The organism is Streptomyces sp. NPDC093261, assembly GCF_044753645.1.
Classification (GTDB): Bacteria; Actinomycetota; Actinomycetes; order Streptomycetales; family Streptomycetaceae; genus Streptomyces.
The window spans coordinates 1-56,930 of sequence record NZ_JBIVNO010000028.1 but is presented as its reverse complement, the minus strand read 5'-3'; the positions used below and the strand labels follow the sequence as shown (position 1 = coordinate 56,930).

The following is a 56,930-nucleotide window of genomic DNA, read 5'->3' as shown; positions in this document are numbered from 1 at the left end:
CGCCGGCGGATGGTCGCAGATGGCGCAGGGCAGGGTCCGTCCGTCGGGGAAGCTGACGCCGGGGGTCTCGTAGGTGTGGTCGATCAGCGCGACGACGTACCCGCGGCTGGCCAGATCCTCCGCGACACTGCTGAACAACGCCCGCGGGAAGCCGAGGCCAGGTGAGAGCAGCACCAGCGGGAACCGGCCGTGCACCGGGCGCGCGTCCGCACGCGCCCAGGTACGGACCGCGCTCAGCGCCTCGGGCGGAATGCCGGAGCCCGGGTCCTTCTCCTGCAGGAACAGCCGGGCCTCCTCAGTGGTCATGTAGGGAGCGGGTACCCCGCTCCCAGGCCGGGCCGGGTAGTACATCGACACCATCAGCTGCCGCGGTCCCGCCGCCGGCACCCAGGGGTCCTGACGGTGCTCGTCGACAAGGTGCAGCCTGTCGCGGCCAACTGTGTACGGGCCGGTCGGGCGAGGGAGTGCCGCCGCGAATCCGCTTGCAGCCGGGTGAGCGGCAGCCACAGCGTCGGACGGCGTGGCGGCGAAGGCCGGTGCCGCGGCAGCGATCGGCAACGGCAGGACGAGTGCGAGCACGGCGGTCAGCGCCGCGCGGCGGATACTGGTCATGCACCAGAAACTAGATCGGCGACACACCTCCTGACGTCAGCTCAGGAGCGGACAGGCGCCTGCGCTTCCAGGGGGATCCGCCGTCCCCTCGCAGGCGGACCAACAACGCGGTGAGCCTGATCGCGAAACCGGTGAACGTTGCCGGTAAACCGGGATCTCAGGGCCGAGCACGCGCCAGGCGCTCATGCTGCAGCGCCACATACCAACGATCACTGAACATGAACCCTGCGCAACGCAGATGACAAGCCCTGATCAGACAACCGGCCAACTGACAAGCCTGCAGACCAGCACGCCCGCCCCAGGACTCACCCGCACAGCTCGCCGAGCCCACTGAAGGATCAGCACCGCCTGGCCACAGCCATACACCAAACTGATCAGCCCAAGCCAGACCACCAACCACTGATCACAAAAACCGCTCCGAGACAACGCGCTGCGCGATCTCGGTGTGCAGTGGGCATGAAGGAGGCCACGGCGACCGTCACCATCGTGCCCGCCGCCGGCCGTTGCGTCAGGTCATCGCCAGTAGATGTGGACATGCCGCACCACTACATCCATGAGCAGCCAGAAGGCCATGCCGCCCAGGAACGCGTACATGACGGCGCCGACTGGCGAGGCAGGGTCTGGCCAACCCCGTCGGCGCTGCCGACCCGGTGGCTCGGAGGTCTGCGCGGCCGGGGCGGCCGGGTTGTTACGGTCGGGAATCATGTGGTCCTCCACAAGGGGCCGTCGTGGTGCTGACGTTGGGAGGCTGCCGGTTCCCGAGTCCAGGCGAAGACGCGCGCACGTTCGCCCGGACTTTTTCTTCCGGCCGGGTCAGTCCGGGCGCGCCTTCAGCGTCCGGAGGTCGTTAGACAGGGCGCTCTTCGAAGGCTTGTCCGGTGCCGGGAAGCCTTCGGCAGCCAGACGGCGGGTCAGCTCACAGCGCAGCCGCCCGCCCACCTTCTCCTCCGAGTTGCCCCACGTCCTGCGAAGCAACTCGACCGTCACCCCGGGGTTGTCGTCGATGATCTCCTTCAGCACCTGCCGACGGATCACCGTCGGTCGCGGCTGAGCGCGCCGACCGTTGGCCGCGGCGTAGGGACGGCGAAGATCGCGGCCGCCGACCCGTTCACGAACCAGCTTGCGGATCCGGTCGGCATTGCGCGCCATCTCCTCCGATCGGCCGTCGCGTGCGGAAGTCGAGCGTCCGTCCGGCGTGATCGCCGAGACACCCGGCGGCTGCAACTGATCGGCCAACAATCGGGCATCGTCCCAGGCCACCGCGTAGCCGTCCGCCACCAGCAGAAGGAGCACAGCGATCACGGCTTGATCGGGTCCCCAGGGCGCATCCACATGCACCTCAGCGCGATCGAGGACCTGCATGACCACCTGGACCAGCCGGTGGAAAGCCGCCGCGATGTAGCCAGCCAACTCGCGCTCCGCGTCCGTCAGCGGCCACGCGCCCGGCGCGGCCGGGTCGAACGGGTTCGGGCCTTCACTGCCGTCCGGGAAGGAGGGCGTGATGTCGCACACCCGCCAGCAGAAACGCGTCATCTCCACCTGGGAGACCATGTGGCGCGCCAGCGGCGCCACGATCTCGGCAGCCGTCGAGGCAGCGGCTTCGACCGCCTCGCGAACCGCCGGGAGGCCCAACCATGAGGCAGCGACCTGCCGCGCCCATTGTTCCTCCTTGCGGTACCACTTCACCGCCGCCCGCTCGTCAACCATCCCGCCATCATCACCCCGCCCAGTGACATTCCGGTCCTACCGCCCGGAGCCGGCACGGGCCCGGAGATGATCTCGTCCAGCGGGGACCATGTGCACGGATGTCGAAGCCCCGGGTGTGGCCGGACGAGGCTTCGGTCCTTTACTCCCAGCCGGTGAGCTTGGCGCGCCAGTCTGCGCCAAGCTTTTGGACTGCGATGTCTCCTTGTGGGGTCAGCAGGTCAGGCTGGTGGGTTCCCATGTCGGCCAGCAGGTCCGAGACGAGCGTGTATGCCGCGATGACGGCCTCGTGTTTGTCGGTCGTAATGGCCGTGAGGTCAGCCGTTGTCTGAGCGGGCATTGCCGGCACGGGGCTGACGGGGGCGTGATGCAGCAGGGCATCCCCCACGACAAGACGCAGGGGTACATCGCTGCCGACATAGCTGAGAAGCGCTGCGGAAAGCATGAGGTCGCCGCTCGATCCGGCTGCCGCCGCCCAGGCTGCCGCCGCCTGGACTTGGACCACCACATCAAGTTCCAGTCCGCGCTGGTGCAGCAGCATGGGCTCCTCGGGCGCGCACCGATCGCTCTGGACATAGAGCGGCAGGGCCGCGTAGAAGGAGCCGTCCTGGTGGAGCTGGCCGGTCGGATTTCCCTCGAAGCGAAGCTGGCGGCGGCCGATCAGGATGGGATGGTCCGGCTGCATGTTGGTGGTCACTGCCTCGCCAGTGAGCATGCAGAAGCGGCCGAAGGCAGCGTTTCGCTCAGCCTGCGTGGTGAGCGGGTAGTTGCCGCGGGCGGCCGGCACCGCTGCCAGGCTCACCCACACCGGGTAGTGATCCGAGAGCTTGCCGCCGTTGGGCAACTCTTTACTGTAACGCCATGCCGATTCCGGGCGGCCGACTACAGCTTGCGGAGTCCTCCGAGTACTCGTTCCATGAGGCTTACGTCGGGTTGATGGCCGTGATGGTCACGTCCCCCAGGTTCATGAATGGCGACCATCCCTGCCTCCTCCAGATCAGAAACGAGGATGCGTGCGACTCCCAGCGGGATCGAGAGCAGCGCCGAGACCTCCGCCACCGACTTGATGTCACGGCACAGGTAGCAGATCCGCTGTTGTTCCGGCAGTAGTCCCATCAGTTGCTGATCGTTGGCAGTGGTCACCACGAGTGCCTCGACGGCCAGTTGGTGTAGAGGTCTGGTCCGCCGGTCGCTGGGCGCGATCCCTTCGAGGCGGGCGGCCAGTAGCGCGATGTCGTCGTCCTGCTGGCTGGGGACGAGTGTTTCGAGTACCTCGTCGCACAGGGCTTCGAGCGGCGGTGGATGTTCCGGAACGGTCGACTGCGCGATGGCGACGAGTGTCTCGCGTAGTTGTTCTATGCCGGTCCACACGTCCTGCAGGCGTGATTCCACCAGCCCGTCGGTGTAGAGCAGCAAGGTCGCTCCAGCGGGAGCTTCCAGCTCAAGGTCCTCGTAGTAGACGCGGCCGACGCCGATGGGCGTGCCCGGCGGTACGCGCAGCACCTCCGCTCGCCCTCCCGGGTGGAGCAGGATTGGCGGTGGATGGCCGGCATTGGCGACTGTTAGGCGGTACGACACGGGGTCGTAGACGGCGTAAAGGCAGGTCGCCATGTGGTCGGTGCCCAGGTACTGGGCCCTTTCGTCGAGCTGGTGCAGGATCTCTCGCGGGGGCAGGTCGAGTCCGGCCAGGGCCTTCGTCGTCGTACGCAGCTGGCCCATGATCGCGGCGGCGGCGATAGAGTGCCCCATAACGTCGCCGACGACGAGGGCCACGCGGTTGCGCGGAAGAGGGATGGCGTCGTACCAGTCACCCCCGATGCGAGCTGTCGATGAGGCCGGCAGGTAGCGATACGCCAGCTGCGCGCCATTCAGCTGTGGGAGCGTCCTCGGGAGCATGCTGCGTTGGAGGCTAGCCGCGATGTCCGCGTCGTCGTTGTGCTGCGTCAGGTTTGCGAGGGCGCGTGCCGAGTGCATAGCAAGCTCCGCGACGACCAAGAGGTGATCTGGGTCGAAGGGGGCGCGGTCCGGGTGGCGCACGAAGAGCGCGGCGCCAATCGCACCGCGCCAGCCTGGCAGCGGGGCGACGATGGCGTGCTTCTCCCCAGGCACTGCAGACGCCAGACTTCCACCGAGAAGTTCGGCCAGGGCGGCACGGACGTAGGGCGCGTCCGTGAAGGCCGGACGCACTCCGTGCAGCACTTCCGCGAGCGCGGTTCCCGACCTCACTTCGCATACGCCGCTGATCACTTCGAGAGCGGACGTCGAAGGTGACGCTGGCGCCGGGAAGCCCTCGATGCCCGCGTGTTCCCGGAAATGGTGGTCATCCCATCGCCGCAGTGCGATGGGCTCGCTATGCCCCTCGTCGCCGACCGGCATCGGGTCGCGTAGGTAGACGATGAGATCATCAGCGATGAGCGGCACTGTAGACCGAAACAGGGAGCTGAGGATCTCGTCAACGTCGCGTGCGTCAGCGATCCGAGCCGTAGCGTCGGCCAAGATCGACGTCATACCGTCTGATTGCGGTGCGTCATTGCCGATGCCGAGTGTTTGCAGCACACTGCGGGCGGCTTGGCCGAAGGGCCGCACTTCAGCAGGAAGGTGCTGCAGCGCGGCGGGATCGTGCAGTACCGCGGGCACACTGACTGCGCCGTGGACGCGGGTGCTCACGTGCTTCTCCAGCATCCCGCACAACTGCCACGCCTCGTGTTGGGGAAGCAGCCGCTTCAGCCCCTTCTCGGCACCATCCCGGAAGGTCAGGACGAATGTGCCGCTCTCCTGCGGCTGAAGCGACACAATGCCACTCGTGATCAGCTCGGCCAAGTCGGCGACCGTGGCCTGGGGCACGAGTTCGTGCCGGATCAGTTGAACCACTGGTAGGCCGATACGTCCTACCAGGGCGCACAGGACAGCAAGTTTGACCGCGTGCGGCGAAGCCGTTCGGACGAACGCCTGGACCGGGTCAATCTGTGCGGCGCGGGCGGAGTTGGTTCTGCCGCGCGGGACCCGCCCGGTGGGGGGAATGAGTATGGCGTCGCACCCACTGGGGTCTCCTCGCATCTGGGCTCGTGCCCAGCGGCCGAGCGAGTGCGGGCTGAGCGACAGGACGGGGACGGGTAACCAGGTCGATGGCTCCTTTGGTTTCTCCAGGAGCAGTGGCATGCGGAAGTGGAGCGTCGTGCTGCCGTTGCCGGGCACGGCCTGGGTGGTGCAGACGCCGGGGAGATCGAGTGCGCTGCGGCGCCAAAGTTTCGGCGGCAGCGGATCGAGTAGTGCCACCGATGTCGACTGAGCCCAGTCGCGCAGCTGCTTCCAGATCTCCTGTTCGTACCAGCCGGGGGCCGAGCAGTCCGACACGATCAGGACCAGGCGTCTGCCCTGTGGGGAGAGGACGTGGTCGGGGCCGGCCGCCGTTCCCTGGTGATCGTGGAGGAGGGGCTCGGCTCCATCGAACGTCAGTCCCCAGGTACGCAGGAGTCGGAAGGCTCCCAAGTGGTCCAGCACGCGTTCCAGCTCGGCAATGGTTTCCTGCCATACCTGCATGGACAGGGACCGGTCAACGATCAGTAGAAGATCAAACCATCGCTCCGGAGCGGGTCGGAAAGCGGGGATGAGTTCACCGCTGCGCGCGTAATCGTCGATGGTCCGCTCTATGTCCAGCTGTGTGTGCAGGCCAGCTATCCACGGCCGTTTGTAGGCCCGCAGGGCGCGCAAGAGGTTCAGCGTGTCGGGCAGGGCAGGGCCTCGGGTTACGGCAATCGGCTCACCGGGCACGCTGCCCGGACTGTCGGGCAGCTGTTCGTGCAGCGCGACACCAGGCCAGGGTGTGTCCTTGGGCGCCCGGCTGCTTTGCGTGCGCTGGCTCTGTGCACCATCCGTATCCGGCGGGATCGGTTGCGGCTTGCTGGGGTTTGGATGCTGAGAGGTGGTCGGTCCAGGGAATGTGGCGGCCAGCCACACGGCTTCGGCCATCGCCGTCGCGTCCAGGTCCGCCGCCACATTGTGGAGGCCCTGCAGTACGCGAGAAAAGCGGTCAGGCACGGGACAGCTCGCGCATGAGCAGTGCGGCAACCTCCCGCCGGTCAGCACCGTCCGGTGCGGAGCTGCCGGACATCACGTGGACGGCGTTGAGTAGTTGGTCGATGGCCAGGCTGTCACCGCTTTCCAGGCGGGTGACGAATGCCTCGACGAGGTCGCGTACCGGTCCCCCGGCATCGATGTCGATCTGTAGATGGGCGATGATCATCTGGCGGAGCAGGGGGACTGTCGGCGGTGCCATGGTGTATCGGATGCACCGGCGGAGGAAGGCGGCCGGGAAGTCACGTTCGCCGTTGCTGGTCATCACGATGAAGGGGAACTCCGTGCAGCGCACGCGGCCCCGGTTGATGTCGTGATGCTCCTCTCCGCCCCAGTGCCGAACGGAGACGACGTCTTGCTGGTAGCGGGTGAGTTCGGGGATCTCGTATTCGCCGCGCTCCAGGACGTCGAGCAGATCGCTGGGCAGATCGAGGTCGCTCTTGTCCACCTCATCGATCAGCAGCGCACGCGGACGAGGTGACGGCAGCAGAGCCGTGCCGAGCGGTCCCAGTTGCATGAAGGGTGCGATGTCGTCGACGCCATCGGTCTGGCCGAGCCGCTGGGCGTGGATGCGGCCCAGCGCGTCGTAGCGGTAGAGCGCTTCGCTCAGAGTGCTCCGGGAGGTGATGTGCCAGCGCAGCACGGCTCCGAGTTTCAGCTCGCTGGCCACCTGCTCGATGACCGTCGACTTGCCCGATCCGGCTGGGCCCGTGACCAGGAGAGGTCGCCGCAGATGCAGCGCTGCGTTCACGGACTCCACGAGTCCCTCAGGCGGCTTGAACTCCGTCGCCATCGCGCGGCGGGGGAACGTCCGCCACGGCGGAGGAGGCGCGAGTTCGACGTCGCGCGGGACACCGTCGCCGGTGAAGTACGGACTCCAGGTCATGAAGCGCTCCTGTGTACGGCGTCGTGGCTGTCGAACCAGCTGCAGAAGTCGAGCCATTCAAGGTCGTGCCAGACCGATCTGAGGTCAGCGAGCCGGTCGGACGGTGCGGCGCACCCGCCCTGCCAGCGCCGCCGGTAGGCCTCGGCCAGGTGGGCCGGCAAGTGGTCCCAGAAGAGATCTAGAAGCGACTGTTCCTTGGGGGACAAGTGGTGATTCGGATCGGGCCACAGCACCACCGGCACGTAGGCCAGCAACAGTTCCATCAGCTGTCCCAGATGGGCAGGGCGCTGCGCGAAGGCCACCGCACGTGTGTAGCGGCCGTCCCGCAACCGCTCGGCGAGGGCCTGCGGCTGGCTTGCGTCGTCTTCAGCCAGCCAGTCGACGGGGGCCCCGGTCGTACAGGCGTTCATCTTCTCCAGTCCCGCCCGGGCATGGTCGTTGATCCACCACAGGTGCGCGGGCGGATCCAGGCGCATGCTCCAGCGCACGACCACGTCGTGGTTCACGCCCAGACGCACGCCGAAGTCCGTCTCCTCGGGCCTCCAGCGCAGTATGAGCGCGGTGGGAGCGGCGACGTCCACGTGTTTCAGCGGTGCTTGGCGCAGCCTCGCATGGCTGCGTCCCCAGCGGACGGCCTCCCCTAGCTTCGCCTCGATCGCTGCCTGCGTCGGAGCACAGGCGACTTCTGCCCGCTCGCACACTGTGCCGCCGTCCAGCAGCCACAGGCTCAGCGATTCAGGCCAGTCGTCCGCCACCGTGGCGTGCAGGCTGATGACCAGCCGCAGCCGTTGTGCGGCCATGCCGCGGGCCAGGTCATCCTGGGCGTCGTTGAGCTCGATGCGGGCCCCGCAGGCGTCTGCCCATGCCGTGACCTCGGAAGCGGAGAGGTCGAGGCCGGCGTCGGCGCCCAGTGCGGCAACGAATTTGGTGAGGAACACCGTGTGGCTGTCGCCGTACCGCGGTGCGCGCAGGACCAGCAGTTCGAGGAGGTCGGTGAGCAGCGCGGTGCCTGTGGTGTCGGGTACCAGTGCGTACACGTCAGCAGGCAGTGCGGGCAACGCTCGCCGTAGCCGTTGGGTGGTCAGCTTGTTGCCCGCCCAGGAGGTGAGGAAGGACTGCGTGGCAAGGCAGACGCGCAGGCCGTCCACAACGTGCACAGCCTGGTGGAGCAGGGCAATGGGTCCGATTCCCGTGCCGGATTTCTTGATTGTCTGAATGTCGTGTCGTAACCGGTCCAGCTCGGTCAAGGACCACGGCTGCGGCCAGGCCACGGCGGGGCCGACCGTTTCCAGCGCCGCCTTGAGGTCCTCCACGCCGAGCGCGCCTGGCCCGGGCCGACCGCCCCGGGCGTGACAGGGGTTGTGCGCCAGCCACAGGCCCTGCACCGACAAGTGATCACCGTCGTGTTCTGTGCTAACGACGTCCTGGCCGCTGATCGTGTGGCGCAGCTTGTCCCGCAGCGCGGAGACACTCGCCTGTCGTCCGGCGTCCGGAATGCCCCGTCTCAGGAGTTCGGTGAGCTGTCGGCTGAATGTGAGGTCGAAGGCAGGCTGTTCGGCGCCCGAGGCCATGAGCAGGGATACACGGGTGCGTCCGCCCCGCACGCCGGCCACGAGCGCTTTGAGGTCGGGCACCGGTGCGGGCGGCTACTGCGGGCATGCGTCCCAGTCGATGCGGGGCGCGCCGCCGGCGAGCTGGGCGAGCGCGGCCGGCACGGTGGAGGTCCTGGTGCAGGAGGCGAAGAGCCGCCCGGCGTCGTTGCCGGTCAGGTGCAGCTGAGGCGTGATTTTGCTGTTTCACACATTAGATCGGCCGTAGGGCTGCGCGCGCTATGAGCCGGGCTGCACACTGCCGGTCAGGGGCCGTCCTCGGTTCGGCTTCCGTGCGGCGACAGGAGAACCGGTGCTGGTCCACCCACTGCCGATGGGCATGTTCCTCGAGTCCCTGCTCGCGGCGGCCGAAAGTTGTGGGTACCTCGGCGCCGTGGTGCTTCTCGCACGCGAGCGCGATGCGGAGGCACAGCACCGCGAACTCACCGACCACTGGACGAGCGTGCACGACGTCACCGGCCCGGCGCTGGCAGTCCTGTGCCCGGTGCCGACCCACGCGTGGCCCCGCGCCGTGCAAAACCCCACGGACCCCGGGCGGGGGGTGATGGCCGAGGGGATGACGCTCGAAGTGCCGCACTCGCGGCACCGGTTCGAAAGGAACTTCTGGAAGGATCTCTCCTTCCGGCCCGGATGGGACGAAGCCTTTGTGAAGCCGGAGCGGCCGGCCTCCGCCGAGGCGCACGCAAGCGGGTGGACCCAGGCCGTCACCGACGCGGCGGAGTTCTTCGGGATCGAGGAGTCGCACGTCCCCTGCCTCGTCGTGCTGAGCATGGTCGAGAGGCACGGCACAGTGATCCCGATGGATGAGGTCTTCGGGGTCTACGACTTCCTCAAGAAACTCAAGGAATGCATGCCGTCCGCTCCCGTGGGCCCCGGTAAGTTGCTTGACCAACGCCAGCGGCTCCTGGACCAGATCGCCCAGCACCGGTCAGTTCTGGAGCCTGACCAGGTGCGTTCTCTGAGTCGGAAGTTGGCCGGGGCCGAGGTCCTGGCGCCCGAGCTGGTAGCAGATTGCCGAGCCCGGCTGCAGACCCTCACGCAGGCCGAGCCCTCCGACGCGGACCTACGGGCCCTTCGCGCGGTGTCCGACCTGCTGCGCTCCCCGCGGCGGCAGGCCGAGCAGCACAACCTGCGTATCGGCGGTCTCTCCAGCCGACTGGACCGCTTGATCAGTACGCTGGAAGCCCGGGAGAAGCTGTTGACCGTCGATCGCTCCATCGGCCTCGCCGGACTGATCGTGCGGGTCGCGGCCGAACTCCCGCACCCGCTTCACCCGGAGGACATGGCTCCGGCGCCCCGGCTTCCCGGCTGGTCGTTCAGCCGTCTCGGCCGCCGCCCCACACACACGGTGCCGGCCACTGCCGCCGCGGAGCGCCCTGGAAGGCTCGGCCTGGTGATGGTCCACGGGATCCTCTCGAAGCCGGCCATGTGGGATCCTCTGCGGGATCTCCTGGCCGACGACACCGATCTCGGCTTCGTCGATCCGCTGGCGTTCGGTTACCGCACGGGCCTCATCCGGCTGAATCCAACGCGCGTCTTCCCCGGCATCAACGTCGTGGCCGACAGCCTGAAGGAGTACCTGGCAACCGAGGCGGAGGGCTACGAGCGGCTGGTGCTGCTCGCCCACAGTCAGGGCGGCCTCGTCGTACAGCGCTTTCTGACGCGGATGCTCGCCGACGGCCAGGGTCGCGAACTGAGCAGAATCCGCCGGGTGGTGCTGCTTGCCTGCCCGAACAACGGCTCTCAGATGCTGGGGTCCCTGCGCCGCGGCGTACTGGGTCGCAGGCACCCGCAGGAGCGTCAGCTGCGGCCGCTGGACGAGGAGGTCACGAACACCCGCCGTGTGCTCATGCGCGACGTGGTCAATGCCCTAGAGGTCACGGAGCGCACGTGCCCGATCCCATTCTCTGTCTATGCGGGCGAGAGCGACAACATCGTGCCAGCGGCCTCCGCGCAGAGCGATTATCCGGACGCGGCGGCGCTGCCTGGTGATCACTCGTCGATCGCCCGTCCCACCTCGCGGCACCACCGCACCTACACCACGTTGCGACGCTTGATCCTCAAGGAGAGCCTCCCGTAGGGGTGGCGAGCACGCCGCTGTCGTTGTCGAGCCAGCTCCGGCCGCTGGCGGCTCGCCCTCCCGCCCGGGGGGTGGGCAGGGGTGGGAGCGCCTTCCGGCAGCACCGACACTGCCCCCGCCGGGGCCAAGCCCCGCAAGCAGTGCGGTGGCGGGACGGTGCCGAGCGCAGCGCTCCAGGCCGGACGGCGGGCGGGATGTGAGCGGAGCAGGCAGGTCGACGGCGATCTGCTCCGCCGTGGCCCGGGTGACGCTGATGGCCTGCCACGGGCCCCAGGCGCGGGGCCTCGTGCGGGCCGTGCTCACCGTCGGCGAGGGTGAACAGGTCCGGGAGCGGTGGGGTGGAGTGAAGGGGCGGAAGCGGGCGGCGGTGCCGGCCCCTGGAGGCACCGATGCCCCGCCCTCGGCGTGCGAGGAGCGGGGCGTCGACGAGGACGGCCGGCCGTCAACGGGTCAGCTCGGCCTCATGCCGGCGCCATGCGCGCTCGGCGGTCGTCGGGTACTCGTAGAGCCCGACCGGGGAGACCTCGGTGGTGCGGGTGACCACGCCGTACCGGCTCCCGGCGCCGTGGCCGGTGCGGAACGTCCAGGCGACCGGCTCGTCCTCGCCCGGGTTGTGGATCGGCTGGAAGCCGCAGGCGTCGGGGTGGACCCGGGTCGCGGCCTCGCGGGCGTCGTCCTCGTCGAGGGCGACCCGTACGGTCGGGTCGGCCTTGCGAAGGTAGTCGAGGGCTTCGCCCAGCTCGGCGAGGGCGGCGCGCCACTCCGGGTTGCTCGGGTCGGGCTCGGTACGGACCCGGGCGCCGGCGGCGTTGCTGCGGCGGTGTGAGTCGAGGATGTCGCTGAAGTTGGCCCGCAGGCAGTTCGCGGCGATCCATTCGCTTCCGCCCCCGACGATGACACGGGCGGGCTCCCCAGTGACGGCCGGGGCCATGCCCTTGACGACGCGGGTGACGCCGTCGGCGCAGACGATCCGATCCCCCTGGCGGAACGGACCCGCGGCCTCCTCAATGTCCTTGGCCGGCGCCTCCCCGGTGGGCTCCTCGTCGCAGGGGATGTCGCCGCCGTTGCGGACGACCAGCAGCAGGCGGGCGAGGACGTCGCCGCGCTCCTGCTGGAGCTGGGCGTAGGCAGCGCTGTCGTCCGCTTCCTCGATCCGCGCCTCGGTCATCTGCGCCATGTACTCGTGCCGGGCGCTGCGGGCAGCGTCGGCCCGGGTGGCGATGCGGGCGGCGGAGCGCTCGGGTTCAGCCTGGCGCTCGTCGATCGCGTGTTGTACGCGTCGCGTGGAGGCGGCGCGGCTTGCCTGCCGGAAGCGCTCGGCGTCGGCGAGCAGCCCGGGATCGTGGCCGAGCATCTCCTCGTTGAACGCCGCGTCGGTGCGGAGGCGGCCGCCGTAGAGGTAGTACCGCTGGATGGTCAGGCGGGGCGTGGCCGTGACGTGCTGGGTGACGATCTCCAGCAGTGCCGCGCCGTTGCGCAGGGCGGTGTCCAGGGTCTGGATGATCGGTGCGAGCTGGGTCTCGGCGTCGCCCGCGAGGAGCAGGCCGCCCCCGGCGTAGAGGACCTCCGTGCGGTGCTCGGTCTCGGTGCCGTTCCAGAGGTGCACGACACGGATGAACTTGGTACCGGGGGCGTCGTCGGCGATAGCCGCGTGGAGGCGGGCACGTCCGGCGGTGGTCTCGGAGAGCATGGGGGCCATGGGCTTGTCCTCGGGTGGTGTAGAGCCTGGGGCGGGCGAAGGCAGGCGGCCCCGAGGGGGCGGGACGGTGGTCACCGCTCCCCCGAGACCGGTGCACCGACCCTGACCGGGTAGGCGGCAACAACCGCAACCCCGCCAGACCGGGCGCGCGCGGTGGGGACCAGGAGAGTGGGTGTGCGTGCCGAGGAGGGCGGCGGCATGGAGTTCGGCGCGAAGCGTGGCCGCATCGAGCGCCGCCGGTCCCCTGCGCGGGTGCGGAGTCCGGGACGTCCCGGTGCCGCAGGCCAGAACGGGTCCCTGCTCGTAGGCTGGCGAGCAGGGACCCAGGAAGCATCGGTGGTGTCAACTCACGGAGGCATCCGCGAGGTCAGCCACGGCGCAGTACGCACCCCAGTCGGGACCGGAGCGCTCGGATACGGCCGCGCCGCTGGTACACGCGCATCGCGGCGATATCCGCCGGGTCCGGCGAGTGGCACCACGACATCTTGATGACCAGGGCCTCGCGCCCCTTCTTCTGTGGCCGGTCCAGCACAAGGATCGTCCCGCCCACGTCGGACTTCCACAGCAGCCAGACATGATCCGTCTCGGAGCTGAGCTCGCACTCTCCTGTGCGCAGGGCCGGAGGCAGACCCATCAGGCGGGCCACCTCGTCAGCGAACGACTTAAAGGTGTACGGCGATGGCGTGGCGGCGGGCAGGTGGGACTGGAGCCAGGACGGCAGGGGCATGGGACGACGGATCCTTCCTGGCGGCGGCGAACGACCCATAGACCGGGTGGTGGGTTCGCCGTTGGGTATCGAGTGGTGCCGGGGCCGGGCGGCGCGGCCGGGCCGGGCCGGGCCGGTCGCTGTCAGCGCATGTGAGCCGGCAATACCGACATTGCCTGGGCCGGAGGCAAGCCACGCAAGACCCGGCGACCGGCCGGACGCGAACGGCCCCGAACCCCGCGGCGCGTGGCCGGAGGTTCGGGGCCGGTGAGCATGACGGCGGGATGGTCAGCAGGAGACGCAGCCGGTCCAGGCCGGTGGCATTACCGAGGCGGCGGTCGTGCTCCGCCCGGCGGGCCTGGGCGCGGCGGTGGCTGGTGTAGGGGAGGGGGCGGGAGCGTCCTTCCGGCAGCACCGACACTGCCCCGAGCGGCGTCAAGCCACGCAACACCCGGCCCCTGCAGCGAAGTGCCTCGGAGGTCGGGGCAGCAGCGGGATGAGGCCATGGAGGCCCCCGACCCCTGCAATGTAGGCGGGGGCCAGGGGCCGAGGTTGGTGCTGGGACCAGCCAGCCCAGGGAGCGCGGGCGGTCTACGTGCTGGTGTCGACGGCGGCGTGGCTGCCTTCGGGGAGGCTACCGAAGGCCACCTCGGCGTCGACCGCGTTCTGAGCGCGGGTGAACTCGGCACAGCGCTGTGCGGCCACCTCAGGGGTTCGGGCGGTCGCGACGTGCACCTTCGTCCAGGTGTCCATCACCAGGTGCGCTCCGCCGAACAGGTCGCCGAGGCCGCTGTCGTCGATGCCGACGGTGTAGCGAGGGGCGGTGCGGTCGGCGGGAATCTCGGCGAAGAACACCATGTAGGCGTCCGAGGGAAGAGTGACCGCCAGGCCGGCGGCGGCCAGCGCTTGCGCGAGTTCGATGCGCTTGGCTTCCTGCTCGGGTGTGTCGGCGCTGATCTTCTCCGTCAACTCCCATACAGCGATCGGACGGTCCGACCGGGTCAGGATCAGCCATCCTGTCTGCTCGCCGGGGACATGCTGGGGGAAGTGCGTTGCGAGGACGGCAGCCGCCCGCTCGACGGCGGCGGCATGCTGCGGCGGAATGTGGAACGCGTGGGGCACGGAGGCTCCTCGAGGTCGTGGTGGTGGCGTGTACGGACGTGCGGGACTGCAGCGCAAGCCGTGCAACCTCCCCACGCGGCGGGAGAGCAGCGACGGGGGTAGGGGTGCCGGGCCGCCCCTGGGAGGGATGGGGGCGGCCCGGCGGCCGAGGGCTCGACCCCACCCCGGGGGGCGGGGGCTGCTGTTATCTGGGGTGTCCGAACGTTTGTGCAGTTCAGGGCGTTAGCCCACGTTCAGGCATGTAAGGCACTCCTCTGCGGCGTGCCGCGCTGAGGACGCGCCTGCGGCAGGTAAAGCTTCGGCGGTATCGCGCGGCTGCCGCTACTGTCACGGCCATGACTACACGCAAGCTCTCGCGCAGAGCACGCCGGGCGGCGGGCGGCTTAGCCGCCGCATTACTTGCCTTCCTCACCGTCGTCACCCTCTCGGCCACCGCACAGGCATACACCGCGTGGCCGGACGTGATCATCATCCCGCGCAGCAACGGCAACACCTGCCTGGCCCAGGACTGGGGCTCTTCCCTGCCGCATCTGGACACCAACGTCCCCGTGTGTCAGCAGGGCGCACGCCCTGCCCCGAAGGGAATGCAGTGGGCGGTCCAGTCCGCCGCGCCGGACACCGGCTACTCGAACGTGAAGATCAGGAATCTGTGGAGTGGCGACTGCCTGACCGCCGTCAATGACGGGGGCACCTGGCGCGCCAAGATCCTTGGCTGCGACTCCAGCCGCAACGGCGGCCAGCTCTGGGCCCTGACGTGGTCCGCACAGCAGGACGGGTGGCAGTTCTACAACTTCGGCAGTCACGCGTGCCTGGACTCCGGGCAGGGCACGTTCCTGCTGCGGCAGGACGGCTGCAACCCGGCCAACCGCTACCAGGCATGGTGGAGCGCCAACGCCTAAGACGCGTACGTACGGCTGCGGTCCGTGCACCCCGGTGGGTGCGGGCCGCAGTTGCGTGTGGGGCGCGGCGTGGTGGCGCGCCTGGCCGCGGGGCGCATGGCGCAAGTTGACGTCCAGCGTGCCGGCCGAACATGCCTGAGCGACCCCCAGATATCTGTAAGGCATGTTCTGGACAGGGCACTTGTCCCACATGCCTTACGGCTCGCGGGCGCCCCAGATAACGGGAGCGCCTTCCGGCAGCACCGACACTGCCCCCGCCGGGGCCAAGCCCCGCAAGACCCGGCAGACGGAAGTGCAGCGGCCCCGAACCGAACCGGGGCGCATGGCAGGGGGTTCGGGGCCGGTCGGTGTGACGGTGGTCAGCTGACCGGGATGGTCAGCAGGTGGCGCAGCCGGTCCAAGCCGGTGGCGCTACGGCAAGGCGGGTATGCGGCCTGGCGCGGCGCCGACAAGGCCGCGCCCGGGCAAGGCGTTGGGCCGGGCAACGGTAGCCGTGACCACTGCCACGACGCTCTGCAGTCCGGCATGATCAGCCAGGGATAGCCGTCGAAAGTGCACGTGCGGCGTGCCGCGTTGGTCGCGGTGAGCTGGGCCACAGCGAGGTGGCTGGACGTCTTGTTCATCGGCTCATCGAGGCGGGTGAGAGTCCACTTCAGTTGCGCGGTGAGGCACTTCTTGGGGGCCTTCTTTCCCACTGCCTGCGAGGTGGTCGATGCACCGCTGCTGGTGGCGGCGTGCGGCTGGCCGGATTCCCGGATAGTGCAGGCGGTCATGACCAGCACCATGCCGACCGCGACTGTTGCGCCAGCTATCGCCTGCTTGCTCATTGCCAACGTCTCTCTTGTTGGGTTCGGTGGTCTCGGCGACGCTTTCGTGTCCGGGTGGTTGTGGGACGGCTCGCCGTGCGCGGCGCCATCGCCTCGATTCCGTCACCGGAAGCCCTCATAGTTCGCGAAAACGGTGCGCAAGCTTGAAATCCGGAGAAAGGGGCCTTTGCGCCTTCGGGTGTGAGGATGCTGCCGAGGGCTTCTCCGTTCCCCTAGGTGCCTCCAAAGGCGTTTACGGGTGGCAGCTCTTGCTGAGGTTGAACTCGTGGTGTCCGGTGGGCTGATCTCATCCAGGTCCATGATCAAGCCGGTGGGCGGGAGGCAGCCGTCGATCAGGTGAGGTCGGTACGGGAGCAGGGTCAGTGTGGACTCCACCTCGTGCCGGGCCCACCAGCGCGCGGCTGGGGCACCGCGGGTCCCGAGGCGGAGGGCGATCCCGCGGCAGCACCGCCCCGACGAGGGACGCGGGCGCTTCCGGGGCGGGTCACCGCCCTGTCCGCCGTGCTGTTCATCCCCTTGCTGTCATCCTTGCCGCCCGGGATGGTGCACCAGCCGTCTGACCAGGCAATGACCTGCCCGGTTCGCAAAGGGTTCGTCCCCGCGCAGTGGGGTACCGCGACCGGCGCGGACGGCCGTCTCCGCGCCGCATCAGCAGTGGATCGAGACCGGGAGAAAGCCCGGCCGGCGCAGGTCCGCAGCCGAGCGCCGCCCTGACCGGGTGGCAGCCTTCCGGCTCCGGCCGCGGTGAGTACCGGAGACCCCCACAGGGTGCGGGAGGATCGAAGCGCCTCGTACGCGACAGACCCGGTTCCGCTGCGATCCGGTCGGCGGTCGCCGCCCGGTGGGATCCGTGCTCGCGGAGAGCCGGTGCGCCACCGCGACGGCCCGGCCGCCGGGGGCGGCGGTACGCGGGCCGCCCGTGGTGGCCGACCGGGCAGGCCACGTTCCGTGGGCTTGTCGCGCTTCCGGTGTTTCCCGGACCGGAGGCACCTTCTCCGCCCCGGTCTTCGGCCGTCAGGCCCGAGGAACCGCAGGGCTCGCGGAGTCGCCGGCTCCGGGCAGGTCGGCTGTGTCCTGTGTGGACCTGCTTCGGATGGCCGGGCCGTGCGGTCCGCCGACCAAGCTGCTGAGGATCTGAGTGTGGGCGCTCAGCGCCGGGGGGCTCAGCACCGCGTCGTGGATGAGGAAGACCTCACCGGGTCCGACTGTCCTGACGTAGTCGACGACCTCGGCCAGTTTCACCCATGGCGCGCCGGCCGGCGCGAGGAGCGTGCGGACCTGCTCTTCGGGGACCGTGAGCGCGTCGCCCGGGTGGAAGATGCCGTTGACCAGGAAGCCGACGTTGTCGAACTCGGTGAAGTCGCGGTGGATCGTGGCGTGTTTTTGCCCGTAGACGTGGAATTCCAGAGGGCCGACGTCGAAGGTGTCGCCGTGCCGGACGGTATGGACGCGTCCGCCGAGGTCGGTGAGGTGGCGGGCGACGGCCGGGTTGGTCCAGATGTGGATGTCGCCGCCGGCCTCTCGCAGCCGGTCGGGGACGAAGTGGTCTGCGTGCTCATGCGTGATGAGCACCGCGTCGGCTCCTTGCAGTGCGTCCGGATCGCTGAAGCAGCCGGGGTCGATGACGACGGTGCAGCCCTCGTGCTGCAGCCGTACGCAGGAATGCCCCAGCGAGGTGATCTGCATGACTGGTCTCCCCTCCATTTATTCAGCAAGACTGTACAGCATTGCTGTATACCTGTCTTGTGGGTACGGTGATGCGGTGAACGAGCAGGAGATCGCCAGCGACCTGCGAGCCGTCATCGGAAACCTGGTACGGCGCGCACGGGCCACCGATGCCATGCCGCAGGCGCAGGCCGCGGTACTGGGCTTCCTGGACCGCGAAGGACCCATGACCACCAGCGAGCTCGCGGCCCGACAGCAGGTGCGCCACCAGACGGCGGCGCGCGTCGTCGCCCAACTCGCGGAGCTGGGCCTCGTCCGCCAAAAGCCCCACCCCAACGACGGGCGCAAGGTCCTCCTCATGCTGACCGAACCAGGCCTGCAGGCGCTCCAGGCACGCCGCGGCCGCCGAGCCGACTGGCTCGCCGAAGCCATCAAGGCACAGCTGTCGCCCGCCGAACAGCGACACCTCGCGCAGTCCGTCACCCTCCTCAAGCGGCTCGCCCAGCACGGTGATCCCAGCTGACCGCAAGGCCCTCGCCCCCGACCTCCGCCCGCCACACGACTACTTCGCCCGCCTCCCGGCAGTCAGTGGCGGGAGATGCCCGAGCGGTTCGGCGCCTGGCAGACCGTCCACAACCGCTTCATGCGATGGCGGGACGCGGGCGTCTTCCAGGCCCTGCTGGACGAGGCGATCGCCGAGGCCGCCCGCAGGGACGAGATCGACATGTCCCTGGTCAGCGTGGATTCCACCAGCACGCGGGCTCATCACGACGCGGCCGGCATGCGGGTCAGCGAAGAGACCTTGGCCGCGCTCGTAGAGGCGGCCTCGCAAAAGGGGGAGCTTCCGAGGAACAAGGCGGACGGGACGGCGAAATCGATCCAGTCCGTGCCGAACGCCGACGCATCCGCTCACGACGGCGGGCCCGGCTGAAGGCCGCCCTGCTCGGGCGGTCCCGCGGCGGGCTGACCAGCAAGATTCCCTGGCCGCCGACCGGCGCTGCCGACCGATGGCGCTCCTTCTGACCGCCGGGCAGGCTGCCGACAGCCCCAGTTCATCCCGGTCCTGAGCAAGGTGCGGGTCCGTCTGCCCGTCGGCCGTCCCCGCACCCGGCCCATCGCCGTGGCTGGCGATAAGGCCTATTCCTCCCGCGCCAACCGTCCCCACCTGCGCAAACGCCGTATCAAGGCGGTCATCCCGGAGAAGAAGGACCAGGCAGCCAACCGCAGGAAGAAAGGCAGCCGCGGCGGCAGGCTCGTCAACGCTCCCGGGGCCCGGAGGTCCGGGATGCGCCGGTCCGTATCGGCATCATCGTCGGATCGGCATCAGCGTGCACGACGCGGCACCGCCGTGCCGTCGATCTCTCGCGCCGGGCGCGGACTCAGCCGCTCGGGCGCCGCCGGGCGACAAGCGCGGCGATGTCGTCGTCGAGCCGGCCGCCGCTGTAGGCGATCAGGTCGCGGTGGATATGGTCGAGGACTTGGTGGGGCGCCTCGCCGCTCCATGAGCGGATGCGTTCGGCGAGGGGGTAGAAGGCGCCGGAGCGGTCGCGGGTCTCGGTGACCCCGTCGGTGTACAGCAGAATCTGGTCTCCGGGATGGAACGGGGCGAGGTCGACGTGGTACCCGTCACTCACCAGCATGCCGAGGTTGAGCGGCGGCGAGGGATCGGCCGGTTGCAGCTCCCGGACCTCGCCGCGATGCAGCAGCAGCGCGGGCGGGTGGCCGCAGGTGACGGTCCGGACGACCGGTTCGTCGTCCGGGATCTCGGCGAGGAGGGCGGTGATGAAGCGTTCAGCGGTCTCCGAGCCCGGGACCGCCGGGTACTGGCAGGCATGGCGGCTCATGCTCGTCTCCAGGCGGCGCGCGAGGCGGGGCAGGTCGGGCGCGTCGTGGGCGGCCTCGCGGAAGGCGCTGAGCAGCATCGCGGCCGTCTGGATCGCCAGCAGGCCCTTGCCGCGCACGTCGCCGATGAGCAGCCGCACGCCGTACGGGGTGCGGAGCGCCTCATACAGATCGCCGCCGATCCGGGCTTTCCGCCGCGGCGGCCAGGTAGAGGCTCTCGAGCGTGACGGGCCCGAGGTGTCGCGGCACCGGATGCAGCACCGCCAGCTGGGCGGTCTCCGCCACTGAACGGACCTGAACCAGCTGATTGGCGCGCCGGCCGAGCAGGCGGTTGAAGAAGACGGCGAACGCCGCGATCGCCGCCAGGGTGGCCAGCTCGGAGTAGGCGGTCGCATTGCGCAGATCACCGAAGTCCGCCATCAGGCCGACGAAGATGCCGCACGCGCCCACTCCCACGAGCACGGTCGCCCACAGGGGCAGCAGCGCGGCGGCGGAGACCATGGCCGTGGCAAGGAAGGCATCCGGCCTGACGGCGCGGGGCGTGAAGAGACCGATGAGCAGGCCCATGCACAGCAGCAGAGCAGGCCGAAGGGTCAGCATCCTGCCCCGCCCACGAGCACTGTGCATGGCTTTGCGTTCCTCAGGAGACCTCGCCACCGTGCCGCTCCCCAGAGTCGTAGGGGTCGAGCGGCAGCCCAGGGCCGGAAGCAGGCCACCGGTTCCGATCATTTTATTGCCGTTCGCCCGCATCCTGGGAACAGCATGGTGAGCGCCTGTGACGCACAGGTGCCACCACCACTCACCGTGCGATCGGCGGCAAGATCGATACAGCAGGGCCGCAGCAGGCCGCCCGGGTGCGCTCCCTTCGGAAGCCGGTGAGCCGGCCCCCTTCCCCGCCGCCCGAAGACATCGATCACGCACCCTGATGCCCCGGTGAACTTCGGCAAGGGGATACGACAAAGCACCTGGGGCCGGCCGTGTGCGTCGAGCCTCGTAGCATGCACGTGGCCGAGACCCCGCGGCACCAGCAGGCGGCGGCAGGCTCCGGCTTCTCCATGGCTGCGTGGAGGAAACCCGACCTCTTGTCGCCGGATGGAACCGGTGATCGTCGTGGTCTCCTCTATGCAAGCAGCCAGCATGCGCGGGCACTGGGGGATCTCACGACCGGTATCGCCGTCTCCTCCTCGTGCAGTGGTCCAGAAAGGTGGTCGCGTGTCCCTCACCGGAACGCTCACCCTCATCCTCGCGACGGGCATAGCGATGATCGGCACGATCGCCCTGTGGACCCGGATCCGCGGGCCCAGGCCGGCGCGCCGGCTGGCGCACGCCGTGATGATCGGTCTGTGCCAGCTCACCGCGATCAGCGTCGTGGCCACCTGGATCAACAACAGCTACGGGCTGTATGCGTCCTGGAACGACCTCATGGGCACCACCGACAACACCAACGCGGTCGCGATGCCCGGGCCGCCGGTGCAACGCGCGAAATTCAACCATGGCACCAACGGCGGTGTCCTGGACACCTACTTCCACGGCCGGAAGTCCACCCTGTCCGGGCAGGTGCTGGTGTGGACGCCCCCGCAGTACGACGAGCCGGCCTACAGGAACAAGCGGTTCCCGGTCATCATGCTGCTGCACGGCGTGCCCGGCTCCCCGCAATCCTGGCTGGAGCACGGCGGCATGCCGGGCGCCTTCTCGGACCTGCTGAATCAGAAGAAGGTGCACCCCTTCATCCTGGTGATGCCCGTGGTCAACCCGGGCAGTGTGGACACCGACTGCACCGACCTGCCCAACCGCAAGGTCGCGACCTGGATGTCGGCGGATGTCCCGGACCTGATCAGCCACAAGTTCCGCACCCTGCGGGGTGCCAGTGGCTGGGGCCTGATGGGCTTCTCGACCGGCGGCTTCTGCGCCGCGAAGCTGCCCCTGCAGTACCCGAAGGTCTTCGGCGCGGGCGCCGCCCTCGACCCCGACCCGCTGACCGGCGACAAGTCCGTCCTCCCCGACCCGGCCGTGCGTCGACTCAACAGCCCCACGTACCTGGTCAAGCACACGAAGTCCCACGTCAGCCTGTTCCTCGCCACCTCACGCGAGGACCATCTCAGCCCGGCCTCCTACATCACGCAGTTCCAGGCGGTCGCGGCGTCCTCACCGGTCACGGTGCGCACGCTGTGCCTGCCGAACGGCGGCCACAACTACAACACCTGGTCCGCGGAGTACCCGCCGGCCTTCGCCTGGCTCAGCCAGTGGCTCTCCGCCCCGCACTGACCCCGACCGTTCCCCGGCGGCCGAGTCCTTGCGGGACGGCCACCGGGCGGCTGTAGCTCAGCGATGGATCCCGGTGGCGAAGCCCACACCGGGCCGGGCCCCGGTGGCGAGCCCGACCGGCCCCGCGCTGCTCATCAGCGGGAGGGCAGGAACTCCCATGCAGGCCCGTGGCCGGCAGGGAGCGTGAGTGGGGCTTCTTACCACGGCGGCCTATGGTGCGTCGCCATGACTCGCACACGGCTCTACCGCAATGGCTCGCTGATCCTTGAGGACTTTCCGACCGCCGACATCTCGGAATACGTGAAGGACCCGGACGCGGCGGTCTGGCTCGACCTCTGCGATCCGTGTTCCGCCGACTTCGCGATGATCAGCGAGGAGTTCGGCCTGCATGAGCTGGCGGTGGAAGACGCACGTCACGAGCATCAGCGACCAAAACTTGATCGCTACCGCACCCATGCCTTCCTCAGCGCCTACGCCATCAGCGTGGACGAGGGCAGTGGACAACTCACCACAAGTGAATTGTCCGTATTCATCACACCTACCGCGTTGATCACCATCCGCCCCGACCACCGGTTCGACATCGAGAAGGTCGTCGAACGCTGGGACAACAACAGCGACCTCGCCAAGTACGGAGTGGGGTACCTGCTGCACGGACTGTTGGACCACATAGTCGACGGGCACTTCGCCGCCGTGCAGGACCTCGACGACCGTATCGAAGCAGTGGAGGATCTGCTCTTCGACGAGGGACGCGAGCAGATTGACTCCGTCCAGCGGGACTCCTACGCGCTGCGCAAGAACCTCACCAAGCTGCGGCGCGTGGTGTTGCCGATGCGGGAGGTCGTCAACAGCCTTCTCCGACGCGACCTGCACATCGTCGCCGAGCCCTTGCTCCCCTACTACCAGGACGTGTACGACCACGTCCTCCGAGCCACCGAATGGACCGAGTCACTGCGGGACATGATCACGTCCATCATGGAGACGAACCTGACCGTTCAGGGCAATCGCATGAACCTGATCATGAAGAAGGTCACCAGCTGGGCGTCGATCGTGGCCGTACCCACGGCCGTCACCGGTTTCTACGGACAGAACGTTCCCTATCCGGGCGTCAACACCCATGCCGGATTCCTCACTTCCACCGGCGTCATAGTCGTTGCATCCGCACTGCTCTACTGGGTGTTCAGGCGCAAGGACTGGATCTGACCCCCTGCGACGATCCCGAGGCTCCTGACCGGGGTGTCCGACAACCGACCGGGCTGGTCACCCCAGGCCCCCGCGCACCGGGCACCGAGCGGATCGAGCAGACGGTTACATGGAACTACTCGACGTCCTGGCGGAACTCGCCCGGTCGGGACACCTCGGGCCGGTTGAGAACGGCGCGGCCTGGGACCAGATCACTGCGGCGCTCGGTGAGCCCTGGGAAGTGACCGTCGGAAAGCGCCGGTCATGGCCGCGCCTGTTCGCTTACGGCGACCTTGAGCTCACTGTCTGCCGCTGCCAGAAGATCACCCTGATCTGCCTCCAGACCTGGCGTGATGTCATCGACGTCCCTACCGGCCTCGACGTCGACGACACAGCAGAACTCCTCTACCGAGACTGGATGAGAATCGAACACGCCGCCGGGAACCGCTCCGGACTCCACACCGCCATCACCCGCATCCAACAAATCAACCAGGCAATCGACTGCTCCCTCGAGATGGAGACCACACAGCTCATCAACGCGCTCCTCAACGGCTCGGGCACGGAGGTACGCAGGGCCCTGTAGCGGTCTGCAGCAGCATTTGGGCTGCCAGCCTGACGTGCTGATCAGCGTCGTCGGTGAGGCGGTGGAGTTTTTGCCGGCCCATGCCTGGTTCGGTGATGCGCTGCAGGACCGTCAGCGATCTGCTTGCGCAGACACGTGATCAAGCGTGGGCAACCGAATCCGCACGCTGGTCATGCTCATGACTGTCACTCCGGCTGGTGTTCCGGGCCTGCGAAGTCCGGGCTGGCGTAGTCGGGGCCGGCAAAGCTCGGGCGGTGGGCCGAAGCGGGGCCGTCGCCGGGGCTGGTGAATCCCGGGCGGTCGAAGCCGAAGCTCGGTCGACGGCCGGTGGGCGCGGACGAGGGGTTCCAGTGCGAGGGCGCCGTGGGGTCGGCGAGTGCTTCCCGCAGGAAGGGCAAGATGCCGCGTTCCAGCAGGGCCTGCCGCCAGGCCTCTCTGGCCCGGTCCACCTCTCCGCTCAGTTGGTGATAGTCCGCACTCTCCCAGGTGGACTGGCCACGGTGGCGCACAGCGGCGCCCAGCAGGCCGACCGCACAGACGACGACCGTACCCCCAGCCGTGGCTCCGAACAGCCACCCCGTATTGATCATGGTCCGGGCGAACGCCGACCCGGGGCTCGACATCTTGAGGAAGAGGCCGATGAGAAAGAAGATCACGGCGGCGGTTGCGGAGAGGAGTGGGGCGAGCACCGCGAAGACGGCGAACACACCGGCTCCGGCCGCCCCGGTCGTCTCTGGGGGTGGTGTCTCACGCCTGGCCGGGCGCGTGTGGACGGCCGTCGACTGCTCGCACGTACGCTGTGTCGACGCCTCCGCCACGGCCGCCGTCTTTGGTACCTCGGGGCGAACGTGTAGACCGAGCAGCGCTGCCAGCAGACGGCGGCCGTAGGTCATCCCGGCCCAGTGCTGCGAAGCGACTCCGTACCTGGTGCCGCGGCCGCTCGGCTGTCCGCCCAGGACAGCCACGCCGAGCCGGCGGCCCAGACCTTTCGGGGCAGGGTGTTCGCTGTCCCTCGTGCGGGTGTCGGAGCGGGGGAAGACGGACGGGGCAGAGGCGGGCGCCGAACCCCCGGCCGAGCCGGCCGTGCCTGAGGACTGGTACGGGCACGACGGGGCGCGCAGTTCTTGCCGGACCTGGACGTAGTGCTGGTACTCGGTCGCCGCCGCAGCCGTGATGAGGGCGGTGGCGTTCAGCGCCATGGTGCGCAGTTGCTCTGGGTTGAGCCGTTGGCCTACGGCGGCCAGTTCCGGGCGGTGAGGGGCCATGCCCAGTGCCTCATCGAGGAGCCGCTCGTATTCCTGGCGGTCTTCGCTCATCAGGTGCTGCGGAACGCTGTTCACAGGCCCTCCTCCCCGATCGCCGGCCCATGCCGCCATCGTGGCGCGCCTGGTCCATCGAGGCCAGGTCCCGTTCCGTCGGCCAGCCCTGCTGGGAAGGGAGCGTCCCCGGCCCGTGTGGGATCGGGGTGCTGCGTTGGGTCTGCGGGGGGCTCACCGGGTGTGGGCTCCGGCGTGCGAGCGCCCGCGACCGCGGCAGGCGGTCTGGGCGAATGCATCGGCCGTACGCGGGACGGCGGTCTTTCGGCGGTGTCCGGGGGGTGGACCGGGCCCGGAGAGGTCGCTGGCCGGGGCTCCGTTCGCGGTAGGGAAGCGGACGGCGCTACGGCGGCTTCGGCACCCGGGGCTTCCGCACCGCTCACCCCCACGGAACCGGCAACAGAAGGCGCCCCGGCCCGCGCGGCTGCCTCCGCGGCGCCAACCGGCCGCCGGTCGGCCGTCACCACCTCGTTCACCGTCTGGATGCGGCCGAGCTGCGTAAGCAGCAGGGGCGCCGACATTCCGACGACGAGGGCGGCGTACTCACCGCTGATCTGGCCCGTGGTCCCGAACAGCACCGCTGCACAGGCACCCATCACGCCGTGTACGGCGGCCGCGGCGATGTCGACGACGGGGTCGAAGTACGCCTGGAACCGTGGGGCCTCCCCCTGCGCCGTCCCAGCCGCGGTCAGCTGCCGATGGGCACGGCGATCACACTGCCAGGACACGAACCGCGCGTACACGTCCAGAGCCCCGCGCAGCAGGCCACCAGCCGCCCCTAAAAAGATCAACGTTGGGACGTGCACGGTCTCCCCCGGATGAAGACGCTGGCGCCTGGCTGCGAGCTTCTGGACACCCGACGAGCGTAGAGCCGCACACAAGCCACACGGAAGGAGAGCTCAAGGCTGCTCTGAATTCCAGCCAACTGCCCACGGCTCCAGCATATTTCCAAGCTACCTCAGCGCGAACTCATACCCTGTTCGGCCTGCGCGGTCGCCTAGCGCCCCTGACCGCATGGGTTCACCGGATTGCTGTTCGCTCGGGGAGTGGGGTGGACTTGGATGTCCCGGAACGTCCCAGCAGCGCCGCGAGGTTGTGATGGGGGATCTTGTTCGTGAGGAGGGAACCGGCTTTCGGTGATCTCACACCGGGGACAGGCCGATGAGGACCATGCTCAATCGAAGAAGTTGAGGTTCTGGCGCACGAAATCGGCAAAGCCGAGGGCTGCACGGCCCGTGATGTCGGCCACCGTTGAAGTGACGGTTTCGGCACCGCCGTCCCGGTATGCGCGGGCAACTCCTATCAGGGCATCGACGTGGAACTCTGGCATCCCGCGGCTCAGCATTGCCACGCGCGCTTCGTCGTCCCGTAGGCCCACGTAGCGCACCGGCTTGCCGAGGACGTCGGAAAACTCCTCGGCGGCTTCGGCGTAGGTCAGCGCCTTCGGTCCGGTGAGGTCATAGACGCGGCCGTCGTGGCCATCAGTGGTGAGAACCCGCGCTGCAACACGGGCGATGTCGTCGATGCCGACGAAGCTTATGGGGGCGGTGATCAGTGGGAGGCTGAACTCCCCAGCCTCACGGATGGACGGCTGGCGCAGGAAGTTCTGCAGATAGAAGTTGGGTCGCAGGATCGTCCAAGGCAAACCGGACGTAACCAGCGACTGTTCGACAGGCCGATGCAGCCGGGCGATCGGTGTGAGTCCTTCGTCGGCCCGCCAGACCGACAGCTTGACCACCCGAACACCCACCGCACGGGCGGCTTCCAGCATGTTGAGTTCGTGTGTCGTTTGGGCAGGGCTCGTCGCGCCGAGAAGGAATACGGCCTCGATGCCGTCGAGTGCAGGACCGATCGTGTCCGGCATGGTCAGATCGAGCGTCACCGCCTGGCCGCCCGACTCGATCACCTGAGCCGTGGTGTGCGGATCACGGTAGGCCGCCCGCGCGGCCACGCCGTCGGCATGAAGACGAGTGAGGAGGGCCGTTCCGACGTTGCCGCTCGCACCAGTAACCAGAATCATCGTCACATCCTCCAGGCGAAAGCAGTGAGTATGCCAAGAATCGGAGCACATCATCCTGGGATGGACGCGAGGAAGGCCAGTAGTGATCTCTGGCTGCGGCGTTCGGCGGGCGTCCGCCTCAGCGGATGCCCTTCTCACTACGGATGCGGTCGCGCTCGCGCCGTTGGGCGGCTAGTGCTCTGACCGCGTACGTTCGCCGGGTCGTTCGCGCTGCGGCGGCGAGGGGGCATCCGCCCCAGCGGATGCCCTTCTCGCTTCGGATGCGGGCACGTTCCTTGCGCTCAGCGGCCAGGACGTCGCGGTGGCGGGCGTTGGCGTTGAGCCAGCGCAGGTAGGCGTGCAGGACCCGGGTCTGCACGGTGTGGTTGCGGTGGTTGGAGTTGGCGATGGTGAACTGCCTCAGCGGCCCGAAATGGGCCTCGATGGGGTTGGCCCACGAGGCGCAGGTCGGGGTGAAGCACAGTTCGACCTTGTTCTTCTTCGCCCAGCGGCGGATGTCGGTGCCCTTGTGCGCGGACAGGTTGTCCAGGATCACGTAGATGGGGGCGCCGTCGGGCCGGGCGGCGCGGATCGACTTCAGCGCGGCCAGCGTGTTCCCGGCGCCCTTGCGACGGCGGTTGATACCCCACAGGGTGTCGTCGCGGACCGAGTAACAGCCGTGGAAGTACCGCACGCAGTGGGTGCGGTGGTAGGTGGCGGGCACCCGGTCGGGGCGTTTGCGTTCTGCCCAGCCGGAGCCGGCGTTGGGTCGGATCCCGAGCGGGCCGAACTCGTCGAACGCGAAGACCCGGTCCGGGAAGCGGTCCAGAACCTCCTCGATCCGGTCCAGCTTCGTCTCGCGGTCGGGGTCTGGCGACTCCTTCGACGTCTTGGTTCGCTGGAAGGTGATGCCGCGGCGGGCGAGCAGGCAGCGTAACGCCTCGCGGCCGATGAGGATCACCCGACCGTGCACTTTCCGCAGGTAGGCGACGAGCTTGCGCAGGGACCAACGGGTGAAGGGCTGGCCGAGCTTGGTGGGGCGGGTGGTGGCCGTCTGGATGACGCTGCTGTCGAGTAACGGCCTGATCATCCCAGGCCAAGCTGACGCGGGGACGGATCAGGACAACCGGCCTACCGGACCGTGGATCTGAGGGGGCGTTGTCGAAGCTGCGACCGCGCTCTCACAGGCGGCCCGAGTACGCCAGGTTCTCCGTCCACATCGCCATCACCACTGCCCGTGGGCAACCCTATGAAGTCCACCATCGACAAGGCCGTGAGAGATCTTGGTCTGCCCGACACGCTCCTCAACCTTCGACGTGCCCGGCCTCTGCTGCAGGTACGGGCTGGTCCCAGTCGGCCGTTACGTCGGGCTGCGGTCGACGGTGGCGCTGCTGGGTGTGTCGGACAGGGCGAGGCGGGCCGTGATGCGCTTGCCGACCGGCTCTTGCTCGATGAACAGGTCTTCGGTGACGGCCTTGACGATCTCCAGGCCGTGCTGGCCGATCCTGCCGGGATCTGCCGCCCGGGCGGCGGGCACGGTGGGGTCGCTGTCCCACACGACGATGTCCACGGCGTGTGCGCTGATGCGCAGTTCCATCAGGACGGGGTCGGGGGCGTACTTGAGGGCGTTGGTGACCAGCTCGCTGACCACCAGCTGGGTGAGGTCCCTGGTGCGTGCGGTCACGGGCAGGTGGTGGTCGGCGTGGGCCTGGTCGAGAAAGGCGACGGCGTGGTGGCGGGCGTCGGCGATGCAGCCGTCGTCTCCGTCCAGGGCGTAGCCGGCGCGCATCAGGTGCTCATCCGGCCCGGTACAGCCGTCACCATCGGTATGGGATCCCACGTGTCGCCCTCATTCCCCCTTATGACGTGCGCCAGTACCCGCAACGTCATCATGCATGTCACGGGGGTGTCGTTCGGCACATCCAGCTGGGTGCATCCCGTCAGCGGGTGGGGCAGAATCGTGTGCGCACGGGGGCGAGCCTGAGCGCAGTCGAGGAGACGGTGACCGACAACCAGAAGGCCAACCGGTCCAACCGGCTCTCCGTCGAGCCCAAAGTGGTCGACGGCGTCCGCGTCGTGACCATGCAGGGCGAGATCGACCACGACGTCAAGGACGTCCTCAGCGCAGCCCTGATGCCCGAGGACAGCACGGTGCCGCCGCGGATCGTGGTGGACCTCAGCGGTGTGACCTTCATGGACTCCAGCGGCATCAACGTCTTCGTCGCCGCCTACCAGCAGGTGAGTGAAGCGCAGGGGTGGCTGCGCATAGCCGACGCCCAGGACTCCGTCCTGCGCGTCCTGCAGCTGGTCGGCGTCGACACTGTCATCCCTTGCCACCCCACCATCGAGCAGGCCCTGAACGCCTGACCGCTCTACCCGGGCTGGTCCCCGGCTTGTCCTCGAGGTGAGCGCCGCCGCACCGCCGCGTCCAGCTCCTGGCCCACCGGCTCCGGCAGCGGCTGCCCCAGCGCCCAGGCGATCAGGTTTTTCGCGACCGCGTGCAGTTTGATGTTGGTGTGCTGGGAGACCTCGCGCAGCACCTCGAACCCAGCCGCCGACGGGAGCCGGTAGGTCGCGACGAGGACACCGATGGCCTGGTCGACCTTCGCATGGGAGTCGACCGCATGCCGCAGCTGGGCGTTCTCCTGCTCAAGACGGGCCACCGTGGCATCACGCGTTCCACCGGCCTGGGGCCGCTGTTCGCGGGAGGTCGTCATGACTGGTCTCCATGCAGGGGCGGGGTACCCAATACGCCTGCCCCGCACCGGAACGGTAAGACGCCCTCAGCGCGACGCGAAGATCACATGCAGGTGTAGGGAGGGGCTCCTCACCGGCCACGGTCGGCGAAGAGCCCGAGAGGCTGTCTCCCCAACCCCTCTCCTGCCGAGTCGCCCTCACATCCCCGCTCTGGCTGATAGCGAGCGACGACCGTCTCGTCGATCAGTGCCCGAAGACTCGCCACGTCCATCTGCTCTCCTCTCCCATTTCACGATGATGGGCTGTCCGAACGCCGGCCGAGGGCGCGTTGGCGTTGCGGAACGGGCTGTCCGGCACGGTGGATCTCGTGGCCCGGTCGGGTCTCGAAGGGCACCGCGGTTCAGTGCCGACGGGTATGGCGCCCTCCCGGCCGCCCCCGTCACGCCCAGGACGGCGGGACAGCCCGTGCGTTGATCTCGGTGATGCGGAGTGCCACGGTGATGACGAACTGGCGGCAGAAGTCGAATTCTTCCTGGTTGGGGGCGTATCCGGGCTCTGCAGAGAAGCTGGGTGTCGTCGAATTGATGTAGCGGACCACCTCCGGGGTGAGTCGGGTGAAGCGCTGGTACTGGTGGAAGTCCACGCCCAACGCCAGAAGGCGCATGCCTTCCTGCAGAGCCCGGGTGACGTCGCGTGTCCTCGTGTACTCCCTGGCGAGCGATTCCGCGCCTCGCGCAGGCACACTCCTGCGCGAGGCATGATCCGGCTGGTAGAGGGTCGCTCGGACCTGGTCTTCTCTGAGCGGATTGCTCGGCATCGGCTCGCCGAAGCTGTAAGCAGACCGTCCCCGGGGCGCGTGCACGTCTTTGGTCTGGTCGTTCATGAGCTCTTGGAACGCCACCGCCAGGGTGCCCATGGCCTCCAGGAAGCTGCCCTCCGAGTTGAGCTGTGCGGCCGTCTTGAGGTGCGTGCGGGTCTGGTCGTGCTGGACGGCTTCGGCCAGGTCGATGTCGTCGAAGGCGAAGCCGAAGACGCGGGGGGGGTTCTCCAGGAAGAAGTGAGCGGTGTCGGCTTTCACGTCCGCGATGGCGTTCGGGCCCGGGAAGCCGGCTGTGTGCTTGAACCCGTTGCGGAGTTCGTTCAGGCGCTTGATCCCGTATTGACCCTGTAGTTCCACCCCTCCGGGAAAGTTGCTCGGGTGCAGTCCCTCGAAGAACCGTTTGATAAACGGGTCTCGGTCCTTCAGCACGGCACCCAGGTGTTCGGCGGTGACGATGAGGAACAGTTCCACGGCGTCGTGGAAGGTCAGCACCGAGGTGAAGGAAAGCGGCTCGGGAAGGAGCGACACTCCATCGGGACGGCGTTCGAACAGGGCGGTGCCCGCGCTTCGTTCGAGGGCGGCGGCCTGGTGTGAGACCGCCGACTGGGTGTAGCCGAGCCGGGTGGCTGCCGCGGTGAAGCTGCCGGACTCGGCGATCTGCCGCAGGACCCGAAGGCCTCTGCTGGAGACGTCCATGCGGCATACGCATACCACGGATGCTTGATCGTCGCTTCCCGCATGCCCGCCGGGTTCCTAGTGTCGATCGCGACGAACACGGACGAACACGGAGGTCATCACGTGCAAGCAGCAGTTCTGACGCAGTTCGGTGCCCCGCTCACGGTACGGGAGGTGCCCGACCCCCAGGCCGGCGGCGGCGAGGTGCTGGTCGAGGTCCTCGCCGCCAGCGTGGCGCCCTACGCGGCTGAGGTCTTCAGCGGCGAGCGGAACTATCCCCTGGTCCCTCCCGTCGTGCCCGGGATCGGCGGCGTGGGACGGGTCGTCCACGTGGGCCCGGACGCCACCCGGCTGCGCCCCGGCGACCTGGTGTGGTGCGACTCGACGGTGCGCTCGCGGGATGACGCCCTGACGCCCGATATCACGCTCCAGGGCTGGAGTTCCCGCGGCGAGGGCGGCGCTCGCCTCGCCCAGTACCTGCACGACGGATCGTTCGCCGAGCTCATGCGGGTCCCGACGGAGAACGTCTACCCGCTCCCCGCAGCGGCGGGGGACGACCCGGCCCGCTGGGCCGCGCTCAGCGTGCACGTCATCCCTTACGGCGGGCTGCTGGCCGGCGGGCTCGCAGCCGGCGAGACGCTGCTCGTCAACGGGGCCACCGGCAACCTCGGCAGCAGTGCGGTCGCGGTCGCGCTCGCCATGGGAGCGGGCCGCGTGGTCGCCCCAGGCCGCAACCAGGCCGCGCTCGACCTCCTCGCCGACCGATTCGGTCCGCTCGTGCGCCCGGTCCCGCTCACCGGGGACGACGCCGGCGACCGCGCCGCGATGTCCGCGGCGGCCGACGGCCCGATCGACATGGTGATCGACCTGCTACCGCCGAGCGCACCCAGCTCGGCAGCGCGCACGGCAGCCATGACCGTGCGCGAATACGGCCGCGTCGTCCTCATGGGCGGCGTCGGCATGCTCGGTGGCGACGACCTCGCCCTCCCGTACCCATGGATCATGCGCAACTCGATCACCGTACGCGGCCAGTGGATGTACCCGCGTACAGCGAACGTCGGCATCATCCGGCTCCTCACCTCAGGCACCCTGGACCTCGCCGCCGAACGGGTCCGGTCGTTCGGCCTCAACGCCGTCAACGACGCCGTTACCTACGCCGCCTCACATGGTGGCCCGTTCGACCGCACCACCCTCACCCCACCGGCTCACTGACAAGACCGACTGATCCCCATATGCCAGCGTGACGCCCCCCAGGGGGGGCGTCGTTCGGGGGATCTGCCCGGTTTGGTCGGAGAGCGTGCTGAGCGATGGTAGGCCCTGTCGTGTGGGGCATCACACCGCCCTGCCGTAGAAGGGGCTGCCAGTGCGGCCACCACCATCGGACCCGATCAGGTGGTGGCTCGACCATCCGAGAGCACCCCCCGAACGCGGCCTTCCGCTGGAGCGCGAGCACGCCCGTCGGGCCCAACTCTTCTAGCCTGACGGTGTCTCGCAGTCGCTGCCTCCCACAACGGAGGACCCGAACGACCAGTAGCAGCACGGGTCAGCCAATGCTCGGGGCCGCTGCGCGGCCATCATGGCTCGGCTGGTGGGGCGACACCGCAGGATTCCGGTTGTCCGGTCGTCCTGTCTGATGCAGCACCGATGCCACGCGACTGCGCGACGGCCGCCGCCGCGCGTACCAGCGCGGCCACGTCGCGGCTGCGGGAGCATTCCGGCCAGGCGATAACCAGTGCGGCGGGAGGGCAGTCCTCGATGAGGACGTAGGAGACCGCGCGTCGCGGGTACTGGGCTGCGACCGATCGCGGTAGCACGGTCATCGTCTGGCCGAGGCCAATGAGCGCGAGCAGCTGCGCGAGGCCTTGGGCCCCGTGCTCGCCGATGTCGCGCTCCACCCGTTCGAGGACGTCCGCCGGGGCGACTCCGAGATCGGCGAGCCGTACCCGGCCAGCTCCGGCAAGTGGATGGTCGACGGGCAGCGCCGCCACGCGCGGCTCGACCGCGACCACATCCGCGTCGATGCCGTCCGGATCGTAGGGCTCGAACATGAGCGCCGCATCGGCCTCTCCCGCCCGCAGTAGCCGCGTGTGCTCCCGCCATCCGCACAGGCGCACGGCGACCGGCCTGGTGTCGGGCTCGGCAGCCACCGCGGCGAGGATGGCTTCGAGCAGGCCCCCGTCCGCGTCCGCCTTCACGGCGAGCACCAGGCTGCGATGCGGTGCCGAGGCCCGCACGGCGCGTCGGGCCGCCGCGTCGAGAGCCTCCAGGGCAGGCCGCGCATGGGTCAGCAGCACTGCGCCGGGCTCGGTCAGCTCCACCACGCGCGTGGACCGCTCCAGGAGGCGTACGCCGAGTTCGGTCTCAAGGTTGCGGATCGCTCGCGACAGCGCGGGGCCGGCTATGCCGAGCCGCCTCGCGGCGTGGGTGAAGCTGCGTTCCTCGGCCACCGCCACGAAGTACCGCAAGGCCCGGGACTCCACTGCCATGGAGAACACACTACGACCTGCTCGGCATCAGGATTACTACCTTCTTGTTCCTAATGGCTGCCGGATCGGTCGTTCCCCCGGGCCTCGCCTTGACCGCACGCTGGTGTCGCCGCAGGGCGAACGGCCCGCGGCAGAACGGAGAGACACATGCGAGCCATCAGCATCGAGCGCTTCGGCGACACCCCGGAGCTCAGGAAGCTGCCCGTGCCCGACCCCGGCCTCGGCCAGATACAGGTCACCATCGAGGCGGCAGCGATCAACCCGCTGGACGTCGCCATCGCGTCCGGCGCGCTGGAATGGCTCGGGGAGTACCGGTTCCCGCTCACGCTCGGCCTGGACGGTGCCGGCACCGTGACCGCGATCGGTGACGACGTGACGCGATTCCGCGTTGGCGACCGTGTCGTCGGCCAGTTTTGGAGCCAGCCACTGCACTTCGGGACCTTCGCCGAGGTCTGCGTCGTCCAGGCAGAGCCCGCGCTCGGCGCGCTGGCAACCATCCCCACCGGGATGCCGAGCCACATGGCCGCCGCGCTGCCGACCGCCGGCATGACCGCGCTCGGCGCGATCGAGCACACACGGGTGCCCGAGGGCGGCACGCTGCTCATCATCGGCGCCACGGGAGGTGTCGGCACGTTCGCAGTGCAGGCCGCAGCAGCCCGCGGGATCCGGACCATCGCCACGGCGTCCGCTCAGCACGCCGAGCAGATACGCGAGCTCGGCGCCACCGAGATCGTCGTCCGTGGGGCGCAGCCCCTCGACCAGGCTCTACGCCAGCTCGCACCCGAAGGTCTCGACGCGGTCCTCGACCTTGTCGGCGACCGCTCACTCACCAGCAGCCTGGCCGGCACGGTGAAGGACGGCGGTGCGCTGCTGTCGACCGCTTTCGGTCTCGACGACCAGCTCATGGCCGAGGCACGCATCCACGCCGCGAACTACTCGCTCGACCGCAAGCCGGAGCGGCTCGGCGAACTCACGAAGCTCGTCACCGCAGGCAGCATCCGGCCTGTCATCGGCACGGTGCTTCCCCTTGGGGAAGCACCGCGAGCCCTCGCCGGCGACCTCCGGACCGCGCGGCTACGCGGCAAGACCGTGCTACAGGTCGGCTGAGCCAGGCCCCGGACCACGACACAGGGCGCTCACTCAAGCTGATGACTCGCCGGCCCCAGCGTCGAATAAGCGGCACCTAAGACCGTGTCCTACGGCGCTTGAGCATCTTGATCCGGTTGACGTGCCCTTCGACGACGCCAGAACTCCACGGCAGAGTGAGGCCGGCGATGACGGCGTCGCGGTCGCGGTCGATGCCCGCGGCCAGGGTGTGGAGGCTGGGCAGGTCGTCCTGCCGGACGGCGTCGAGCCAGGCGCCCGCCCTGGCGCTCGGTGAGCATGGTCGCGAAGGATCGGACGTGCCCGGTGAGGGCGTCGAGTTCGGAGCAGTGCGTCCGGACAGCCTTGAGCTGGAGTTGCTCGGTCTCGGTGAGGGCGTCCGGACGGCGGAGGATCCACCCGGCGACGGTCCGGGGCGAGGGCGGCCGGGCGGTCACCGGCTGCGGCGAGGTGCGCTTGTCGTGCAGGTAGGCGCGAACGCGCTGGTAGCTGCCCTTGTAGCCGAGTGGCACGATCTCCTCCCACAGCTTCCAGGCGTTGGTGCAGCCCTCGCTCCAGCGGTCGTCCAGGTAGGGCTTGTAGTCGTCGAGGACGGAGAGCCGGTTCTGCCACTGCCCGAGGAACAGCTCTTCCGGCGTCGCGGCGTCAGCGAACTGCTTGACGGTGCGGTAGGTCATCCCGAGCTGCCGCTGGACCGAGCGCCGGCTGTGTCCCGCCGTCAGCAGTGCATGGACGGCGGCATGCCGGGCCCGGGTCTGGTCGGCGAATCGGTGCCCGCGCGGGCAAGGAGAACCGGACGAGTCCGCGGCCGGAACAGCCTTGGGTTCGGGTCCGGGAACCCTGGCGACCAGAGCGCGGAGGCAGCGACGGTGACCCGAAATGATGACCTGCATACGCACCGATTCCGGCCCAGATCCGCCAGGTTCGAGCCGGTGTCTCTTTGAGAGACGTAAAACGCCGGTTCCTCGCGTACTCCTCTCCATCATGCTTGCCGGACCCGCCCCATCTGGCAGTACTGGACACGTCCCGGCGTTGTCAGGGCCGCTCTCACCCTCCCCGGCATCACCCGGATCAGGCTGCCCTCAGCTTCAACCCGACTGCTGCGACAGCGAGTTGGTGCAGGTCTTCCACCCCCACTCGAGCCAACAGCGCCTCACGGCGCAAACAGAAGTTGAGCCAGAACCATTTCTCGTGAACAACCATGAGCCTCAAGATCACCAACTGCTGCCCGAACGGACGAACATTCGCAGCTATTTTGAAATGAACGAAGCCAGCACATGGAGGAGGGACGTGGAACTCAGGACCGGCCTGGCCCCACGAAGGCGTCGACGAAGGTGCTGAGGCCTGTGTGGGCGAGGACGAGGCCCTGCTCGGAAAGCGCGGTCGGGAGTCGTCACACCAGGCCGAGCCGTGGGAGGGCAGCCGATGATGAAAGATCCCGGGCTACAGGCCAATGCCGAACAAGGATGCAGCGTTTCCGGAAGAGAACTGTTGGCGCTCTGTCTCGGAGGGGAAGTGACCCAAGAAAGAACAAATTTCCTCTTTGGTCGGCCGTTGGAAGGGGTAGTCCGTGGCGAACATCAAACGGTCGACAGCGGTCACCGACAGAGCATGATGCAGGTGAGCCGGGTTGAGCATGCCGGAGACGGTGATGTGGAAATTCAATCGGACGCAGTCGGACACGGAGCGCTGCAGACCGGCGGTCCGGGAGATGCTGTCGGCCCGATCGAGCCAGAAAAGCAACGTCTCTCCCCAGTGACCGAGCACGATCTGGAGGTCGGGATGACGGTCGAAAGTACCTCGGAGGATCAGCCGCAAGGCTGCTGTTGCGGCGTCCAGGTGCCATCCCCAGCCGAAAGTGGCCAGGGCGAGCTCCGTCATGGGGTCGAATCCTCGGTATGAGGCGTCACGGACAGCTCGCGATGGCAGTTGGGGATGAATGAACACGGGCTGACCGAGTTCCGAGGCCACGCCGAAAAAATCGTCGTAGACGGGATCGTCGAGAAACAGGTCCCCTGATCGGCCGTACACCATGGTTCCCACGTGCCCCATACTCGCGGCTCTTTCAAGCTCGGCTGGGACGTCCTTCGGTGAGGACATGGGCAGGGTGGACATCGAGCGAAGACGGGCAGGGTTTCGGGCGACGGCCGCCGCGGCCACGTCGTTCGCGGCGCGACTCAGCGCCAGGGCTTCGCCGGGTGGCAGCGACTGGGTTGCCGGCGGTGTCAGGGCGAGGATCGACACGTCGATACCCTGCGCGTTCATCGCCGCGATCCGGCCCGCCTCCAGGTCCTCCAAGCGCTCCTGGTTGTCGTCCATTTCCCCGAAAACGAGACTTTCATCCGGGTGCGGCAGGGCGTGGAGGGCAGCCGTCAGATCCGGCATGCTCCAGTGTTCTTCGATGGCGATGATCGGCACGATCTCCTCCTTGAGGCCGCTCCAAGCCGGCCGGTGGCGAGCGGTGAGTGCTGGGATGGGCCGCAGGGATCACCAGGGGACGGTCTGGCCGAAGCGGTCCAGATATGCCAGGCCGGACGTGCCCAGTCGGGAGAGCAGGACGTCCACCAGCAAGGGGACGGTCTCCTCGATGGTGTACGGCGCATCCGGACCACCCAGGGCGGTGCGTATCCAGCCCGGCGCCATGAGCACGAAGGCGCGCCGCGTCTCCCCCTGCCGGGCCGCGAAGCTCCGCAGGAACATGTTCAGGGCTGCTTTGCTCCCCCGGTAGACCTCGCGGCCTCCCGTCGCGTTGTTCGTGATGCTGCCCTGTCCGGAGGACATCGCCCCGATGAGTCCCGCCGGGGACACCAGGTCTTCGAGGGCTTCAATGACGCGCATGGGGCTCAGCGCGTTGGTGACCATCACGTCGATGAAGTCGGCCGTCGCAACCCCGCCGATGGGCGTCTGCTCATTGTTGGTCGTGCCCGCGTTGACGAAGAGCACGTCGAGTCGGCGGTGCGCCACACGTGCGTGCAGCGGGGGCAGGTGGCCCGGGTCGTTGATGTCGAGATGCTCGATGATCAGCCGCCCGTCGGCGCGGTCCGCGAGGTCGTGCAGCGGCGTTCGGGCAGTGGTGTCGCGAACGGTGCCGACGACGTTCCAGCCCCTGCCGAAGAACTCCGCCGCCATCGCGTGACCGAGGCCGCGCGAGGCCCCGACGATGAGAGCGGTCGGTGGGTGTTGTTCAGTGGAGGTCGATGACATGCAGCGTCATCTCCGTTCTTCGAGCGTTGGACTCCGTTCGGGCATCGGTCAAGGCCCCGGGATCAGCACAGGGCGGTGCCCGCTGCCGCGGCCCTTCAACCCGCGCGGTTCAAGTGTTTCGTCCACACCGCATCGCAGGCGAGCGACGAGGGCTCATTTGTAGTATCGGCGACATGACAAGGGCGCTCATGACGGAATCTGCTTCGATTCAGCCCGACGATGTGCGAATCATTCGTGCGTTGCAGATCGCTCCACGAGCTTCGTTCGCCGCGATCGCGAACGCCCTCGGTCTGACCGAGGGGGCCGTCAACCGCCGGTATCGCCGGCTACGCGCCGACGGTGTCATCCGCGTGGCCGGCGTGGTGAACCCGGGTGCCCTGGGGCAGAGCAGGTGGCTGGTGCGGCTGCGCTGCCGTCCCGGCAGTGTCGCGGCGATCGCCGACGCGCTCGCCAAGCGTGACGACATCAACTGGGTAGCCCTGGGTGCGGCGGGTTGTGAGGTCACCTGCGCGACGCAATCCCGGACGCGGGAACAGCGCGAGGATCTCCTGGTGCAGCGGCTTCCCCGCACCGCGGCGGTGATCGACATCAACGCCTTCGCCATGCTCCGGCAGTTCCTCGGAGGTCGCGGCCACTACTGGTCCGCCCTGCAGGGCACACTGTCCCCTCGGGAGGAAGCAGCGTTGGGGAGCGGCGGGCCCCCTTTCACCGAGTCTCCGGTCGTCACCCGCAAGCCACTGCGCCTCACCCTCGAGGACGACAAGTTGCTCGATGCGCTCGCCGCAGATGGCCGTGCCAGTCTCGTCGATCTCGCCACAGCCGCAGACCTCACTCCGGGACGCGCCTCGCGGCGCCTTGAGTCTCTGCTCCAGCATCGCGTCGTCCACATCGACGTCGAGATCGCCGCAGCAGCCTTGGGCTATCACGCTCGCGCGCACCTCTGGCTTCGCGTGCACCCGTCGGCGGTGAAGAGCGCGGGCCGCACACTCGCGCAGGAACCCGAGATCGCCTTCGCCGCAGCCATCTCCGGGCCCTGGAACATCCATGCCGTCGCACACACCCGGGACCTCGACGAACTGTTCGAGTTCACGTCGGAACGCATCGGGTCCCTGACCGGACTGCAGAGCATGGAGGTCTCACCCGTGCTGAAGTACGTCAAACAGGCTGGCACCCGCCTCTTGGACGATCGCCTCGTAGAGCCGTCCAGCGCTCGCGCGCGACGCTGAGGGGCTGTGCCGAGACCAGCAGCTCGACGGGTGCCGAACCTGCTGAGGCGTCCTCCCTCGCGAGTCGGAAGAGGCGCGCCGCGACTCAGGGGCGGCCACGGCCTCGGCGCTCATCTCGTGCCGAGCCGCGACCGCGGAAGAACGATGGCCTCATGCGACTGGGGGCATTGAAATCCCGTCCGCACCGCTGGCCGGACGCAGGCCGATGGCGGCCGTCAACTCCGTCATGGTGCGGCGACACGAGCTCACGGACGCGCAGTGGCAGAAGTTCGAGCCGTTACTGCCCGCGAACGGCAAGCCTGGCGGGCAGTGGTCCGATCACGGCAAAGTGATCAACGGAGTGCTGTTCCGGGCCAGCGGGGGTGCCCTGGCCGCACCGGCCTGAGCGGTACGGCCCCTGGCAGAGCATCTATGAACGGCATGGCCGCTGGTCGGCGGATGCAACGTGGCGGCAGATCCTGCCCGAGTTACACATCGAGGTCGGCGCCGCCGATCCCGACGGGGCCCTGGCCAAGGCGGTAGGCGCGGAGAGCGCGCAGCGCAGGCGCGAATGGGCCGTGTGAACATCGACTCCACCTCCTGCCGGGCGGGCGAGCGTGCTACGGCGGCCTTGGCGGGCACGGTTGATGAGGGCCGAAGTCCAGCCGTGGTACAGGATCCCGCGGTGTGTAAAGAGCCGGTGCGCAGAAGCGGGCGGCGGTGGCGCGCAGCTGGTCCTTGCGTGCGGTGTGTCATTGGATGAGGGGTCCGAGGACCGAGCCGAGCAGGCCCCCCCATCACGCCGATGAGGGCGGCCAGTACGAGGTCGATCGCTGACTCCGCTCAACCGGGTGAGGACGTCTCCGGCTGCGATGGCCAGCAACGGAAGGCCGGGTGGCTCAGCCGAGGATCGCGTATTGAGTTGTGATCAATCTGCGGGATTCGCCTCTCAACAAAGGCTGATCACATGGCCAGCGGGCGATCGCACTGGATGCACATGCCGGTCAGCCTGTGGGCAGGCCGATCTGATGGCGTTCGAGCACGGAGCGGAGCTCCGAAAGGACCTGTACGGCGGCCGGGCCTGAGGGGCCACCGAGGGCGCCTGCGGTCAGCTCGGCCAGCGTTTCAGTGAAGGTCGCCTCCGCCGCCTCGACGAGTTGCAGGCCGTCATCGGTCAGGTCCAGCAGTGATGAGCGACGATCCGATGGATTGGCTCGCCGTATGACCCATGCCTGCTTCTCCAGGCGGTCGATGCCCTTGCTGGTCGCACCGATCCCGATGGCGAACTCGGCGGCAAGGTCCGCCACCCGGGACCCAGGGTGGTCGCGCAGGAAGCGCAAGAATTCGAACTGCGAGGTGACGATCCCGTGCCGCTCGCGAAGACGGTCGTTCAGCGCGTTGTAGAGGCGCGTCTCACAGCGAACGAGGTCGGCGAAGAAGCCCGGGAGGTCGACCCGGCCACCGCTTGACTTAGATGCCATGGCATATATCTTAGCACCCACACAGATGCCTGGGCATATAGTTCCCTGGCATGTACTTACGCTGGAGGCGACAATGAGCAGGCAGCAGCGCGCGGAGATCGACGCGATGGTCCGACGGCCCCGGCCTGAGGGCCCTCGGTCGGTGGAGGAGCTCCGCGCCGGGTTCAGGGCGATGATGGCCGAAATGATCGTCCCGGCCGGGATCCGCACCCAGACTGCGACGCTCGGCGACCGGGCCGCGGTGCTCGTCGAGCCGGCCGGCACTCCGAAGGCCGGGACAATCCTCTACTTCCACGGCGGCTCCTACGTGGTCGGTTCACCGGAGACGGCGATGTCGCTGACGGGAAACCTGGTGACCAAAACAGGATTCAGGGCGTTCTCGTTGGACTACCGGCTTGCCCCTGAGCACCCGTTCCCGGCCGCGATCGAGGACGGGCTGAGCGCCTACCGCGCACTTCTCGACAGCGGCGAAGACCCTTCGGCGATCGCGTTCGCCGGGGACTCCGCCGGTGGCGGCCTCACTGCCGCCACCTGCCTCGCCGCTCGCGGCGTGGGCCTGCCCATGCCCGCCGCGATCGTGGCATTCTCCCCTGGACTCGACATGACCCGGACAGGCGGGAGCATGGCCCGCAAGGCGGGCATCGATCCGTTCTTCACGCGTGAGGGCCTGGAACACACCGGGGCCATGTATCTTGCGGGACAGGACCCACACCAGCCCATGCTCAGCCCCGCCACCCTCGCCGACCTGACCGGCTTCCCTCCGATACTTCTGCAGGCGGGCACCAACGAAATGCTCCTGGACGACTCCACACGCATGGCCACGCGCGCGAGGGACGCCGGAGTGGACGTCATCCTGGACGTCACCGCTGACGTTCCACATGTCTTCCAGGCGTTCGCCGGCGTCCTGGACGAAGCCGACGAGGCACTGGAGCGCGCCGCTCTCTTTCTCCGTCAGCGCATCCGCACCAAGGGCACGGCACACACGCCAGCAAGCTGAAGGAGGCATAAGCCCTCATACGGATGACGGGCCACATCCCGGGCCCTGGCTCGCCGTTCCCCTCCCTGGCAGCCAGGGCCCCGCTCCGAGGGCCATCCAAAACCCCGAAACCGGACTCACATTGACGACATCACGGCCACAACGTCAGTAACGGGTAACGGCATGATGGGGAACTCCGACGGCACGCCGATCGACCGCGATGCCGCCGTCGGCCTGCTGCATAGTGCGTTCGAGCAGGGTGTCAACCACATCGACACGGCCGCCTTCTACTTCTCACCATCGCGGTCCGCGAACGAGCTCATCAACCGCGCCCTCTCGTCCTGGCACGGCGACGTGGTCGTGGTGACCAAGGTGGGCCCGGGACGCGATCCCTCCGGCGAGTGGATCACCAAGGCCCGCCCCGACCAATTGCGTGGCCAGGTCGAGGAGAACTTGCGACAGCTTGGCCGGGACTACTTGGACGTGGTGAACCTGCGCGTCAACGGCCCCCTCACAGCCTCGATCGCCGAGCACTTCGGCGCCCTCGCCGAACTGCGCGAGGCCGGCCTGATCCGGCACCTCGGTCTCTCGGGTGTCCTGCCTCAGCACGTGACCGAAGCCCAGACGATCGCGCCCGTGGTCTGCGTGCACAACTCCTACGGCCTGGACTGGCGCCGCGCTGACGAGAATGGGCTGATGGAGCTGTGCGGGGAGCAGGGCATCGCCTTCGTCCCGTTCTTCGCGGTCTCCGGCCTGCGGCGCGAGGCAGCCGCAGGCCAGGAGCAGGACGCGCGCGTCCAGTCTGTTGCCCGCGCCCACAATGCGACGCCAGCCCAGGTGCGGCTCGCCTGGACCCTGCACCGCGGTCCGCACGTGCTGGCCATTCCCGGCACCACGAACCCTGTACACCTGGCAGAGAACATCGCCTCTGGAAGCCTGCGCCTGACCGAGGAGGAGTTGGCTGTCCTCGACAAGCGGGTCAGCCCCGCGACTTCACCGCGAACCGACGGGCGAAACCCTTGATATCGGGATAACCAGCCCGTGGGTTTCCTCTGAAACGGCTTCAGTTTTCGCGAACGCGCGGGTGTCCTGTCGCAGTGAGCCTGTCAGATGGCGAGCCCCTGACCCGCTGTGGTGCCAGATCGTTTGAGATCGCCGTGAACCGGTGTTCTCAACCGATCTGGCTTTCGCGGAAGTCTCGTTCGCGATAGAGGCAGAACCGCCAGCAGCACCGATAGGGTAATCGCGTGGATCAGGATGAACGGCTGCTTCACGCCTCGTCGTTCGGCGCAGCGGCGGTCGAATACGCGGAGCATCGTCCGGACTATGCGCAGGCCGCGGTGCGCTGGGCACTCGAGCCCGGGCCCGGCCCGCGCGTGCTCGATCTCGGTGCCGGAACGGGCAAGCTAACTGCCACGCTGGTCGCGCTGGGTGCCGAAGTCATCGCGGTCGAGCCCGATCCGGCGATGCTGACCGAGCTGCGTCGCATGCTGCCGGCTGTCCGTGCCCTGTCGGGTAGTGCCGAGGCGATACCGCTGCCGGACGCGTCCGTCGATGCCGTGCTGGCCGGCAACGCCATGCATTGGTTCGACATGTCCGTCGCGGGACCCGAGATCGCCAGGGTCCTCGCACCCAACGGCATCCTGGCCGGCCTGTGGAACCTCATGAACGACGGGGTCGAGTGGGTTGCCGGGCTCGCGCGGGTCAGCGGGAGCGCAGCCATCGGCCCGCGTGACACGCCCGCAAGCTGGCGCGTCGAGACGGCCGACATGCACCTTCCGAAGACGGGTGCGGCTGCCCGGTTCGGCTCGCCGGAGCAGGCCGAGTTCCCGCACGGGCAGTGCCGAACCGCCGACTCTCTCGTCGCGACCATTGCAACGCGCGCGGGAGTGCTGGTCATGCCAGAACAGGAACAAGAAGCCACGCTGGGCCGGATCCGCGCTTTCCTCGCGAGTAGACCGGAGACCGCCCGCGGCGAGTTCACACTTCCGATGCTGACCGGCGTGCTGCGCGTCCGGCGACTGTGAAGCATCACGTCGACAACGATGGATGAGACGCCGCGTGCACGGTTGTGGCGGCCAGCCTTCGGGGCGGCCGAGGATCGCAACGGCACAGGGAACCGCGGGGAGCGAATCGTCGACGCGGTGGCGGCTGACTTCTGGGGCGGTCGAGATCGCAACAGGATCTCGGCGCGCTGTCGGTACGGCGTGACGGAGTGGCGGCCGCACTCCCGTGCGGCCGAGGATCGCAACGCCGCCTACGCGGGCCCCTTCGCATCCCGCAGCATTGTGGCGGCCGTCCTCCGGGACGGTCGAGGATCGCAACCACATGTTCCGGATGCCGTCGTTGTAGACGGTCCCGACATGGCGGCCGTCCTCCGGGACGGCTGAGGATCGCAACCACGACATCGTCACCGGCTCCGTCACCACCAACAATGTGGCGGCCGTCTTCCGGGACGGTCGAGGATCGCAACGGGTCGTCGGTGGACTGGAGCGGCACGTTGTACTGGTGGCGGCTCCCCTCCGGGGTGGCCGAGGATCGCAACATCGCGTGGTGCGTGCAGGAGTTCCTTGGCCTCGACCCTGACCGGCCCGACACTCCCATCGCGCTGAATCATGGCGGCCGCCCTCCGGGGCGGCCGGGAATCGCAACTCCCACTCGGAGTTGAAGCGCATCACCTCGCTGGTGGCGGCCGCCCCGGTGGCGGCGCCGAGGATCGTACCCACAAAGTCCGTCGGCCTGCCCCCTCGACGTGCTCAAGCTGGCGGTCGCCCTCCGGGGCGACCGAGGATCCCGCAGCCGGCGCTGCACGGTCCGTGTCTCCGACAAGACCGCATCGACCAGCTCGAACGGCATGATCGGCGTCAGCTCTCCCAGATGGCCCGGCGCGAACCGACCCGCGGCCACTATGACCGTACGGGTGATGGTCGCCAGAGGCGGTGGCAGGACACAATTCTCGGGCAACGGAGCTCCTTCGGGAACAAGCTGTCTTGGACGACTGCCTGTACCAACGAGCTCCGTTGCTCCATGTCAGGACTTTCTCAACTCCCTTGCCTGACCTGCGAAAACGCTAACTACCCGGCCTTGGGGAAACTTCACTGCCCGGCTACACCACTTCACGGGACGCCATCCCGAAGCGGGTGACATCGACCGAGACCTCACACCGACAATCGCCTCCACGGCGCGTGCCTGGCCCGTGCACGGTACGCCGAACAGCGGCAGAGCAGGGCAATGCCCGAGGGGGCTGTAGAGGGTGGTGGCCTGCGCGCTCCGGAGGTCAGCTGTCACACCGAAGCGGCACGCTCCCTCGTGGTGCGGCCCTGAGTCTGAGACCCGCGATGGCGTCCCTTCTCGTGGTGTAGCCGATCAAGCCGACGGAATCCCCAGGTCGGGGCCCGAATCCCTCTCGCCGGAGGCCCTGTTGGAGCTCGCCGAGCCGGGACCAGCGGTGATCGCCGGGCGCCCCGCAGCAGCACGCACCGGACGGCTCCGAAGCGGAGGCGCCAGAGCGTGATCGGCTACACCACGGCGGGGGACACGACCAGACCCGCTGATGTGTGGCCCCGTGCAGGAGGCATCAAGGCGGTGACCGTCGAGCAGCACTCCAGCTGGTGGGCTGCAGCTTTCTGCCGGCCGATGCGTAGGCCGTTTGCTCCTGAACGGGCCGCCAGAAGGCCGCAGGAACGCAAGGCCAGGTGAGGGGGGCATTTGGCGGCCCAGGGCGGGTACCACGGGTCCGTGAGGACGTGTCCCAGGACCTCCGGGAGTTGCCGGCGTGCAGATCGTTTTGTTGGTATGGCCGAGTATGACGGGCGTCGGTGCAGCTGTGGCCCCGCTCGGCCGTAGGCAGTGCTCGTTTCCGTTCGGCTCGCGTCGGGCGGCCGGGGTGCGGGCGGAGCCGGGGTGACCGTGGGGCCGGGGCTGCCGGGTGCGCTGGCTCATCTCGAGCCGCTGCTGGACGGGGGCGGGTACGCGGCGCTGGCGCTGCTGGTGGGCCTGGACAATGTGCTGATCCCCGTTCCCGGGCAGACGATGCTGATCGTGGCCGCCGTCTACGCGGGTACCGGCCGGATGAACGTCGTCGCGGTCGCGCTGGTCGCCTGGGCGGCCGCCACCGCTGCGGCGGAAGCGGCCTACCTGCTGGGGCTGCGTCGGGGCAGCGCTTTGATCGACCGCTATGGGCACTACGTCCGCCTCACCCCACAGCGCTATGCGCGCGCGGAGAGTTTCTACCGGCGCCGCGGTGTACCGATCGTCTGTGCCGCCCGCTTCGTGGATGTGCTACGTCAGACCAATGGCCTGCTCGCCGGCGCCAACCACCTCCCCCACGCACGCTTTTCTGCCGCCAACGCGTTGGGTGCCGCCGTATGGGCTGGTTTGTGGACGGCGCTTGGCTACGGTGCCGGCACGGACATCGGCCCCCTCTACCACGAGGCCGTGCGCTACCAGCTCCTGCTGCTGCCCGCCCTCGCCCTGCTCCTCGCGTTCTTCCTCGCGCGTGCGCGGTGGAAGCACCGTCGCCGGCAAGCGCAGGACCGCGCGTCGGCCTCCCGGTGAGACCACTGCGAAGCCGACTGGCCTGCACTGGCCGACCTCCTCGCCCCCGAGGCGGTGATCATTGACGCGGCCCTCGACGGCGCGTGCTCGACGTTCTGGAGGCCAAGTTCCCCAAGGCCGCAGCCCACCTGGACGCCGCCCAGGGCGACGTGTTGGCGTTCACCGCGTTCCCGCGCGAGATCTGGCGGCAGATCTGGTCGAACATGTTGTTGTGGCCCTCGACGGCGCCGGAGCTGAGGCCGAGCCCAGCGACGACGGCGTCGAGGTCTTGGCCGAGGCCGGTGATGAAGCCGTGCAGGGCGGTCACTTCGTCACCGGCCACGTCGACTTGCCCTTGCTTGGCACCATCACGTTCCCGCCACGCAATCAGCTGGGCTTTATCGCCGGACTCGGCGCCCTTGCGGCAACCGGAGATCGAGTGGCCGATTGCCGCCGCTGTGGGAGTCGGCCACCAACTCGCCACCAGCCCCAGCAGCAACGTCATTCGTGATTTCGGGGAAGGCCTCCAGGAGGCCTGAGGACGTCGCGTGCCGTGTTTGCTGCGCTCGGGACCACACAGCCCGTTCACTGCTGGCACGCCTTCTACCGAGAACGTCTCCCTCCACCCTGAGACAAGTGCGCAGGGCGGGACGCCGGGGAATCGCCCTCTTGATTCGTCACCGGCCCCGAGGGGACTCCTTGTAGAGGCATACCAACCCCGCAGAGAGGTCGTAGACGCATGACGGTGCAGCATGATGACCGTGGTGAAAGCAGGGACCTGGAGGTCAACCCGGTCTTCAGCCGTGAACCCGTCCGGGTGCCCCGGTACGCGATGCCGAGCGGCGAGATGGAACCGGACACCGCCTACCAGGTGGTGCACGACGAGTTGATGCTCGACGGCAACGCCCGGCAGAACCTGGCCACGTTCGTCTCCACCTGGGCCGAACCCCAGGCCCGGCGGCTGATGGCGGAGTGCGCCGAGAAGAACATGATCGACAAGGACGAGTATCCGCAGACCGCGGAGCTCGAGACCCGGTGCGTGCACATGCTCGCCCGGCTCTGGCACGCCGAGAACCCCCGTCAGGCGATGGGCTGCTCGACGACCGGATCCAGCGAGGCCGCCATGCTGGGCGGGCTGGCGCTCAAGCGGCGCTGGCAGCACCGGCGCCGCGCCGAAGGCAAGCCCACCGACCGGCCCAACCTCGTGATGGGCATCAACGTGCAGATCTGCTGGGAGAAGTTCGCCGACTACTTCGAGGTCGAACCCCGTTACGTACCCATGGAGGGCGACCGCTACCACCTCACCCCCGACAAGGCGGTGGAACAGTGCGACGAGAACACCATCGGCGTGGTGGCCGTGCTCGGCTCCACCTTCGACGGCAGTTACGAGCCCGTGGCCGACATCGCCGCGGCTCTGGACGACCTGCAGTCCCGTACCGGTCTGGACATCCCCATCCACGTCGACGGCGCGTCCGGAGCGATGATCGCCCCCTTCCTCGACCCGGACCTGCAGTGGGACTTCCGACTGCCGCGCGTGGCCTCCATCAACACCTCCGGCCACAAGTACGGCCTGGTCATGCCGGGCGTCGGCTGGGCCCTGTGGCGTGACAAGGACGCCCTCCCCGACGACCTGGTCTTCCACGTCAACTATCTCGGCGGCGACATGCCGACCTTCGCACTCAACTTCTCCCGCCCTGGCGCCCAGGTCGTCGCCCAGTACTACAACTTCCTGCGCCTGGGCTTCGACGGCTACCGGCGCGTCCAGCAGACCTGCCGCGACGTCGCCACCCGACTGGCCCGTCAGATCGCGGGGCTGGGCCCGTTCGAGCTGATCACCGACGGCAGCGACATCCCGGTCTTCGCCTTCCAGGTCCGCGAGGACATCGACCACTTCAGTGTCTTCGACGTCTCCGCAGCACTGCGCGAACGCGGCTGGCTGGTGCCCGCCTACACCTTCCCCAAGGACCGCACCGACCTGGCCGTGCTGCGCATCGTGGTCCGCAACGGCTTCAGCCACGACCTGGCCGATCTCCTCATGGAGGACCTGCGCCGCGTCCTGCCCCGGCTGGACAAGCAGGGTGAGCCGCACCGCGACGAGGACGACGCCGGGGGATTCGCGCACGGCGCGGAGACCAAGAACCCCCGCCGCCCCGGCCGCCACTGACCACAGACCGCCAACCGCCGGCCCGGTGCGAGCCGCGAAGGGCCGGCCGACCCCTGGAGGAAGCCCGTGTGCCGTCTTTTCGGCCTCAGCAGCGCCCCGCAACGTACCCACGCCACCTTCTGGCTCCTCGACGCCCCGGACAGCCTCAGTCGGCAGAGCCACCGCGACCCCGACGGCACCGGCCTCGGTCACTTCGCCGCCGACGGCACCCCGCGCGTCGACAAGGCGCCCATCGCGGCCTACCGCGACCGCGCCTTCGCCCAGGAGGCCCGGCAGGTGGAGTCGGCGACGTTCGTCGCCCACGTGCGCTTCGCCTCCACCGGCAGCCTGGACGTGCGCAATACCCACCCCTTTGAGCAGGACGGCAGGGTCTTCGCACACAACGGGGTCATCGAGGGCCTCGACAAGCTCCACGACCACCTTGGCGAGGACCGGTCTCTGGTGAAGGGTGACACCGACTCTGAGCGGTTCTTCGCGCTGATCACCCGGGAGACCCGGCGGCACGGCGGTGACGTCTCCGCGGGCATCGAGCAGGCCGCCCGCTGGATCGCCGAGAACCTGCCCGTCTACGCCATCAACCTGATCCTCACCAGCCCCGAGGAGCTGTGGGCGCTGCGCTACCCGGACACCCACGATCTGTACGTCCTCAAGCGACCGGCGGGCGGACAGCACGGCAGCCAGCACCTCGACCACAGCGGCAGCCACGGCCACATGCGCATCCACTCCGCGAACCTCGCCGACCACCCCGCCGTCGTCATCGCCAGCGAACGTATGGACGACAACCCCCACTGGCGCGAAATGCAGCCGGGCGAACTCCTCCATGTCGGCCCCGACTGCCGCGTCACCCGCCAGGTCATCCTTCCCGACCCTCCAGCACACCAGCTCACCCTCGACGACCTGCACCCCGACGCGGCCGCCTCCCAAAAAGCCGCTTGACGATCGCCAGCCAGAGATCGCCGACAGGTCACCAAAGCGGAACTGGCGATCAGGAAGCTACGGGCCTCGGCCGGTCTTCGACCGGCAGAGCGCTTTGGCTTTGTCCGCGAGTTTTCGATAGCGGTTGTTCATCGTCTCGGGAGGCACACGGATCGGGTCGAGGTTGACGTTCACGAGAACGGACAGCACCCGGCCGTCAACGTTCCAGTTGGGCAGGCGAATCTCGGCATCGAGGCGTTCACGCCGGTCTGGATTCCTCGTCACCGTCACCGTCGCGACGTGCGGTCACCTGGTGAGACCCCCGGTGGGGCCGTGCTCCCCTCGTCGGGGCCGCCGGGCCACCGGTGTCCTCGGATCGACCCCACCCGTATCCGAGGACACCGGCATATGAAGGTGATGCTGCCGACCCGGCCCATGACGCATTGACGGGTGTGGACACGACAATCCGGGATAGGCGGCAGGTTGCTCCGGTGGCAAGGGCTGTTTGAAACCCGGATGCCGGGCCGGGCCGCTCGACAGCCCTGCTCTGCCCGCCGGGCGGCGGAGCAGGGGTGGGACGGAGATGAAGCAACTTGGGTTGGTTCAGACTCAAGGGCTGGAAGGCCGCGCGGCGGCACGGTCATCGATGCCATGCCGCCGCGCCACTCACCCCAGTCCCACCCGTTCCCTCGTGTGCCCACACGGAGCCGATCGTCGCGCCCACAAGGCTTATGTCTGCGCAGGAATGGCCTGGAAGCAGGTGGTAACTCGCCGGTGGTGGAGTTGGGAAGCAAGCCTCCCGCCGGTGACGTGCCCTGTCCCCATCCGCCGATCCTCACCCGCAGTCCACACCGGCGCCGACCGACGAACTAGTAGATCGTCGCGGCTAAAGTGTTGTTCTGGTTGGTGGAGTTGGGGTCGGGCAAGCTCCCCTTGCCGCTTCCGTTCGGCCTGGCAGGGGTGCCGTGTCCTCACAGAAGAAGTATCCGGTTGCGTTGAGTGCCGAAGATCGTCTGGCGTTGGTGCGCGTGACGACGACGGGGGTCCGCAGCGCGTGATGACCAGGCGGGCACGGGTGCTGCTCGCGTTGGACACGTCGGTCGGCGAGGTCGATCCGCAGGCGGTGATCGCGGACCGGGTCGGGGTCTCATGCGAGTCCGTCCGCCTGATCTCGAACCGGTACGCGGAGACCGGCGGCGATGTGTGGGCCACGGTCGGCCGGAAGGAACGCGCATGCCCGCCGGTGCCCTCCCCGATGACGGGCGAGGTCGAGGCGAGGCTGATCGCGCTCGCCTGCTCGGCGCCGCCCAAGGGACATGCCCGGTGGTCGCTGCGACTGCTGGAGAAGCACGTCGCGCTGGTCGAGGACATCCCGAATCCGCACCACCCCACGATCGGCCGGGTGTCAAAAAAACGGAACTGCGTCCTCACGTGAAGCAGTGCTGGACCATCCCGCCCGCTGCGAATGCGGCCTTCGCCGCGGCGATGGAGGACGTCTTGGCGGTCTACCGCCGCCCCCTCGACCCGGCCCGCCCGGTGGTGTGCATGGACGAGAAGCCGTACCAGCTACTCGGCCACGTCCGCGATCCGCTTCCCGCGCGACCGGGCCGTGACCGGCGCGAGGACAACGAGTACGTCCGCCCGGGCGATCTTCTGCTGGGTCGAGCCGCTGCGCGGATGGCGGCGCGTGGACGCCCGGCCCCGCCGGACCAGGGTCGACTGGGCGCACCAGGTCGAGCACCTGCTGACCGTGGACTATCCCGATGCCGCCACGGTCGTGCTGGTGATGGACAACCTCAACACTCACACCACCGCCTCGCTCTACGAGGCGTTCGACCCGGGGAAGGCCTTCGCGCTGGCCCAGCGCCTGGAGATCCACCACACCCCCAAACACGGGTCCTGGCTCAACATCGCCGAGATCGAGCTCTCCGCCCTCACCCGCCAGTGCCTGGACCGCTGCATCGACGACCTCGCCGTGCTCAACACCGAACTCGCCGCCTGGCAGCAGCACACCAACAGCAACCAGCGCCAAGTCGACTGGCACTTCACCACCGACGACGCACGCGTGAAACTGCGCCACCTCTACCCAACCACACAGCAAAACTAAGCCGCGACAATCTACTAGGTCCCGTCCCGGCGGCACCGTCACACCGGCGGCGGCGTGGCCACTCCCGCGCACGCGGGTTGAAGTGACTGCACAGAGCAACCGACAGGCCCGGATCCAGCCCAAGCACCGACTTCGTCTGGATACCCGACACAGGCGGGGGTACCCGCCTTCGCAGCACGGCCCATGGCCGAGTCCGGTACGCGGTGACAGCAACGGAGAATCACGTGAAGGCCCGCCGATCAGTGCAGCCCGCGGTTCCAGCAGATGAGCAGTCCGCCCGGGTCCTATCCGGCCGCTACCGGCTGGGTATGAGGATCGGATCGGGAGGCATGGCCGACGTGTACGAGGGCGTCGACACGCGCCTTCGGCGGTCCGTGGCCGTCAAGGTCTTCCGTCCCGGCCCCGACCCACAGATTGAGGACCGTCTCACTGCGGAAGCCGTCCTCCTCGGCCGCCTGCAGCATCCCGGCCTGGTCACTGTCTACGATGCTGGCCGCGACGACGACCGCACCTATCTGGTGATGCAACTGGTCAAGGGCCCGACACTGCGCAGCCTCCTGGCGGGCGGTGCACTGCCTGAGCAGGATGTGATACGTGTAGGCGCCGCTCTCGCCCGGGCGCTGGCCTATGTCCACCGGGCCGGCATCGTGCATCGCGACGTCAAACCGTCGAATGTCCTTCTCGATGCGGCCGGTGATCCTCACCTGGCCGATTTCGGCATCGCGCGCCTTGCCAACGCGACCCGCCACACGGCACCCGACGTCCTGATAGGCACCGCCGCCTATCTGGCGCCGGAGCAGGTCACGGGCAGGCGGGTCGGGCCAGCTGTAGACGTCTACGCGCTCGGCCTAGTCCTGCTGGAGGCCCTGAAAGGCGAATTGGAGTACGAAGGTACCCCGCTGGAGGCGGCGCTCGCCCGCCTCCACCGCCCACCCGAGGTCCCCACCTGGCTCCCCCCGGACCTCGCGACCCTGCTGCGGGCTATGACGGCCCACGACCCCGACGCCCGCCCGGACACCGACAGTTGCGCCGACATCCTCGCCTCCCGGCACGCCGGGGCCACAGCGCATCCGCTGCCTCTTTCGACTTCCTCCGAGGCCTCCCTTCCGGCGTCCTGGGCTGCTCGCCCCGACGCAGGAGAGCCCGTACGGGCGGAGGAGGTGGCGGTCACCCGGCCGAACCTTGCGATCGGCCCCCGCCACAGCCGTCGCCGGGCCGTGGGGACTGCAATCGCCGCACTTTCCGTGGCCCTTGGCACGACCCTCACCGTCGCCACGGCCACCAACGGAAGCGACCGCGCCCAGGCCGCTTCGCCCCACGTGCCCCCTGTGCACCAGCCCTCCCGCACGGCGACTCCCGAAAGCAGGTCCGGTGCTCTCCCACCGGTCGGATCGCATCACGCCCGGCCCACCTCCCGGACAATCGACACGTCAGGTCCGGCCGCTGCGGCGACCGGTTTTCATGCCGAGCCCGCCGCCAGGACATTCGTCGCCTCTGGCGCGGCGGCCACGCCGACCGGATCTCACACCAAGCCCCCCTCCAAGGGTCCGGCCTCGTCCCACCCGACAGCCCCGAAGCACCGTGCACCGGCGTGGCATCACGGCGCCGAGTCACGCAAACCCACGCAGCACCACCCCCGGAACGCCGACGACCACACCCGCCATACCGAACACGGCGGCCCGAAGCCGAAGCCGTAGCCGCCCGCAAAGACCGGCAGGTCCCCGCATCACCCGACGCAGAAGGGCCACGACTGATGCTCAACGGCTCAGGCCTTAAGGGGTGCGGTTAACCTAGTGCCGCATCAGACAACCCGCTCCAGGGCCTTCGCCATGCCCGTACCCGTCGTCCGCGTCGGCGGCCGGCGCAGCCACTCCAGCTCTGAGATCCGATGGCCTTCTGGAGCGTCCAGCAGCGCCACTAGGTGTATTGACCACCACCGTTGTTAACAGTGGGCGGCGGAGACGTGATCAAGGCTGGAGGCGCGTTATGGGCAAGGGGGATCCAGCCGGAGCCGTGTGCTCGCCCACTGTCTCGTCTGGTGGACACCGTTTCATCGCACGATCTGTCCCCGGAAGGTTCAACCTGCACGAGGGCGCCTGAGCGCGATCAGGCATGCGACGCGCCACCGTCCGCCGCCAGGCGCGTGAGCCACTCACGCAGCAGGCGCTGCTCGGCGTCGCTCAGGACATCGGCGTCGTCGGGGAGGGCGGCGCGTAGCGCGCGGGCCGCTGCGGCGGGACCGGACTCCGCGGTGGGGACCGCCGGCTCGGCGCGGGTGACGGCCGCGACCATGGACTCGCGCAGGACGGTCAACAGCGCGGGATTGCGGCGGTCCGCGGGGGTGGAGTGCCAGGTGGTGACCGCGCCCTGGCCGGTGGCCTGGATGATCTGGGCGGCCAGCTCCTCGTCGACCCGCAGCCACCCCCCGGCCGCCAGCCGACGCACCCGCCCATGGAGGATCTCCAGGCCCGTGCGGTCTGCTGCGTCCGTTCCCCGGCCGGTGGCCCTGTTCATCACCGCGAACAACTCGGGGCGACAGACTCCGAACTCGACCACCATGTCCCAGCCGCGGCGCAGCTCCTCCACCGGGTCCTGCGGAGCGGGGTCGAGCTGCGCGCGCTTTCTCTCCAGGAACTGGTGGCCCCAGGCCGCCTTCTTCAACCGGTGCCGCTCGGCTGCGGTCAGGACTATCGGGCGCGCGGCAGCAACAGGCAAGGCAGGCAAGGCAGGCAAGCCGATCAGAAGAGGTGGATCAGGACGGCCGCAGTCTGCCGCATCCGCTTCCACCTGGGTCCGGGCCGTGCTGGGGCAGCGGGCTCACGGTGATTCCGGAGGGCGTCGACAACGATCGGGCGGCTCAGGAGAGTTCGTGCCGAGTTCCGTCGGCGACTGCGTGGAGCTTGTCGGGGTTGGCCACGTTGTAGATGGTGGAGATGCGGCCTTCCGGATCGAAGTCGAAGGTCAGCGTGGCGACCACGCGGTCCGGGCCGCGGAAGACCACGCCCGGGCCACCGTTGATCCAGGTGAGCTCTGCCCGCGTCTGCCCGGGCTCGATGCCCTCGTAGGTCACGGTGCCGAGCGCGGCGAACCAACGGGCCACGGTCTCCAGGCCGACGACCGGCTTGAGGGCCTGGCGGACCTTGCCGCCGCCATCGGTCCACAGCGTCACGTCCGGGGAGAGCAGCTCCATGAGGGTGTTGATGTCGCCGCCTGTCGTCGCCGCGAAGAAGCGTTCGGTGACGTCGCGTTGGCGGGCGCGGTCTGCAGCGAAACGGGGCCGGCGGGCCTGGACGTGCTCGCGGGCGCGGTGTGCGGCCTGCCGGACCGCCGCCTCCGAGCGTTCCACCGCCTCCGCGATCTCCGGATAGCTGAAGGTGAAGACCTCTTTCAACACGAAGACCGCGCGCTCCAGGGGACTCAGCGTCTCCAGCACAACCAGCAGGGCCGTGGAGACCGAGTCCGTCGTGACAACGCCGTCCGCGGTGTCCGGGCCCGTGAGGATCGGCTCGGGGAGCCATGGCCCGACGTAGGTCTCGCGCTGGTGGCGAGTTGAACGAAGCCGCTCCATCGCGAGGTTGGAGACGATCCGGGTCAGGTAGGCCTTGGGGTCGGCGACCTGGGAACGGTCGGCCGCCGACCACTTGAGCCAGGCGTCTTGGACCAAGTCCTCGGCGTCGGCGGCGGTGCCGAGGATGCGGTAGGCGACGGAGAAGAGCAGGGTGCGGTACTGCTGGAAGGCAAGCTGGTCGGGGCCGGCCTGCTGCGGCTGGGTCACTTGGCGCTCCGAATCCGGGTGTAGCGGCCGCCGTGCGGCCAGAACGCGCCCGAGGCGGGCATCTTCTTCATGCGGGCGAAGGTCGGCCACGGCGCGGCGGTGACCGTCTCCTTGTACTTTGCGGCTCGCTTGCCGGTCAGCACGATCCGGCGCGGGCTGTCGTCGGGGTGGGTGAACTGCACGACGGCGTCGTTCCGGCCCAGGCTGACAGGTGTGTGGTAGTAGCCGAAACGGAAGGGCTTAGGCTCCTTGCCGGCCAGCACCCGCAGGATCGAGAGGGCCGCGTGCACGCCGGTGGGCATACCCCCCTGACAGGTCCCGTGCATCACGCCGTAGTCCTGACGGATCGCCGCCGCATCGCCCACGGCATAGACGTCCGGGTGGGAGACCGAACGCAGCGCGCTGTCGGTGACCACACGGCCACGCTCGTCGACGGTCAGGCCTGCGGCGGCGGCCAGCGGCGAGACACGGGTGCCGCTGGTCCACAGCACCGCGCCCGCCGGGATGCTGGAGCCGTCCGCGACCTCGACACTGTCCGGCAGCACCTTGGCCACCTCGACGCCGCTGCGCACCCGCACGCCAAGCCGGGCGAGCGCCGCGTCCAGGTAGGCCTTGGCCTTCGGGTGCATGCTCGCGCCCGGCTCCTGCCGGCCCAGCAGCACCACCTCCAGCTCCGGGTGCCGCTCGGCGATCTCCGCGGCGGCCTCGACGCCGGTGAGGCCGCTGCCGCCGACCACGACGGTCCCACCGTCGAGCCGGGTCAGCCGGTCGGCGAGGACGGCGGCGTCCTCCGGGCTGTTGAGGGTGTAGGCGTGGTCGTCCACGCCCGGGACGGTGACGCTGTCCGCGATGCTGCCCAGGCCGTAGACCAAGGTGTCGTAGCGCAGGACCCGGTCGTCGTCGATCCGGACGGTCTTCGCCTCGGCGTCCACGGCGGTGACCCAGCCACGGACGAAGCCGACGCTGGTGCCGTCCAGCAGCTCCGGAATGTTCATCTCGGCCGTCTCCTGACCGGTGGCGGTCATGTGCAGTCGGAGCCGCTCGGTGAAGGTGTCGTGGGGGTTGACCAGCGTCGCTCGCAGGCTTCCGCGTTTCCTGGTGCGGGCCGCGAGCTGGATCGCGGCGGAGAGCCCGGCGTAGCCGGCGCCCAAAACCAGGACCTCATGCTGCTGCGCTGTTGTCGCGTTCATCGCTCTGCTGTCTCTTTCGAGTCGGTCGTTCCTGCTGTGCGGACGACCACCAGACGCAAGCTGCCCTTCCGTTCGTGACATGGGGCCGATATGACCCGCGTCACATCGAGAGGAAAAAGCGTGCGCGGCATCAGCCCTCCGAGCACCGTGACGCGCTGCATTCAACCATGATCGACTGGCTTCGCATGGGAACTGACGGAACAACAGGAGCCGCAGGTCAGCGACAGGGGCCGGGTGCTTCCACGCCGCCCGCGAGCACGACCGCCTCTACGCCACCCCCGACCAGCGGAACAACGCCCTCACCCTTTGATCGCGGGCTTCACTCGAAACGAACCGCCCCCAAATCACCGATCGCCATCACCACGACACCTGGGCGGCGCCCACGACCGGCTCCGGAGTCAACCCTCGAAGGACTTCTGGAGCCGACCACTAAGAGGTCGTTTTCTCCCGATGTTTCATCCCGAAATTGGTGTTTGATTCCGTGATGTCGGGTCGCGCCAGGAGATGGTGGCTTCGCCGGTGAGGCG

At 68.7% G+C, this 56,930-nt stretch carries 49 protein-coding genes and 6 pseudogenes (1 of these 55 running past the window's edge); 23 read left to right on the top strand and 32 right to left on the bottom strand.

The features are described 5' to 3' along the window. The 9 genes and pseudogenes from ACIP94_RS35460 to ACIP94_RS35420 all read right to left on the bottom strand — a co-directional run. Positions 1–612, bottom strand: partial view of an alpha/beta hydrolase family protein gene (locus tag ACIP94_RS35460; protein WP_402435231.1) — the 5' portion only. The gene continues 570 nt to the left of window position 1, outside the view; the window shows 612 of its 1,182 coding nt (coding positions 1–612); the start codon lies at positions 610–612; the stop codon falls past the left edge of the window. Between the two features lie 513 nt (positions 613–1,125). Then, positions 1,126–1,317 (bottom strand): hypothetical protein, encoded by a 192-nt coding sequence (locus ACIP94_RS35455; protein ID WP_402435228.1) that lies wholly within the window; start codon positions 1,315–1,317, stop codon positions 1,126–1,128. 108 nt (positions 1,318–1,425) lie between these two features. Further along, complete coding sequence (locus tag ACIP94_RS35450; protein ID WP_402435225.1) at positions 1,426–2,319, bottom strand: hypothetical protein; 894 nt, start codon at positions 2,317–2,319, stop codon at positions 1,426–1,428. A gap of 139 nt (positions 2,320–2,458) precedes the next feature. Then, positions 2,459–3,160: a hypothetical protein gene (locus tag ACIP94_RS35445; RefSeq protein ID WP_402435222.1), complete on the bottom strand. Its 702-nt coding sequence runs from the start codon at positions 3,158–3,160 to the stop codon at positions 2,459–2,461. Positions 3,161–3,198: 38 nt separating this feature from the next. Beyond that, complete coding sequence (locus tag ACIP94_RS35440) at positions 3,199–3,519, bottom strand: DUF742 domain-containing protein (protein ID WP_402435311.1); 321 nt, start codon at positions 3,517–3,519, stop codon at positions 3,199–3,201. Then, positions 3,505–4,803: pseudogene (locus tag ACIP94_RS35435) on the bottom strand (PP2C family protein-serine/threonine phosphatase); the annotation flags it as partial. The pseudogene ACIP94_RS35435 and the gene ACIP94_RS35440, both read right to left, overlap by 15 nt. 180 nt (positions 4,804–4,983) lie before the next feature. Then, positions 4,984–6,285 (bottom strand): annotated as a pseudogene (locus tag ACIP94_RS35430) (SAV_2336 N-terminal domain-related protein); the annotation flags it as partial. Between the two features lie 61 nt (positions 6,286–6,346). Next, a complete protein-coding gene (locus tag ACIP94_RS35425; RefSeq protein ID WP_402435219.1) occupies positions 6,347–7,276 on the bottom strand; it encodes an AAA family ATPase in 930 nt (309 codons plus the stop codon). Further along, positions 7,273–8,910 carry a hypothetical protein gene (locus ACIP94_RS35420; RefSeq protein ID WP_402435216.1) on the bottom strand — a complete coding sequence of 546 codons (1,638 nt, stop codon included), beginning with the start codon at positions 8,908–8,910 and terminating at the stop codon, positions 7,273–7,275. Before ACIP94_RS35420 ends, ACIP94_RS35425 begins: the two co-directional genes overlap by 4 nt. A 352-nt stretch (positions 8,911–9,262) precedes the next feature. On the opposite strand from ACIP94_RS35420, the gene ACIP94_RS35415 reads away from it, so the two are divergent. Continuing rightward, on the top strand, positions 9,263–10,966 hold the full coding sequence (locus tag ACIP94_RS35415; RefSeq protein ID WP_402435213.1) for an esterase/lipase family protein: 1,704 nt from the start codon (positions 9,263–9,265) through the stop codon (positions 10,964–10,966). 442 nt (positions 10,967–11,408) lie between these two features. Here ACIP94_RS35415 and ACIP94_RS35410 read toward each other — a convergent pair whose 3' ends face one another. The 3 genes from ACIP94_RS35410 to ACIP94_RS35400 form a co-directional block, all read right to left on the bottom strand. Further along, on the bottom strand, positions 11,409–12,665 hold the full coding sequence (locus ACIP94_RS35410; protein ID WP_402435210.1) for a hypothetical protein: 1,257 nt from the start codon (positions 12,663–12,665) through the stop codon (positions 11,409–11,411). 367 nt (positions 12,666–13,032) lie between these two features. Beyond that, positions 13,033–13,392 carry a hypothetical protein gene (locus ACIP94_RS35405; protein ID WP_402435207.1) on the bottom strand — a complete coding sequence of 120 codons (360 nt, stop codon included), beginning with the start codon at positions 13,390–13,392 and terminating at the stop codon, positions 13,033–13,035. 570 nt (positions 13,393–13,962) lie between these two features. Further along, a complete protein-coding gene (locus tag ACIP94_RS35400; protein WP_402435204.1) occupies positions 13,963–14,493 on the bottom strand; it encodes a hypothetical protein in 531 nt (176 codons plus the stop codon). Between the two features lie 335 nt (positions 14,494–14,828). On the opposite strand from ACIP94_RS35400, the gene ACIP94_RS35395 reads away from it, so the two are divergent. Beyond that, entirely contained in the window at positions 14,829–15,392 is a 564-nt protein-coding gene (locus ACIP94_RS35395; RefSeq protein WP_402435201.1) for a hypothetical protein, read from the top strand. Positions 15,393–15,751: 359 nt separating this feature from the next. Here ACIP94_RS35395 and ACIP94_RS35390 read toward each other — a convergent pair whose 3' ends face one another. Next, positions 15,752–16,219 carry a hypothetical protein gene (locus tag ACIP94_RS35390; RefSeq protein ID WP_402435198.1) on the bottom strand — a complete coding sequence of 156 codons (468 nt, stop codon included), beginning with the start codon at positions 16,217–16,219 and terminating at the stop codon, positions 15,752–15,754. Positions 16,220–16,571: 352 nt separating this feature from the next. On the opposite strand from ACIP94_RS35390, the pseudogene ACIP94_RS35385 reads away from it, so the two are divergent. Continuing rightward, positions 16,572–16,703 (top strand): annotated as a pseudogene (locus ACIP94_RS35385) (IS5/IS1182 family transposase); the annotation flags it as partial. Positions 16,704–17,233: 530 nt separating this feature from the next. On the opposite strand, the gene ACIP94_RS35380 reads toward ACIP94_RS35385, so the two are convergent. Beyond that, positions 17,234–17,905: an MBL fold metallo-hydrolase gene (locus tag ACIP94_RS35380; RefSeq protein WP_402435195.1), complete on the bottom strand. Its 672-nt coding sequence runs from the start codon at positions 17,903–17,905 to the stop codon at positions 17,234–17,236. 76 nt (positions 17,906–17,981) lie between these two features. Between ACIP94_RS35380 and ACIP94_RS35375 the strand changes: the two genes are divergently transcribed. Next, entirely contained in the window at positions 17,982–18,407 is a 426-nt protein-coding gene (locus ACIP94_RS35375) for a MarR family winged helix-turn-helix transcriptional regulator (protein WP_402435193.1), read from the top strand. 63 nt (positions 18,408–18,470) lie between these two features. Beyond that, positions 18,471–19,145: pseudogene (locus tag ACIP94_RS35370) on the top strand (transposase); the annotation flags it as partial. Between the two features lie 118 nt (positions 19,146–19,263). On the opposite strand, the gene ACIP94_RS35365 reads toward ACIP94_RS35370, so the two are convergent. After that, positions 19,264–19,866, bottom strand: a complete 603-nt coding sequence (locus ACIP94_RS35365) for a PP2C family protein-serine/threonine phosphatase (RefSeq protein ID WP_402435190.1) — start codon at positions 19,864–19,866, stop codon at positions 19,264–19,266. 22 nt (positions 19,867–19,888) lie between these two features. Beyond that, the gene (locus ACIP94_RS35360) at positions 19,889–20,293 is read right to left on the bottom strand and encodes a hypothetical protein (RefSeq protein WP_402435187.1); all 405 of its coding nucleotides are present in this window, start codon (positions 20,291–20,293) and stop codon (positions 19,889–19,891) included. A gap of 645 nt (positions 20,294–20,938) precedes the next feature. On the opposite strand from ACIP94_RS35360, the gene ACIP94_RS35355 reads away from it, so the two are divergent. From ACIP94_RS35355 to ACIP94_RS35345, 3 genes are all read left to right on the top strand, one after another. Further along, entirely contained in the window at positions 20,939–21,991 is a 1,053-nt protein-coding gene (locus ACIP94_RS35355; RefSeq protein WP_402435184.1) for an alpha/beta hydrolase, read from the top strand. 225 nt (positions 21,992–22,216) lie between these two features. Next, positions 22,217–23,191 (top strand): magnesium transporter CorA family protein, encoded by a 975-nt coding sequence (locus ACIP94_RS35350; RefSeq protein WP_402435181.1) that lies wholly within the window; start codon positions 22,217–22,219, stop codon positions 23,189–23,191. A gap of 109 nt (positions 23,192–23,300) precedes the next feature. After that, positions 23,301–23,753 carry a hypothetical protein gene (locus ACIP94_RS35345; RefSeq protein WP_402435178.1) on the top strand — a complete coding sequence of 151 codons (453 nt, stop codon included), beginning with the start codon at positions 23,301–23,303 and terminating at the stop codon, positions 23,751–23,753. Between the two features lie 185 nt (positions 23,754–23,938). On the opposite strand, the gene ACIP94_RS35340 is transcribed toward ACIP94_RS35345, so the two are convergent. The 4 genes from ACIP94_RS35340 to ACIP94_RS35325 all read right to left on the bottom strand — a co-directional run bounded on the left by ACIP94_RS35340 (position 23,939) and on the right by ACIP94_RS35325 (position 28,908). Beyond that, positions 23,939–25,129 (bottom strand): hypothetical protein, encoded by a 1,191-nt coding sequence (locus ACIP94_RS35340; RefSeq protein WP_402435175.1) that lies wholly within the window; start codon positions 25,127–25,129, stop codon positions 23,939–23,941. A gap of 1,114 nt (positions 25,130–26,243) precedes the next feature. Continuing rightward, the gene (locus ACIP94_RS35335) at positions 26,244–27,089 is read right to left on the bottom strand and encodes an SDR family oxidoreductase (protein WP_402435172.1); all 846 of its coding nucleotides are present in this window, start codon (positions 27,087–27,089) and stop codon (positions 26,244–26,246) included. A 118-nt stretch (positions 27,090–27,207) separates the two neighbouring features. Next, positions 27,208–28,158 (bottom strand): IS630 family transposase, encoded by a 951-nt coding sequence (locus ACIP94_RS35330; RefSeq protein ID WP_402435170.1) that lies wholly within the window; start codon positions 28,156–28,158, stop codon positions 27,208–27,210. Positions 28,159–28,428: 270 nt separating this feature from the next. Then, on the bottom strand, positions 28,429–28,908 hold the full coding sequence (locus ACIP94_RS35325; protein WP_402435167.1) for an ATP-binding protein: 480 nt from the start codon (positions 28,906–28,908) through the stop codon (positions 28,429–28,431). Between the two features lie 161 nt (positions 28,909–29,069). On the opposite strand from ACIP94_RS35325, the gene ACIP94_RS35320 reads away from it, so the two are divergent. Further along, positions 29,070–29,435 (top strand): STAS domain-containing protein, encoded by a 366-nt coding sequence (locus ACIP94_RS35320; protein WP_402435308.1) that lies wholly within the window; start codon positions 29,070–29,072, stop codon positions 29,433–29,435. Positions 29,436–29,440: 5 nt separating this feature from the next. On the opposite strand, the gene ACIP94_RS35315 is transcribed toward ACIP94_RS35320, so the two are convergent. Both ACIP94_RS35315 and ACIP94_RS35310 read right to left on the bottom strand, forming a co-directional pair. Beyond that, positions 29,441–29,785 (bottom strand): ANTAR domain-containing protein, encoded by a 345-nt coding sequence (locus ACIP94_RS35315; RefSeq protein ID WP_402435164.1) that lies wholly within the window; start codon positions 29,783–29,785, stop codon positions 29,441–29,443. A gap of 419 nt (positions 29,786–30,204) precedes the next feature. After that, positions 30,205–31,281, bottom strand: a complete 1,077-nt coding sequence (locus ACIP94_RS35310) for a LysR family transcriptional regulator (protein ID WP_402435161.1) — start codon at positions 31,279–31,281, stop codon at positions 30,205–30,207. Between the two features lie 102 nt (positions 31,282–31,383). Between ACIP94_RS35310 and ACIP94_RS35305 the strand changes: the two genes are divergently transcribed. Then, positions 31,384–32,472, top strand: coding sequence for an alcohol dehydrogenase catalytic domain-containing protein (locus tag ACIP94_RS35305; protein WP_402435158.1), 1,089 nt, complete (start codon positions 31,384–31,386; stop codon positions 32,470–32,472). A 362-nt stretch (positions 32,473–32,834) separates the two neighbouring features. Here ACIP94_RS35305 and ACIP94_RS35300 read toward each other — a convergent pair whose 3' ends face one another. Then, positions 32,835–33,746 (bottom strand): LysR family transcriptional regulator, encoded by a 912-nt coding sequence (locus ACIP94_RS35300; protein WP_402435155.1) that lies wholly within the window; start codon positions 33,744–33,746, stop codon positions 32,835–32,837. Positions 33,747–33,893: 147 nt separating this feature from the next. Here ACIP94_RS35300 and ACIP94_RS35295 point away from each other — a divergent pair, with 147 nt between their 5' ends. Then, entirely contained in the window at positions 33,894–34,853 is a 960-nt protein-coding gene (locus tag ACIP94_RS35295) for an NADP-dependent oxidoreductase (protein WP_402435152.1), read from the top strand. 76 nt (positions 34,854–34,929) lie between these two features. Here the strand turns inward: ACIP94_RS35295 and ACIP94_RS35290 are convergent, their stop codons facing one another. The 3 genes from ACIP94_RS35290 to ACIP94_RS35280 form a co-directional block, all read right to left on the bottom strand. Next, a complete protein-coding gene (locus tag ACIP94_RS35290) occupies positions 34,930–35,058 on the bottom strand; it encodes a hypothetical protein (protein ID WP_402435305.1) in 129 nt (42 codons plus the stop codon). Positions 35,059–36,293: 1,235 nt separating this feature from the next. Continuing rightward, entirely contained in the window at positions 36,294–37,268 is a 975-nt protein-coding gene (locus tag ACIP94_RS35285) for an amidohydrolase family protein (protein ID WP_402435149.1), read from the bottom strand. 69 nt (positions 37,269–37,337) lie between these two features. After that, on the bottom strand, positions 37,338–38,054 hold the full coding sequence (locus tag ACIP94_RS35280; protein WP_402435146.1) for an SDR family NAD(P)-dependent oxidoreductase: 717 nt from the start codon (positions 38,052–38,054) through the stop codon (positions 37,338–37,340). Positions 38,055–38,227: 173 nt separating this feature from the next. On the opposite strand from ACIP94_RS35280, the gene ACIP94_RS35275 reads away from it, so the two are divergent. Both ACIP94_RS35275 and ACIP94_RS35270 read left to right on the top strand, forming a co-directional pair. After that, a complete protein-coding gene (locus ACIP94_RS35275; protein WP_402435143.1) occupies positions 38,228–39,280 on the top strand; it encodes an Lrp/AsnC family transcriptional regulator in 1,053 nt (350 codons plus the stop codon). A gap of 205 nt (positions 39,281–39,485) precedes the next feature. Next, positions 39,486–39,665, top strand: a complete 180-nt coding sequence (locus ACIP94_RS35270) for a transposase (RefSeq protein ID WP_402435138.1) — start codon at positions 39,486–39,488, stop codon at positions 39,663–39,665. 598 nt (positions 39,666–40,263) lie between these two features. On the opposite strand, the gene ACIP94_RS35265 is transcribed toward ACIP94_RS35270, so the two are convergent. Beyond that, a complete protein-coding gene (locus ACIP94_RS35265) occupies positions 40,264–40,740 on the bottom strand; it encodes a MarR family winged helix-turn-helix transcriptional regulator (protein WP_402435135.1) in 477 nt (158 codons plus the stop codon). Positions 40,741–40,813: 73 nt separating this feature from the next. Between ACIP94_RS35265 and ACIP94_RS35260 the strand changes: the two genes are divergently transcribed. The 3 genes from ACIP94_RS35260 to ACIP94_RS35250 all read left to right on the top strand — a co-directional run bounded on the left by ACIP94_RS35260 (position 40,814) and on the right by ACIP94_RS35250 (position 43,743). Beyond that, positions 40,814–41,737: an alpha/beta hydrolase gene (locus ACIP94_RS35260; protein ID WP_402435132.1), complete on the top strand. Its 924-nt coding sequence runs from the start codon at positions 40,814–40,816 to the stop codon at positions 41,735–41,737. Between the two features lie 162 nt (positions 41,738–41,899). After that, positions 41,900–42,739 carry an aldo/keto reductase gene (locus ACIP94_RS35255; protein ID WP_402435129.1) on the top strand — a complete coding sequence of 280 codons (840 nt, stop codon included), beginning with the start codon at positions 41,900–41,902 and terminating at the stop codon, positions 42,737–42,739. A gap of 224 nt (positions 42,740–42,963) precedes the next feature. Next, positions 42,964–43,743: a class I SAM-dependent methyltransferase gene (locus ACIP94_RS35250; protein ID WP_402435126.1), complete on the top strand. Its 780-nt coding sequence runs from the start codon at positions 42,964–42,966 to the stop codon at positions 43,741–43,743. A 766-nt stretch (positions 43,744–44,509) separates the two neighbouring features. Here the strand turns inward: ACIP94_RS35250 and ACIP94_RS35245 are convergent. Next, positions 44,510–44,662: pseudogene (locus ACIP94_RS35245) on the bottom strand (transposase domain-containing protein); the annotation flags it as partial. Positions 44,663–45,565: 903 nt separating this feature from the next. On the opposite strand from ACIP94_RS35245, the gene ACIP94_RS35240 reads away from it, so the two are divergent. The 4 genes and pseudogenes from ACIP94_RS35240 (at position 45,566) to ACIP94_RS35225 (ending at position 49,352) form a co-directional block, all read left to right on the top strand. Further along, positions 45,566–46,273 (top strand): DedA family protein, encoded by a 708-nt coding sequence (locus ACIP94_RS35240; RefSeq protein WP_402435123.1) that lies wholly within the window; start codon positions 45,566–45,568, stop codon positions 46,271–46,273. Between the two features lie 80 nt (positions 46,274–46,353). After that, positions 46,354–46,476: pseudogene (locus tag ACIP94_RS35235) on the top strand (transposase); the annotation flags it as partial. Positions 46,477–46,991: 515 nt separating this feature from the next. Then, positions 46,992–48,416 carry a glutamate decarboxylase gene (locus tag ACIP94_RS35230; RefSeq protein WP_402435120.1) on the top strand — a complete coding sequence of 475 codons (1,425 nt, stop codon included), beginning with the start codon at positions 46,992–46,994 and terminating at the stop codon, positions 48,414–48,416. Positions 48,417–48,482: 66 nt separating this feature from the next. Then, positions 48,483–49,352, top strand: a complete 870-nt coding sequence (locus tag ACIP94_RS35225) for a class II glutamine amidotransferase (protein WP_402435118.1) — start codon at positions 48,483–48,485, stop codon at positions 49,350–49,352. A 57-nt stretch (positions 49,353–49,409) separates the two neighbouring features. On the opposite strand, the gene ACIP94_RS35220 is transcribed toward ACIP94_RS35225, so the two are convergent. Further along, complete coding sequence (locus ACIP94_RS35220; RefSeq protein ID WP_402435115.1) at positions 49,410–49,622, bottom strand: hypothetical protein; 213 nt, start codon at positions 49,620–49,622, stop codon at positions 49,410–49,412. A gap of 766 nt (positions 49,623–50,388) precedes the next feature. Between ACIP94_RS35220 and ACIP94_RS35215 the strand changes: the two genes are divergently transcribed. The 3 genes from ACIP94_RS35215 to ACIP94_RS35205 all read left to right on the top strand — a co-directional run bounded on the left by ACIP94_RS35215 (position 50,389) and on the right by ACIP94_RS35205 (position 53,135). Next, entirely contained in the window at positions 50,389–50,766 is a 378-nt protein-coding gene (locus ACIP94_RS35215; RefSeq protein ID WP_402435112.1) for a helix-turn-helix domain-containing protein, read from the top strand. A gap of 30 nt (positions 50,767–50,796) precedes the next feature. Further along, on the top strand, positions 50,797–51,438 hold the full coding sequence (locus ACIP94_RS35210; protein ID WP_402435109.1) for a transposase: 642 nt from the start codon (positions 50,797–50,799) through the stop codon (positions 51,436–51,438). 308 nt (positions 51,439–51,746) lie between these two features. Beyond that, positions 51,747–53,135, top strand: coding sequence for a protein kinase (locus tag ACIP94_RS35205; protein WP_402435106.1), 1,389 nt, complete (start codon positions 51,747–51,749; stop codon positions 53,133–53,135). 409 nt (positions 53,136–53,544) lie between these two features. Here ACIP94_RS35205 and ACIP94_RS35200 read toward each other — a convergent pair whose 3' ends face one another. From ACIP94_RS35200 to ACIP94_RS35190, 3 genes are all read right to left on the bottom strand, one after another. Then, positions 53,545–54,129, bottom strand: a complete 585-nt coding sequence (locus ACIP94_RS35200; RefSeq protein WP_402435302.1) for a TetR family transcriptional regulator — start codon at positions 54,127–54,129, stop codon at positions 53,545–53,547. A gap of 166 nt (positions 54,130–54,295) precedes the next feature. Then, positions 54,296–55,213 carry an RNA polymerase sigma-70 factor gene (locus ACIP94_RS35195; protein WP_402435103.1) on the bottom strand — a complete coding sequence of 306 codons (918 nt, stop codon included), beginning with the start codon at positions 55,211–55,213 and terminating at the stop codon, positions 54,296–54,298. Then, positions 55,210–56,403 carry an NAD(P)/FAD-dependent oxidoreductase gene (locus ACIP94_RS35190; RefSeq protein ID WP_402435100.1) on the bottom strand — a complete coding sequence of 398 codons (1,194 nt, stop codon included), beginning with the start codon at positions 56,401–56,403 and terminating at the stop codon, positions 55,210–55,212. Before ACIP94_RS35190 ends, ACIP94_RS35195 begins: the two co-directional genes overlap by 4 nt. Positions 56,404–56,930 lie beyond the last annotated feature (527 nt).

Excerpts from the sequence above, each read along its gene's own strand:
- ACIP94_RS35450 (WP_402435225.1), bottom strand. The coding sequence starts at position 2,319 with ATGGTTGACGAGCGGGCGGCGGTGAAGTGGTACCGCAAGGAGGAACAA.
- ACIP94_RS35360 (WP_402435187.1), bottom strand. The coding sequence starts at position 20,293 with ATGGGCCTGCTCATCGGTCTCTTCACGCCCCGCGCCGTCAGGCCGGAT.
- ACIP94_RS35425 (WP_402435219.1), bottom strand. The coding sequence starts at position 7,276 with ATGACCTGGAGTCCGTACTTCACCGGCGACGGTGTCCCGCGCGACGTC.
- ACIP94_RS35395 (WP_402435201.1), top strand. The coding sequence starts at position 14,829 with ATGACTACACGCAAGCTCTCGCGCAGAGCACGCCGGGCGGCGGGCGGC.
- ACIP94_RS35350 (WP_402435181.1), top strand. The coding sequence starts at position 22,217 with ATGACTCGCACACGGCTCTACCGCAATGGCTCGCTGATCCTTGAGGAC.
- ACIP94_RS35260 (WP_402435132.1), top strand. The coding sequence starts at position 40,814 with ATGAGCAGGCAGCAGCGCGCGGAGATCGACGCGATGGTCCGACGGCCC.
- ACIP94_RS35205 (WP_402435106.1), top strand. The coding sequence starts at position 51,747 with ATGAGGATCGGATCGGGAGGCATGGCCGACGTGTACGAGGGCGTCGAC.
- ACIP94_RS35410 (WP_402435210.1), bottom strand. The coding sequence starts at position 12,665 with ATGGCCCCCATGCTCTCCGAGACCACCGCCGGACGTGCCCGCCTCCAC.
- ACIP94_RS35310 (WP_402435161.1), bottom strand. The coding sequence starts at position 31,281 with ATGGACGTCTCCAGCAGAGGCCTTCGGGTCCTGCGGCAGATCGCCGAG.
- ACIP94_RS35335 (WP_402435172.1), bottom strand. The coding sequence starts at position 27,089 with ATGATTCTGGTTACTGGTGCGAGCGGCAACGTCGGAACGGCCCTCCTC.
- ACIP94_RS35455 (WP_402435228.1), bottom strand. The coding sequence starts at position 1,317 with ATGATTCCCGACCGTAACAACCCGGCCGCCCCGGCCGCGCAGACCTCC.
- ACIP94_RS35265 (WP_402435135.1), bottom strand. The coding sequence starts at position 40,740 with ATGGCATCTAAGTCAAGCGGTGGCCGGGTCGACCTCCCGGGCTTCTTC.
- ACIP94_RS35315 (WP_402435164.1), bottom strand. The coding sequence starts at position 29,785 with ATGACGACCTCCCGCGAACAGCGGCCCCAGGCCGGTGGAACGCGTGAT.
- ACIP94_RS35340 (WP_402435175.1), bottom strand. The coding sequence starts at position 25,129 with ATGGCGGCATGGGCCGGCGATCGGGGAGGAGGGCCTGTGAACAGCGTT.
- ACIP94_RS35270 (WP_402435138.1), top strand. The coding sequence starts at position 39,486 with ATGGCGGCCGTCAACTCCGTCATGGTGCGGCGACACGAGCTCACGGAC.
- ACIP94_RS35345 (WP_402435178.1), top strand. The coding sequence starts at position 23,301 with ATGGAACTACTCGACGTCCTGGCGGAACTCGCCCGGTCGGGACACCTC.
- ACIP94_RS35215 (WP_402435112.1), top strand. The coding sequence starts at position 50,389 with ATGACCAGGCGGGCACGGGTGCTGCTCGCGTTGGACACGTCGGTCGGC.
- ACIP94_RS35280 (WP_402435146.1), bottom strand. The coding sequence starts at position 38,054 with ATGTCATCGACCTCCACTGAACAACACCCACCGACCGCTCTCATCGTC.
- ACIP94_RS35190 (WP_402435100.1), bottom strand. The coding sequence starts at position 56,403 with ATGAACGCGACAACAGCGCAGCAGCATGAGGTCCTGGTTTTGGGCGCC.
- ACIP94_RS35295 (WP_402435152.1), top strand. The coding sequence starts at position 33,894 with ATGCGAGCCATCAGCATCGAGCGCTTCGGCGACACCCCGGAGCTCAGG.
- ACIP94_RS35255 (WP_402435129.1), top strand. The coding sequence starts at position 41,900 with ATGATGGGGAACTCCGACGGCACGCCGATCGACCGCGATGCCGCCGTC.
- ACIP94_RS35300 (WP_402435155.1), bottom strand. The coding sequence starts at position 33,746 with ATGGCAGTGGAGTCCCGGGCCTTGCGGTACTTCGTGGCGGTGGCCGAG.
- ACIP94_RS35230 (WP_402435120.1), top strand. The coding sequence starts at position 46,992 with ATGACGGTGCAGCATGATGACCGTGGTGAAAGCAGGGACCTGGAGGTC.
- ACIP94_RS35330 (WP_402435170.1), bottom strand. The coding sequence starts at position 28,158 with ATGATCAGGCCGTTACTCGACAGCAGCGTCATCCAGACGGCCACCACC.
- ACIP94_RS35380 (WP_402435195.1), bottom strand. The coding sequence starts at position 17,905 with ATGCAGATCACCTCGCTGGGGCATTCCTGCGTACGGCTGCAGCACGAG.
- ACIP94_RS35210 (WP_402435109.1), top strand. The coding sequence starts at position 50,797 with ATGCGGCCTTCGCCGCGGCGATGGAGGACGTCTTGGCGGTCTACCGCC.
- ACIP94_RS35405 (WP_402435207.1), bottom strand. The coding sequence starts at position 13,392 with ATGCCCCTGCCGTCCTGGCTCCAGTCCCACCTGCCCGCCGCCACGCCA.
- ACIP94_RS35390 (WP_402435198.1), bottom strand. The coding sequence starts at position 16,219 with ATGAGCAAGCAGGCGATAGCTGGCGCAACAGTCGCGGTCGGCATGGTG.
- ACIP94_RS35275 (WP_402435143.1), top strand. The coding sequence starts at position 38,228 with ATGACAAGGGCGCTCATGACGGAATCTGCTTCGATTCAGCCCGACGAT.